The sequence below is a fragment of the Tessaracoccus flavescens genome (assembly GCF_001998865.1).
In the GTDB taxonomy this organism is placed as follows: domain Bacteria; phylum Actinomycetota; class Actinomycetes; order Propionibacteriales; family Propionibacteriaceae; genus Arachnia; species Arachnia flavescens.
Genome location: NZ_CP019607.1, coordinates 57,672 through 114,033 on the forward strand (window position 1 = coordinate 57,672; position 56,362 = coordinate 114,033).

The window sequence follows — 56,362 nt, forward strand, 5'->3', positions numbered from 1 at the left end:
TCCGGTGGTGGAGGTGTCACATTCGGTGCGCCAGCGGCGCCCGTCGGTCGAGGTCCAGTTGGCGTTGTGGGCCAGGTTGTTGCCCTTCCACAGGTCGCGATCGCTGGGGAGGTAGGTCAGGTTGTTGAAGGCCCAGCCGTTGATCTGGCGGTATCTTGTGCCCTGCCTGATCACCTGGGTGGCCCAGATCTCGGTGCGACATCGCACCACATTGGACGAGTACATGTCGCACTGCGTACGCCAGGTGCGTCCGTTCACGAACTGCACTCCTGGCGTGTTGTAGACGGTGACCGCCGGCTTCGGCGGGTCGTAGACGGGAGCGGCCTCGGCGAGCACGCCTGAGGTCGCGAGAAGTGCACCCGCCGCGAGGGCGGCGGCGATTCTACGGTGAAACTGCATGGGTTTCTCCTCTGTTTTCTTGGCCGCGAAGGGCGCAGCCACAGGCCCATGCACGCCAGTCTGCGACGCGGATCCGGTTGCCGCAGCCGAATCGATCGGCTATACAGCACAACATGCGAGAAGCTTTTCCCGTCGACTCCGTCCTGCACTATCCCGACGCCGTGTCCCAGGTCCGCGCGAGCGACGGGGCCCTCTACTGGCTCGCCACGATCGCCGCCGAGGACGGCCGCACCACGGTGCGATGCCTCCAGAACGGTGAGGTGGTCGACCTGACGCCGGACGCCTCCGTGCGTTCCCGAGCGATGGAGTACGGCGGCGGGGCCTACGCCGTCGACGGGTCGAGCCTCGCCTACGTCGACGACCGCACGCGCCAGGTCTGGCTGCGCGACGGGAGCGGCGTGCGGGCGCTCACGCAGGCAGGCACCGACCACGTCTTCGGCGGGCTGTGCCTCAGCCTGGAAGACGGGGTGCTGCTCGCCGTCCGCGAAGACCATGCGGTCACGCCGGAGCCGCGCACAGAGATCGTCGCGCTCTCGCTCGACACGGACAACCCCGACGGCGGCACGGTGCTCGCGACCGGGGCCGACTTCTACGCCTCGATCGTCGTCAGCGAGGGCCGCGTCGCGTGGCAGCAGTGGGACCACCCGAACATGAGCTGGGACACCTGCTCGGTATGGACGGCGTCGCTCGCTGATCCGGCCGATGCGGCCCCGGTCGCCTCGACCGACGGGGTCTCGGCCGGCTACCCGCTGTGGCTCCCCTCCGGCCGCCTCGCCTACGTGGCCGATGATTCCGGCTTCTGGAACTGGCACGTCCAGGGCGGTCCGACCTGGACGCTGGACCGGGACTGCGCGCGCCCCCTGTGGGTGCTCAATCCCGCGGCCGCCGCCGTCTACCCGGACGACCGGATCGCCACGCTGTGTTACGAGGACGGGGCGGGAACGCTCGCCGTCTGGTCGCCGGCCAGCGGTCAGGTGTCCTCACCGCTTCCGGGCACCACCGACATCGAGTCGGTCGCGATCGACGGCGATGCCTTGTACGTGGTTGCCGAGTGGCCCGACCGGGGCAACTCGCTCGAGGCCATCCGACCCGACGGATCGGTCGAGACCGTCGCAGGAGCCACCGGGTCGCAGGGGGATGTCTCGACCGCCGAGTCGATCTGGGTCGAGGGCGAAGCGGGCCCCGTCCAGAGCTGGCTCTACCGGCCCGTGGCCGTCGAGCTGCCCCCGCTGCTCGTCATGACCCACGGGGGCCCGACCAGCATGGCCACCTCTGGGCACGATGCGACGATCCAGTTCTGGGTGTCGCGCGGATTCGCGGTGCTCGACGTGAACTACTCGGGCTCGACCGGTTTCGGCCGCGCCTACCGTGACCGGCTGCGGGGCCAGTGGGGCCTGCTCGACGTGAGCGACACCGTCGCGGCCGTAAGCGAGGTGACCTCCCGCGGGCTCGCCGATCCGGACCGGGTCGCGATCACCGGCGGCAGCGCCGGTGGGTACACCACCCTGAGGTCGCTGACCTCGACCGACGTCTACGCTGCGGGCATCAGCCGCTACGGCATCGGTGACCTGACCACGCTCGTCACCGACACCCACAAGGCCGAGTCCCGGTACCCGGAGGGGCTGATCGCCGCGTGGCCCGAGGGGCGCGTCGTCTACGAGGAACGCTCCCCCATCAACCACCTTGACCGGTTGTCGACGCCGATGCTGATCCTGCAGGGCACCGAGGACAAGGTGGTGCCCCCGAACCAGGCGGTCCAGATGGCCGATGCGGTCCGTTCTGCCGGCCAGCCCGTCGCGCTGCTGATGCTGGAGGGTGAGGGCCACGGCTTCCGCGCCATGGCCACGCGCCGCCTCGCGCTCGAGGCGCAGGTGTCGTTCCTGGAGCAGGTCTTCGGCATGCCGCCGAGCCCGGACGTCCCGGCCCTGGAGATCGAGAACCTCTGAGCCTGGGGAACCGGGCTCAGGCTGTCGCCGGACGGGCCCCGAAGATCGCGGTGCCGATCCGCACGCAGGTCGAGCCCTCGCGGATGGCGATCCGGAAGTCTCCGGACATGCCCATGCTGAGCTCGTCCCAGCCGCCGAACTCGTCGCGGACCCGTGCCCGTGCCCGGGCCAGTCGCTGGAAGCAGGCGGCGACCTCGTCGTCGACCGGGGAGTTGACGGCCATCGTCATCAGCCCGCGCGGCTCGAGTGCGTCGAAAGCGCTGAGCGCGTGCGCGAAGCAGACCACCTCCGCAGGCATGATGCCCGACTTGGCAGGCTCCCCCGAGGTGTTGACCTGGACCAGCACCGGAAGGCGCCGACCGAGCGCCTCGCAGCGGCGCTGGAGCGTCTCGGCGAGCTTGAGCGAGTCGAGGGAGTGCAGTTCGACGGCGTGCTCGGCGACCAGCCGCGCCTTGTTCGTCTGGAGGTGGCCGATGGCTGCGAAACCGATGCCCTCGGCCCCGACCTCCAAGGCCTTTGCCGCGAGTTCCTGAGCCTGGTTCTCGCCGAAGAGCACGTACCCGTTGTGCGCCGCCTCACGGATCGCTGAGACGGGGTGGTACTTGCTGACGGGTAGCAGCCGCACCTCGGACGGATCCCTCCCCGCGTCCCGGCAGGCCTCGTCGATGGAGCGCCGCACGGCCTCCAGGTTGTCGGTGACGCTCACGGCCAGCGGGCCCCGAGCGAGATGACGCCGAGGGCGGAGAGGACGGCGAACGCGATCGCGTAGCCGGCGTAGCGGTCGGTGATCTCGGCGGGGACCTTCTCGTAGCCGACCGACTCGCGGATCGCCTCGTAGACCTCGGTGAGCTGGCCGCTGGACTCGGCGGCGTACTTCTTGCCTCCCGAGATCTTGGCGATCTCGCTCAGTTCGTAGTGGTCGACGGCGACGCGCTGACGCTGGCCGTCCTGGATGACGTACCCGTCGTCGGTGCCGTAGGCGATGGTGTACACGGGAACATTCTGGTCCTTCGCCGCCTGCGCCGCACCGGCCGAGGAGCGACCGATGTTGGTCGCACCGTCGGAGAGCAGGACGATGGCGGCCGGGGCCACGGCCTCGGGGTCGTCGGGATCGGGGGCGACAAGCTTGAGCGCGTCGAGGCTCTTGTAGATGCCCTCGCCGACCGCGGTCGACGGTGCGAGTTCCAGCGAGTCGATCGCCCGGTCGACCGCACCGCGGTCGACGGTCGGCGGGACCGCGACGTCGGCGGTTCCGGCGAAGGTGACGAGCGCAACGTTGAACCGCTCGGGCAACGAGTTGACGAAGTTCTTGGCCGACACCTTGGCCGCCTCGAGACGGTTCGGGTCGACGTCCTCGGCCTCCATCGACCACGACACGTCGATGGCCACGACGATGGTCGCCCGGTCGCGCGGCTTGTCGACATAGTCCTTCGGGATGGCCCAGGCGACCACGAGCGCGCCGAGGCTGAGCAGCGCAAGCAGTACCGCCCCGTGCCGCTTCCAGGCGGCGTCCTTGGGCACGACCAGCTGCAGGCGACGGCTCATGGCGCGCTTGTGCGAGCTGGTCCGTCCTGCGAGGAACACGTAGAGCACCGCGATCACGGGGATGACGGCCAGTGCCCACAGCCTCTGCGGGGCCATGAACTCCATGGCGAGCGGGATCATCATCGCGGCCACCTCGCAGCCATGAACACGGCGCCGAGGGCGGCGATGACGGCGAACCCGAGCGCGACTGCGGCGTAGGTCGCGGTGATCGGCTTCTTGACCTCTTCGTAGCCGATCGCCGATCCGATCTCCTTGTAGGCACTCTTCAGCGAGTCGGCGTTGTCGGCGTCGACCGCGGTGCCTCCGGTGGCGTCGGCAATGGACTTCAACGTAGCGGTGTCGGGGGCGACGTTCTCACGTTTGCCGTCGAGGTCGACGAACCCGTTCTGGGTGCCGTAGGCGATCGTGTAGATGGGGATCTCGCGCTGCTTGGCCTGGGTGGCCGCCTCGGCGGGCGGTGGCCCGTCGGTGTTGGTGCCGTCCGAGAGCATGACGATCATCGCGGGCGCCGCCTCCTCCTCGTCGCCGGCTGGGGCCTGGTCGACCGCCTTCAGCGCCGTGGTGATCGAGTCGCCGATGGCGGTGCCGTCTGCCAGCTCGAGCGCATCGATCGCGCGCTCGGTCGCGCCGCGGTCGGTGGTGGGCGGAATCACGATGGACGGCGTGCCTGCCATGGAGACGACAGCGACGTTGTAGGTGTCAGGCAGTTCGTGCAGGAAGTCCTGGGCCGCCTGTTTGGCTGCGTCGAGCCGGTTCGGGGGGACGTCCTCGGCGGACATGGACTGTGAGGTGTCGATCACCAGCACGATCGTGGCGCGTTCGCGTGGCTGCTTGTCTGTGCCGAGCGGGTTCGCGTAGGCGAGGCCGAGCACGACGAGAGAGGCGAGCGACATGGCGACGAACAGGTGCCGCGTCCACCGCTTCTGCGAGCCGACGACGCGGCCGAGCACGCCGGTGTTGGTGAAGCGCAGCGCGACCCGGCCCTTGAGCCTGAGCACGATCAGGTAGGCGATGATCAGCACCGGCAGCAGGGCGAGGGTCCAGAGGCGGCCGGGATTCTGGAACTCGGGAACCCAGTCCATCACTTGCTCACCCCCTGCGGTGGCTGGTGCAGGAAGCTTGCCACGCGGCGGTAGTTCAGCACGAACCGTGCGATGTCTGCGACCCAGTCGCGGTCGGTGCGCAGCTGGATGTGGCCGGCGCCGGAGCGGCGAAGGGCGATCTTGATCCGCTCTCGCTGGGCCGTCGTCGCGGCGTCCATCCGGCGCCGGGCCCCCTCGTCGGAGGTGTTGACGTATCGGGAGAAGTCGGTCTCCGGATCACGGATCAGCATCTCGCCGACATCGGGGAACTCGATCTCGTGCCGGTCGACCACCTCGACGGCGAGCACCTGGTTGCGTACCGCGAGCCGGCGAAGCGAGCGTTCCCACGGCGGAGGCACGTTGGGGTCGAGCTCCGAGTCGCCCGGGGTGAGGAAGTCGGAGACGACCACGCGCATGCCGCGTCGGCGCTCAGTGCGGGTGAGCTGCTCGATGCCGTCTGCGAGCTCGAGCTCGCCCGATGCGTGGTCGGGGACGATCGGCTCGGTGAGCAGCTTGCGCAGGAGCCCGTACAGGGCGGTGCGGCCCGACCGGGCCGGGAACCGCTTCACCTTGTCGGGCAGCAAGATCATGCCGCCGAAGCGGTCGCCCATGCGCTGGCTGAGGAATCCGATGGTGGCGATCGCCGCGATCCCGAGGTCGCGCTTGGTGATCCCGTCGGTCCCCCAGTTCATGGAGGGCGTGGCGTCGAGCAGTGCCCACACCTCGAGTTCGCGGTCGGCCATGGTGTCGCGGACGTGCGGGACCGTGGTGCGGGCGGTGACCGCCCAGTCCATCTTGCGGACGTCGTCCTGGCCCGGCTGATAGATGCGCGCGTCGTTGGTGTCGGACCCGGGGCCGGGCAGCAGGCCGAGGTGGTCGCCGTGCAGGAAGCCCTCAAGCCGGCGCACGATGGTCAGCTCGAGCCTGCGCAGCGCCGCCTCGGGGGCAAGCTTGTTGAGCGGGATGGTGGGACCGGACGGCGGCTTGAGCACCGACATCGCCGCCCCGCGACGGTCGTCGGGGGCGAGCATGGGCGGCCCCTGTGGCGGTGGGCCGTTGAAGGAGAAGTCCGGCTGGGCCACGATGTCCTAGGCGCGACCGGGCTGGTGCGCGTGCTGTTCGTGGCTGGCGCGGCGCTGTTCCTGGTTCCACACTGGGGTGGGTGCGGGAACCATGGCCAGGATCCGCTCGACGACGTCGATCGGGTTGATGTTGTCGGCGATGGCGTCGAAGCCGAGCACGATGCGGTGCGCCATGACGTCCTTGGCGACTGCCTGGACGTCGGTGGGCAGCACGTAGTCGCGCCCGTTGATCAGCGCGAGGCCACGTGCGGCCGCGACGAGGCCGAGGGTCGCACGGGGCGAGCAGCCGATCTGGATCACGTTGTCGAGATCGGGCATGTCAAAGTCCTTGGGCGCACGCGTGGCGAGGACGAGGCGCACGATGTACTCGGCGACGAGGTTGTGCACAAAGACGTTGGAGGCCATGTCCTGCAGGTGCAGCACGAGGTCGGTGTCGAGCACCTGCTCGGCCTCCGGCGGGCGCACGCTCATGCGGCGCAGGATCTCCAGTTCCTCGTTGCCGCGCGGGTAGGGCACGTCGACCTTCATCAGGAAGCGGTCGCGCTGCGCCTCCGGGAGCGGGTAGACGCCCTCGGACTCGACGGGGTTCTGCGTCGCGATGACGATGAACGGCTTGGGCGCGGGGTAGGTCTTTCCGCCGATCGAGACCTGCTTCTCCGCCATCAGCTCGAGCATCGCCGACTGCACCTTCGCTGGTGCGCGGTTGATCTCGTCGGCGAGGACGAAGTTCACGAAGACGGGGCCGAGTTCGATCTCGAAGCTCTCGGAGTTCGCCGAGTAGATGCGCGTGCCGACGATGTCCGAGGGCACCAGGTCGGGGGTGAACTGGATGCGGGCGAAGTCTCCGCCCACGACGGTCGCGAAGGAGCGCACCGCGAGGGTCTTCGCGACGCCGGGCACGCCCTCGAGGAGACAGTGTCCCTTGGCGAGGAGCGCGACCATGAGCTGCTGCACCATGTGCTCCTGGCCGACGATGACGCGCTGGACCTGGCTGATCGCCTGGCCAAGGACCTGTGCCGCATCGGCGACGTTGGCCGGCAACTTCGCGGTTTCGGTGGGCGGTGTGCTCACGCGGTGCTCCTTCTGGAATAGAGATCCGCGTCTACGATAGCGCCCAAGTCGGAGCACCCAACTGTGATGACGTCGCCCGGATGCCCATCGGTTGCTTGGGGTGATGTGGTTCGATAGGTGACGATGAGCACTGAGGATCAGCCCGAACAGGGGTCAGGTGAGGCGCGCGACGCGCAGCGCGCCGCCCCGCCGGAGGCATTCGACGACACTCCGACGGTGACTCGCGCGGCCTCGAACCCCGTGCCGGAGACCGCCCCGGTCCCGCCCGTCGAACTCGCCCCTCAGTTCCCCCTCGCCGATCAGGACCCGGTGAAGGTGGGCGACTTCTGGCTCGACGCCCGCCTTACCGCCACCCCAGCGGGCATGGCCTTCGTCGCCCACGAGGACGGGGGCGACTCCGTCATGCTCCTTCTCCTCTCGGAGGGCGCCGCCCGGGACGCGGCGGCAAGGGCACGCTTCTCCGGCGAGATCAACGCCATGCACATCGATACGGTCGTCGCCCGCGGTGGCGAGGGCCAGAACGAGGGCCGGATGGCGGGCCGGTTCCGCAGCGAGGACGACGACCCCGTCCTGGAACGCAAGGCTCCCCTCGCCCCGTGGGTCGCGCTCGCTTTCGACGGCTCGCAGCGTGCCGTCGACGAGGCTGCCCGCATCCTGCTCGCCATCGACCTGACCCGCACTCCCCCGCTGAGCAAGCCTTCGGGCCCCGACTACCGGCTGCACTGGATCGACAAGACGGGCCATGGCGCCACGCGCGTCTGGCCGCTCCCTTGGCCGGGCCGCAGGGAGCGCGCCGGCTGGATCACCATGCTGGTCGCCTTCCTGCTGATGGCCCTGATCGCAGCCCTCGCCCTGCTGCTCGCGATCCTGGTGTTCCAGAACCAGCCGCTCGTGGACGCGCCTCAGCCGATTCCTTCGCCGGCTTCGGGTTCCGGGTCCGGATCCGGGTCACCGCAGTCGGGCAGCCCGAGCGGCGGCGGAAGCCCCGCCTCGCCGAGCCCCGGAGACGACGGCGGCCCCTACAGCGACAGCCCGTCGATGGTCCAGCCGAGCGGAGACCAGTCCGGCCCGGGCAATCCGTCGCCCAACCCGCGCCTGTAGCCGGCCCGCCGTCACGCGCAGCGGCTCGCGACGCTATGCTTTTCGCCTGGTTGGGGGCGTTAGCTCAGCCGGTTAGAGCAGCGGACTCATAATCCGCCAGTCGCGGGTTCGAGCCCCGCACGCCCCACCCAATGTGTCTTACGGGAACCCGCGACATCGGAGGATGTGGAGTGTTCCTGTTTGGCTTCCTTGCCTTCGGCTGCCTCATGAACGATGGTCGCGAACGGTTCGGCGAGGAGCGGGCGTAGCTGCTCGTCCTCGGTGATCTCCAGCCGCGTGTAGAACGCTTGGTTCGCCAGTCTCCTGCTTCCGTCGTCGGAGTGGGCGTAGGCGCGGTGAGCGTCGGTGAGCAGCCGCAGGCTGTCGTGGAGGAACGCTCGACCGCCGACGTGTTGCTCGTCGTGCTCACGCAAGCGCTGCTCGATGTTGGCAAGCCCGGCTCGGATTCGGTCTTGGTGCCGCTTGAGGGTGGGCAGGTCGATGGCGTCGGCGAAGTGTGCGGCAAGCAGCTTGTCGCTCTCGGCTTCCAGGCGCGCCCGATTCGCGGTGAGGTCGGCGAACTCCTGATCCTTGCCCGCGTTGCGCTTGTCGAACGCGGCGTCGACCTCGGCAGCGAGGTGCCGGTAGTCGCCTTCGCTGATCGTGATGTTGGCGTAGAAGTCCGCAACGAGTCGTTCTGCAACCTGCACCGGCACCGCCCGTCGAGTGCAGTCGGTCTTCTTCGCGGCTCGGCCGGAGCAGACGAAGTAGGCGTAGGTCGTGCCTCTCGGGTTGGTGGCGAAGTCGAGCAGCATTCTCGACCCGCAGGTTCCGCAGTGCAGCAGCCCTTTCAAGTGGTGGGCGTGCTGGACGTGTCGGGTTGCGTGCGCGTTGCGCGCCTTCAACAGCGATTGCACCTGATCGAACAGAGCGGGCTCCACGATGGGCTCGTGCGCGCCAGGGTGAAGTGCTCCCTTGTAGCGGATGACTCCGGCATAGTAAGGGTTCGTCAACACCCGGTAGAGGGCATTCTTCCCCAGCGGCTTCGACGGACGCTTTGGCGACGGCACCGACACCAGGCCTCGCGCCGTGAGGTCGCGGAGCAGCGCAGTCACGGAACCCTCGCCCTTGGCGTACTGCTCGAACGCCCACGCGATCAGTGGGGCACGTTCGGGATCGACCTTGACTGTGCGCACCTCGCGGCCTTGTTCGTCGGTCCGGCGGACGTTAAGGTAGCCGACCGGTGCGCGCATCGGGGTGCCGCCCTGCGCGGCCTTCTGCGACAGGCCCTTGGTGACTTCGGTGGCGAGGTTGCGGCTGTAGAACTCCGCAATCGAGGACATGATGCCGTGGAGGAGCATCCCCGAAGGCGTCTGGTCGATGGACTCCGTCGCCGACACGAGCGTGACACCTGCGCTGATGAGAGCTTCGTGAATCTTCACGTCGTCGGCGCGGTTGCGGGCGAGCCGGTCGAGCTTGTGCACGATGCAGAACTGCACCCGCGACGCGGCGATGAACGCCAGCATGTCCTGTAGCCCGTCGCGATCCGCTGAGCGCGCTGATTCTCCGGCGTCGATGAACTCGCGCACGATCCGCGCGCCCAGCTCGTCGACTTTCCTCGCGTTGGCCTCGCGCTGGGCGGGGATCGAGAAGCCTTCCTCGGTGCCGCCGCGCTCGGCCTGCTCCCGCGTCGAGACGCGGAGGTAGGACACAGCCAGCATGACAGGGGTCTCGGCGGCCCGCTCGGACGTCGTGGTGTCGAGTGTCGCGGTGCTCATGGTGGGCCTCCTTGCCGGGGTGCTTCTTGGTGTCGATCCTCTCGCGCACCCCTGACAGAACGAAGAACTCAGTGGCGCGCAGACGCCAGGTCCTCGGGCGGTGGAAGCCCGTAGGGATCGGGATCGCCACTCACCCACGCGCGGTGACGAGCCTCTGCGATGCCCAGCACCCACTCGATCAGCTTGCCGAGGTCAGGCTCCTCGCGCCGCGTCACCCGCAGCCTCAGATTCCTCTCGTCGCCTCGCATGACAGACAGGTGCACGGGCCTCCACACGATGCACACCTTCGCCCTTCCGCCCGTCACCACTTTGAGGTCACACGCATCTTGCAGATCGAGGACTGGACACTTACGTCGGTGACGAAACCGACGTACCGTAGAACATGGCCACCAAACGCTACGACCCCACAGCGACCGACTTCAACGGCCGCTACGCCCGCTGGGTCGCCGCCCTCGAATCCGGCACCGAAGCCGAGCTACTCGAAGCCACCATGGCACTCCCGACGCTCAACAAGCGCGTACTCAAGAAGCTCGCCGGAGTAGACCGAGACGAACCAGACTCGACGGTGCGGGCGGAGCAGAAGCGCGTGATCGTGCTGCTCAGCGAGATCAACGCCAACCAGGCCGCACGCCTCCGTGAACGGAAGCAGGCGGAGCAGCGCCGCCGCGACCGAACCGTGCGTGTCGAGCGCCGAGTCGAGCTACCCGCTACCTGCGCCAGATGCGGAACCAAGCTCAAGAAGTGAAGACCACGGGCAGGCCTCGCCTGTACTGCTCGCCCGCCTGCCGCAAGGCCGCCTACGAAGACCGCCGCGCCCACCGCGACGGTGCGGTCCAGGTGCAGATCGTTGAGAGACTCGTCACAGAGGTGCGAGAGCGCCTCATCGAGGTACCTCATCCGAGGAGCGACTGCATCGATGCCGTGCTCTACGACAACGATGCTCTCGTCCAGGCCATGTGGGTGCTCATCGACAACGTCGCCGACCAGAACTACGAAGCGTTCAGCCCGGCTCAGTCACGATTCTGGGATCTCTACAACAACGTCGAAGTCCTCTACGAAGCGCTCGTGAAGCGTGCAGCAGCCGATGACCGTCGCCCTGCCGCGCCCGACGAGTCGACGCCGAGGAACAAGCACAGGCGCAACATGCAGCTCATGACCCGGCGGCATCCGCCGATGGGAGCGATTGACCAGTAGCACTCGGCGTGCTCCCCGGTCGCTGTCGGTGGTCCCAGATACGATGAGAGCGTGTTGGCGACAGACCTCCTAGGCATCGCCGAGGTCGAGCGAGTCGCCGCCCTCGGCGGCCTCGACGCGCGCACGCAGAGCGACCTGGGGCAGTTCTTCACCCCCGCCGCCGCCGCTCAGCTGATCGCCTCCCTGCCGAGACTGCCATCGACCGGCACACTGCGCGTGCTCGATCCTGGAGCCGGCTCCGGCATGCTCACCGCAGCTTTAGTGAGCCGCGTGTTGACAGAACAGCCGGAGTTGTCGGTAGAGATCGTCGCAGTCGAACGAGACCCTACCATGCTGCCACACCTTCAGGCAACCCTCGCCGAGTGCGAGCGCGCTGGGGAAGGTCGAGTGGTGGCGGAGGCCGTCGTGGCCGATTTCATTCTCGACTCCACGGGCTTAGATGCCTCACTCAATCCGGATGCACAGTTCGATCTAGTAATCGAGAATCCGCCTTACGGAAAGCTCGCGGCGTCAAGCACACACCGAACCGCCATGCGTGCCGCCGGAGTCGATACTCCGAACCTCTACGCTGCGTTCCTTGCCCTGTCTGTAGCAGCGCTGCGGCCCGGTGGGCAGGTTGTTGCGATCACACCCCGATCATTCTTCAACGGCCCGTACTTCGGCGGTTTTCGCTCCCACTTGCTCGACTCCATCGCGCTTGACCGGGTACACGTCTTCGACTCCCGCTCGACTGTGTTCGCCGACACGGGCGTGCTTCAGGAGAACGTCATCTTCTCTGGAACTCGGGGAGCTAGTCCCGATGTCGTTGAGCTTTCGGTCAGCCGCGACCACACCGACGACATCGCGTCGCGCCTCGTACCCTACGACGATGTCGTCTTCCCAGATGACCCCAACCGATTCATCCGACTGGCAACCGATGTCGAGGACACCAGGGTTGCCGAGCTGGTGCTGTCCCAGCCTTGCGCACTGACCGATCTTGGCGTACAGGTGTCGACCGGGCGGGTGGTGGACTTCCGTTCACGCCATGCGCTTAGCGGCGTCGAACTGCCGGAGGCGGTACCGCTGATCTATCCGGGCAATCTCCGGGACGGTGGAGTGCTCTGGCCTCGGGCAATCCGCAAGCCTCAATGGTTCCAACCGATCGACGACAAACACCGGGCGATGATCCTCCCGGAGGGCTGGTACACCGTCGTCAAACGGTTCAGTGCGAAGGAAGAGCGCCGACGGATCGTGGCATCAGTCTGGTCGCCTAACGACAACCCTGGTGAAGTGGCCTTCGAGAACCACCTCAACGTGTTCCACATCGGAGGTCGCGGGCTGGACGAAGACCTCGCTAGAGGCATCTCGGTCTGGCTCAACTCGTCGGTAATCGACAAGTTCTTCCGCACCTTCTCGGGCCACACTCAAGTCAACGCCACCGATCTCCGCACCCTGCGGTTCCCAAGCATGGAGACCCTGCGTCGCCTCGGCCGGACCGCCGTCGTGTCGCAGGTCGAGGTCGACTCGCTTGTCAAGGAGTTGATTGCCGCATGAGCGAGCTGAGCAACGACGCCTACGAACGAGTCGAAGATGCCCGCATCGCCCTGGAGACGCTCGGCATGGATGCAGAGCGCAGCAACGAACGTTCCGCGCTCGTGCTCCTGGCGCTCTTGCGGCTCACACCCGCTGAGTCATGGGCAGAAGCAGCCAACCCGATGCTCGGAACACGGGCGATCATGGATTTCATCCGCGAAGAGTACGGCAAGGACTACGCTCCGAACACTCGCGAGACCGTCCGACGGTTCACACTCCACCAGTTTGTGGAAGCACAACTCATCGTCCAGAACCCTGACGAGCCGCAACGCCCCGTGAACTCGCCCAAGTGGAACTACCAGGTCACAGGAGAGGCGCTGGACGTGTTGCGCGCCTACGGCACCGACGCCTGGCAATCTGCAACCGACCGATACCTTGCTGACCTGCCCGGCCTCAAAGCACGCTACGCGGCCGCGCGCGAGATGGATCGCATCCCGCTGACACTCCCGGACGGCTCGATCTTCACCCTGACGCCCGGCGGGCAGAACGTGCTCCTCAAAGCCATGGTCGAAGACTTCTGCCCGCGCTTCACGCCCGGTGGGCAAGTGCTCTACATCGGCGATGCTGGCGACAAGTGGGCACTCTTCGAACGAGAGACGCTGTCCTCGCTCAACATCGAGGTCGACGAGCACGGCAAGATGCCCGACCTCGTCATCTACCTCCCCGACCGCAACTGGCTCGTGCTCCTGGAAGCAGCAAGCTCACACGGCCCCGTCGACTCGAAACGCCAAGCCGAACTCACCAACCTGTTCGCACAGTCAACGGCAGGCCTTGTCTACGTCTCCTGCTTCCCTGACCGGGCAGAGTTCCGCAAGTACGTCGACAAGATCGCCTGGGAATCCGAAGTCTGGTGCGCCGACCACCCGACCCACATGATCCACTACAACGGCGAACGCTTCCTCGGACCGTACGCTTGACATGTCGGTTGCAGATTCACCAATGCCAATCAACTACCCCGGCTGGGGATGAGATGTTCCTGCACGCTCCTTTCCCACAACGACTAGAGAACCTGTCACAAGGGCATCCCCTCTACGGACTCGATCTGCGAACGCTGAGTGACGAGCGGCTTGCGGACGCGGGCGCGCGTGCGATCATCCCAGATTGGGCGAGCGTGTGGCACCACCTTGACCACCAGAACACTGCACATAGTGAGATTGCGAATCTGGCGAGTTCGATCTTGCGACGAGTCACCCGAGTCATCGTGTGGAGCACCCGGCTTGCGCGGCTAACTGAGGACAGCGACTTCTCGCTTGACCGATTGGACGAACTTCTCGAAGCAACGACGCTAACCTACATCCAGATGGTCGGAGCGTTCGACGCCATTGCGATCATCAACGGGCTTCTCAGCGGCCAGACCAACTATCCGGCAATGGCGTGGCAGCGCAGGCGCTTCCGTGATTCAGTCCGTCTAGTCGCACCCCGCGCAGCGGAGCTCATGGACGACGGGACACCTGGCGATCTTTACTTCCAGGCAATTCGGGCTTTCCGGGCTCTTCATACCTGCGGTGGGTCGAGGTTGAGTCCGCCGCCGATGAGGAGCATGCGTAGTCGGTAGTTCTCGCGGTTGCGGAAGCCTCTGGCGATGCGTCGGTGGAGCTCGATGAGCCCGTTGATGCTCTCGGTGCCGCCATTGGATGCGCGGCCGGTGTCGAAGTAGGCCAGGAAGGCGTCTTTCCACTGTCTGAGGGTGCGGCCGAGTCGGGCGATCTCGGGGATCGGGCAGGAGGGGAACCCGTCGACGACTTGCTCGGCAATCTGGCGGCCCTTGGCTGGGTCGGGGTGGGCGTAGGCGGCTCGAACCTTCTGGGCGCACTGACAGGCGACGTGGACGGCGTCGTGGCGGTCATCGGCGGCGATCGCCGCGGCGAGGCGGGCGTGTTGCTTGTCTGTGAGCCGTTCGGCCGCGCAACGCAGGATGTTACGGATCCCGTAGAGCGGGTCGCCGGAACGACCCCGGTGGCCGTGGATCTCCTGCTGCACGCGGCGGCGGACCTCATCGACGGCCCGGCTGGCCAGAGCGACCACATGAAACGCATCAAGGACGGCGGTGGCGTCGGCGAGCTTGTCGTCGATGGCGTTCTTGTAGCCGCGGAACGGGTCCAGGGTGGCGACCTCGACCCCGGCCTTGAACCCCTTCCCGCGCTGGTCGAGCCACGTCTTGTACACGGTGCCCGAACGTCCCGGCACCAGATCGAGCAGCCGGGCATGGACGCGTCCGTCCTTGTCACGAGTGAGGTCGACCATGCCGGTGAGCTCCTTGGGGCCACGCTTGCGGGGGCTCACGTGGTGCCACAGGTGCTCATCCACCCCAAGCGTGGTCACGCCGGCGAACCGGGACTCATCAGCGGCGGCACGCTGCAGGATCGGCTCGATGCTGGTCCACACAGTCCGCCACGTGGTGGCCAACTGCCGAGCCAGCCCGGCGATGCTGGCGTGCTCGCGTCGGACCTGCTCGGTCGCCCAGCGACACGCCCGGGTGGTGAGCATCGCGCGTGGCTTGGCGATCTGTTCGTCCTGCTCGGTGAACACCCCTACGGGACAGGACGGCTCGGGACACGTCCACGTGCGTTTGCGCCAACGCACGCGTGTCGGGGCTCCGAAGCAGGGGATGTCGACCAAGGTGAGCGTCCGTCGGCCATGGCTGCGGGCTACCACCCCGCAGGTCGGGCAGCCCATCATCGCTGGTGGGGACTCGACCTCGACCACCAGCCCGGCAGGTCGCCGGTCCACTCCGATGACGTGCACGCCGGGCAAGCCGACCAGACGGTCACAGTTGTCGCAGTAGGCGTCGTCATGGGGGCAGCGCGCAGCACACGTCGTAGGCTCAGACACAGTCGGGGTCCTCGGTGGATAAGAAGCTTGGTAACTCCTGATCCTGAGGGCCCCGACCCCTACCTCAGCCCACCCCGCTCACCCGGCGTGTCGCCCCCGACCCCACCGCAAGTACGAAGAGCCGCTTTCCGCAACACCATCCATAAGCGCATGCCAGACGTCGGTACTTCAGCGCCCCACCAAGGAGACCCAGCTCACACTAAGGCAATCCTGACGCTCGAGTCGAATGGGCACCGAGAGATCATCGACACATTCACCGCTGTGGGCTGGACGAAGTTTGTTGGCATTGACCCTGCAGGACCGGACTGGCTATTCCTTCGACCGGAAACTGCTGTGAATCTCTTGAAAGCCGAGGGCATTCCTCTCCTCAATGAGCTTCTTGCTGCGACGCCAGCGGATCGCCTCGGCCCCGCACGATTCGCGCTGGATGACGATGCGACGCTGTACCCGCGGCAGATGCAAGACTACGCGCTTGAGTATCTTCATCTCGGACATCTCGTCCCGAAACCCCGTTAGTTGGACCGCGTCTTCGCCCAGATCGTGCCGCGGTGAACGCCGAAGCGGCGCGCCAATGTGGTCACGCTGACACCGGCAGCTCGGGCTGTTCGCATAGCGTCCACTTCGCTCTCCGTGAGCCGTGTTCGAGGTCGCTTCTTTGGTTCCGCCGACACCCCGATCAGCGGGTCGTCAGCCTCGCCGTCGGCCTCGGCATCCCCGCGAACGCCTCGACTCCACGCGGAAACGAGCCTCTCAACCCGTGGTCGCCTGTTCCCGCAACGCTCCATTGCTTCCACTCGTAGTGTCGTCCGGTCCGTTCAGCCGAAGCGGACACCGATGACCTCGCCCTCCCAGGCACAGCGGTCGGCGACCTCGTCCAGCACGGGCCTTTTGCCGACCCCGTAATACCCGCCCGCTCCGTCCACCTGATCGCCAAGTCGCCTGACGCCGACTCCAGAGATGGCGATCGTGATCCCTGCCCCGTCCACGAGACTGGTCCCTCGCGGCCACACGGTCGGATAGGTAGCCCCCTGAGTAGTATCAGTGATGCCAATGCATCTCGCGTCCGTGACAGCCACGGTCCCCTGGATGCTCGGATCGTCTCCCGTGAGGAACCCCGCGTCGGTGACGAGTACCACGTCACCGACATCGTTGAGCGTCACACCGCCCGAGCAACCGGCCAGCGCAGCTGCGGCCACCACGCACACGGTGAGCGGGCCGACGATCCGGCTTCTGCGCTGGATCAACACGTACTCCGAATGTCGAGCAAGACGCTCGCGCTCTCGAACAGCCACATGCCTCCCCTTCCTCCCGCGAGAACGCGCTGCCCTCCATGTCAGCGGGGCGGGAAGACGAGGACCCGCAGATCCAACGTCGCGAGGTGGGGTCGATCACCGCGCCAGCGTTGCACGCCCACGCTACGTCGTGGGCAGACAACGACAGTTCGCTCCCGCCGAACGAGCTACGGGTCCAGCTGCTCGAGGACCGACTTCAGGACGCGCGCGCTCGGCTCCCAGAGACCGAACCGGCTGCGGGTCGCGACCGGCTTGTCGAGAGCAACCGGATTCGCCAGGACGAGATGCTGGTGTGAGCGGCGAGCCCACGGCGAACACATCTGGATCGCGCGACCGTACTGGTCCTCGCCGCACCAGGAGGCGTCGTGACAGTCGACCAGGTCGGCGACGCCGATGATCGCGCCCAGCTCGTACTGGCGCGGGGCGTCGACCCAGGCTGGGGCGATGCGCGGGAGCCGACGCAGGGCCCCGACATCCGGGGACTCGGGAGCGAAGATCGCGACGCGGCCGCGATAGCTGGTCGGAAGGAGCCGGTTCTCGACGTCCTTCTCCTCGTGCAGGATCTGCCACGCCCATGGCTGCCTGACGCTCAGGACCCTGAGCTCGGAACCACGCTGTTCGACGGTGTCGGGCGCGATCGCGCGACTGGTCACGGAACTTCCTTTCTGGATGGGGCGCGACGCGGCGTCGTCGCCCTGCTCGGAGCCAACCGGCTCGGGTGTCGATCCGGGTCGATCAGGTCGATCGCCCCGGTCATCGGACTGCTTCGTCCTGCCCATGCATCCAGTGTAGAAAAGGGCCATTCGCGACCCGGCAGTGGGGTGTGGTTCCTGACGCTCCGGCGCCCGCACCACCCGCCGCGGGTGGCCCGTACGCTCAGGCCTCGCGGGCGATCCTCGTGGCGAGGTGCTGGAGCCAGTCGGCCATCCCGTCCGGGCCGTCGGCAAGCAGGTCGGCCTGTTCGGCCACCGCGACCTGCTCGGTCGACCCGCTGACCACCCGACAGGCGACAACTCCCTCGCCGCGGGCCTCCTGCAGCACCTCGAAGGCGGGCAGGTCGCCGAGATCGTCGCCGCACATGGCGACCACCCGCGCACCGGTCTCGGCGATCAGCTCGCGCAGTGCGTCGCCCTTCGTCACCTTCGAGGTCCGCAGTTCCAGCACGCTGCGCCCGGGTTCAAGGGTGAGGCCGAGGTCGCCTGCGATGGCGACCAGCCGCGGAAGCAGCGCCTTGTAGGCACCGGCGGGATCGTTGCTCGGGCGGGTGTGCACGCCGAGCGCCTGGCCCTTGTCCTCCACCTCGACCCCGCTGAAACCCGACCCCGAGATCGCGGCCTCGACACGGGGAAGCGCCGCGGCGATGGCCTCAGGCCTTGGCGCCTGCGACGTGAACGAGGCGCCGACCTCCCACCGCTCGGCCCCGTAACCACCCAGGACGATCAGTCCCTTCAACGCAGGCCTCTCGTCGAGCCTCGCAAGGCGACGAACCGTCTCCACCCCGCGTCCGGTGATGATGGCCAGGTGACCGAGCCGGGAGGCGAGCACGGTCAGCGCCTCGGCGGAGCGTTCGTGGAGCCGCGAGTCCTCCGGGTTGGGGACGATCGCCGCGAGCGTTCCGTCGAAGTCGAGCGCCAGCAGGGTCTCGGATGGTCTCTCCACCGCGGCCCGCATGAAGTCGTCAGCCGCATCGGTCACACCACGCCACGTATGCATGCCCCCACTCTGCCAGCCCACAGCGGTCGGCGCGCGCGCCGGAGTTGGTCCCGCGGCCCCACAACGGCCGTTCTCGGTAGGGTGGTGGAGAGCCTAGGAGGATTTCATGTCCGAGCGAGCACGCTTCGTCGTCGTCGCCAACCGCCTGCCAGTTGACCGGATCGTCGCCGAGGACGGCACGGTCGACTGGCGCACCTCGCCCGGCGGTCTCGTCACCGCCCTCGAGCCCGTCATGCGCAAGCAGGGAGGGGCCTGGATCGGCTGGCACGGGGCACCCGACGAGGAGGTCGAACGGTTCACCCACGACGGCTACTCGGTCGTTCCGATCCCGTTGACCTCCAGCGAGTTCGAGGAGTACTACGAGGGGTTCTCCAACGCGACGCTGTGGCCGCTGTACCACGACACGGTCGCCTTCCCCGAGTTCCACCGCGAGTGGTGGGACGCCTATGTCGTGGTGAACCGGCGCTTCGCGGAGGCCGCGGCCGAGGTCGCCGACGAGGGGGCCACCGTCTGGGTCCAGGACTACCAGCTGCAACTGGTTCCGCAGATGCTGCGCGAGCTGAGGCCCGACCTGCGGATCGGCTTCTTCCTGCACATCCCCTTCCCCCCGGTCGAGCTGTTCCTTCAGCTGCCGTGGCGACGCAAGATCCTCGAGGGCCTGCTCGGCGCCGACCTCGTCGGCTTCCAGGTCGCAGGCGCAGCCGCCAACTTCCTGCGGCTGGTGCGCACCCGCACCGACCACAAGATCGAACGCGACCACGTGCGCGTCGGCGACCGTCTGTGCCACGCGAAGGCCTACCCCATCTCCATCGACACCGAGGGGTTTGCGGCGCTCGCCGAGTCCCCGGAGGTGATTGCCGAGGCTCAGGCTCTCCTGGACGACCTCGGACACCCGAAGACCGTGCTACTTGGCGTCGACCGCCTCGACTACACCAAGGGTTTGCGGCAGCGTGTCCGCGCGATCGGAGAGCTCTTCGAGGAGGGCCGCCTCGACCCAGCGGAGGTCGTCTTCCTGCAGGTGGCGACCCCTTCGCGGGAACGGGTCGAGGAGTACAAGCGCCTTCGCGACGACATCGACCTGCTCGTGGGCAGGATCAACTCGGAGCTGGGCGGGGTCGGTCGGCCACCGATCGTCTACCGACACGCAGGCTTCCCCCGAGCCACGATGGCGGCCATGTACCGGATCGCAGACGTCGCCGTCGTCACTCCGTTGCGCGACGGGATGAACCTCGTGGCGAAGGAGTACGTCGCGTGCCATCCCGGAACTGACGGCGCTCTCGTGCTGAGCGAGTTCGCCGGCGCGGCCAAGGAGCTCAAGCAGGCCTACCTCGTCAATCCCTATGACCTCAACGACATGAAGGACGTGGTGTTGCGGGCCATCGAGGATCCGGTCGAGGAACGGCGCCGTCGCATGCGGGCGCTGAAGCGCCAGGTGAAGACCCACACCATCGACGCGTGGGCGGACAACTTCCTCGGCGACCTCGAGAAGCTCAGCCGTCGCTAGTCGTCAAGCCCGATGAACCGTCGGAACGCCTCGACCCCCTGATAGGTGATCGGCTCGGCGGGGCGGTTGAGCTGCTCGGGTCGGAGCCGGAACCGGACCTCGTCGACAGGCTCACCCAGCCGGTCGACCGGGACCACATCGAAGCGTTCATAGCCGGTCTTCTCGCTCACCCGCGCAGAGCTCGTCCTGAGCCGCTCCGGCGGAAGCAACGCCCAGTCCGTGAGGAACGGGTAGCCGCTCCCCTCCGGCACGATCCCGTCGACGGCGACGTCGAGCAGGCCGGGCACATCGTCTGGCCCCATGGCGCGCAGCTCGAGCTCGCCGCACGCGATGGACACCCCGAACGGCGGGTAGATCTCAGCCCAGTCAGCCATGCTGGGAGCCTATCGCGCCTGCTGGCTGACGAAACCCGGGGAGGACGGACAAAGAGACAAGGACGCCCGAGAAGGTGAATCACCTTGTCAAGCGGCCTTGGACAGCGCTCCCCGGACTGGACTCGAACCAGTAACCCTTCGATTAACAGTCGAATGCTCTGCCAATTGAGCTACCAGGGATCGGCATTGCTGCGCGAGAGGAAACATTAGCAGAGTCCCCAGCGGCTATGCCAATCGACTCCTCAGCGCTCGGGGAAGTACTCGCTGATCAGCCGATCGGTCTCCGCGACCACCGCCTCGCGGGTCTCGGGATCGTTGAGATCGGCCCCGCCAGAGGGGACGGCGTACCACTGGACCGGCTCGTCCGCGCCGAGGCCCCTGCGCGCGACGATCTGGACCTCACCTCGACGGGGCGCGTCGAGGACGACCTGCACGACGGTCGACGCCTCGATCCGCTCGCGGAAGAGGGCGGGCAACTGTCCCGGCTCGGTGAGCCTGACGTCGTGCTTGGCACCGTCGACCGTCTTCCAGCGGAAGGTCTGCGACTCGCCCTTCCACGATCCGCCGCCGACCTGCTCCCACGGCCACACCGTCCAGGTGCCGTCCTGCCCGAGCACGAGGGCCTCCCTGGTGCCCGCGAGCACGACGTCGTCGCCGGTGCCGTGAGCGAGCACCTCCGGCCTGCTCCCGAGGGCCTCTTCCAGGCCGGCGAAGAGTGCGGGATCGGTGCGCTTGAAGATAGCCATGCCCCCATTCTGCCCGTCCAGACCACAGCCACAAGGAGGGGTGCTCGGCCCAGCCCTGTGGAAAAGAAGTGTTGTCCGTTGCGAATCGTCCACAGACCCACGCGTTCCGAGGGACGCACCGCGGTCGCCGGGCGAGGGTGAGGCATGGAAACCATCGACATCCCTCTCATCTGGCTCGACGACGGAGACGACGTGCGCCTGGCCCGCGCCGTCGAGGCGGGCGTCTACGCGGCGCACCTCATCGCGACCCAAGGCCCCGACCACAGGCTTCAGGCGGTCGTCGAGGCCGGCCACAGCGCGGAGGAACGCCTCTGGTGGGTCGGACTTCGCATCGCACGCATGATCTCCTCCCGGGTCGCCGCGACCAACCAGCTGCCCCGCGACGACCTGTTCCAGGAGTCGTGTGTGGCGGTCGCCCAGGCCATCCGCGCCTTCGACCACTCCCGCGGGGTCCGCTTCACCACGTTCGTGCACCATGTGGTGCGTCAGTCGCTGTTGGATGCGGAGAAGTTCCGCGTGGGAACCTCCGCGGCCTCGCGCTGGGACAGGCGGGCCGCGCGCCTCGTCGAGCTGGCCCGGCGCCGCGACCCACGGCAGAGCATCGTCGAGGCAGCCCGGGCCGCCGGAGTCAGCGTCGGGGCCGCAAGGAGAGGCAGGACGCGCCTGGTTCCACTGGACGACGTGGCCACGCATGACCCTGGGGCGGAGTCGACCCTCGAACGGGTGGGCCTGCCGAGCCTCGAGTTCCTCGACCTGCTGACCCCGAGGCATCGGATGGTGCTGCGCGAGCGCTACTTCCGCGAACGGATCACCTTGGCCGAGTTGGCAGCCCGGCTCGGGGTGTCCACGTCAACAGCGTGCAGGTGGGAGCGCAGCGCGATCGCGGAGGCGCGTGCGGTGCTCGACGCGGAGCGCACGACGCTCAGCCGAGGCCGACGCTCTGCAGCCGCTTGCGACGCATCTCCAGTTCCGTCAGTTGAGCGAACTGGGCCCGGTGCCCCGTCGGATCCTTGACCGGGTCCGTGCGCTGCAGCCGCGACTTCAGGTCGGCGATCTCGCGGGTGACCCGCGAGAGTTGGAGCCGCGAGGAGTGCATCAGCGAATAGGTCTCGTCCGGCTCACGCAGCAACGGCTCGACCAGGAGCGCGACCAGGAGCTGCTGCACCAGCTCGTTGGGGGCCTCTGCGCGCAGCCGGTCGGCCCAGCCCTGCTGGAACGGCACCGACGCGATCAGCCGGAACACGGCGGCATAACCGGGGTGCGCGAAGTCCGTGGGCTCCACGGAGTTCCACGCCGCGTCGAAGGTGAGGGGGAACTGCAGCATGAGCTTCAGCGTGTCGCGTTCGAGCCGCAGGGCGGGGTCATCCGGGTTCGGCCAGCCGGGGTCGGCCGCAGGGCGCTCGGGCTCGGCCACCTCAACGTGTTGACGGTGCCTGCCCGCGTTGGCAGCCTCACGGCGGACGTCATCGAGGTCCATGCCGAGCACCCCCGCCAACTCGCGAAGGTACTGGGAGACCAGGGACTGGTCGCGGATCGAGCCGACCAGCTCGGCCCCCTCCCGTGCCGCGGCGAGCCTGCCGTCGGCGCGGTCGAGGTCGTAGCTCTTGGCGATGTTGGCCATCACGAAGCGGTAGAGCGGGATCCTGCGGGCGACCAGCTCACGGACGGCCGCCTCGCCCTGCTGCAGGCGCAGGTCGCACGGGTCGAGCCCCGTCGGCTCGACGGCCACGTAGGTCTGGGCGATGAAGTTCTGGTCCCCCTTGAACACCTTCAGCGCGGCCGCCTGGCCTGCCTTGTCGCCGTCGAAGGTGAAGATGACCTCCCCGTGCAGCCCGTCGCTTGTGCCCATGAGGCGCTGCAGGAGCCTGCTGTGATCGTCACCGAATGCCGTGCCACAGGAGGCGACCGCCGTCTCGACGCCTGCGAGGTGGGCGGCCATCACGTCGGTGTAGCCCTCGACCACCACGGCCTGCGACTTGCGGCCGATCTCGCGACGGGCGAGGTCGAGGCCGTAGAGCACCTGGGATTTCTTGTAGACCGGTGACTCGGGCGTGTTGATGTACTTGGCTGGCAGGCGGTCGTCGTCATAGATGCGACGGGCCCCGAAGCCGAGCACGGCCTGGGCGGAGTCACGGATCGGCCACAGGACGCGGCCGGTGAAGAAGTCGCGGCCCGAATCGCGCACGAGACCGGCCGACTTGAGGACCTCGTCGGTGAATCCCTTCGCCTTCAGCGTCTGGCGCAGGGCGGATCCGTGCCGCGGCGCGTACCCGATGCCGAAGTGCTGGGAGACCTCGCGGTCGAACCCGCGACCATGCAGGAACTGACGACCCGCGACCGCCTCCGGCGAGTCGAGTTGGGCGGCGAAGAAGGCCTGGGCGGCCTCGTTGGCCTCGAGGATGCGCTTGCGCATGCCGGGTGCCTGCCCGGGGCCGGTGCCGTCGTCCTCGACCCGCAACACGATGCCCGCCTTGTCTGCCAGCACCTGGATGGCCTCGACGAAGGACAGATTCTGCTGACGCTGCAGGAACGTGATGACGTCGCCACCCTCACCGCAGCCGAAGCAGTAGTAGAAGCCCCGTGCAGGCGTGACGGTGAAGCTGGGGGTCTTCTCGTCGTGGAAGGGACACAAGCCCTTCAGCGAGCCGCCTCCGGCGTTGCGCAGAGCGACGTAGCCCCCCACGACATCCTCGATCCGGCTGCGCTCGCGGACCGCCGCGATATCCTCATCGTTGATCCGCCCGGCCATGACTCCCGAGTGTAGTGCCACTACTGTGAGGCTCGTGACGGTGGAACTGGGGTGGCAGCTCGGCCTGGCCCTCGTCCTGCTCGTCGGCCTCGGCACCGGTGTCGCGCTGTGGGGGCGACTGCCCACGGCGAAGTCCATCCCGTGGGTCGCGCTGCGCTCCGGTGCGCAGCTGCTCGCGGTCTCGCTCATCGTCGGCGTCGCCCTCTCAGAGGTGTGGCTCGCACTCATCTTCGTCAGCGTGATGTTCACGATCGGCGTGTTCACCACCTCGCGCCGCACCGGGCTGCGCACCTGGCGGTCGCGGGGCGCAGCCGGTCTTGCGATGCTGGCCGGGGCCCTTCCCGTCCTGGCGATCATCTTCCTCACGGGGACCGCGCCGCTCAACGGGCCCGCCCTCGTGCCGATCGCGAGCATCATCATCGGAGCGATGATGACCACGCAGACGCTGGTCGGACGCCGGGGCTTCGCCGAGCTGCGCGGGAACCTCCCCGAATACGCGGCCTACCTCTCGCTCGGACTTGAACGCACGTACGCCGTGCACGCGATCGTGTCCCACTCGCTGCACGAGGCGGTCATCCCGGCCCTCGACCAGACCCGCACCGCCGGCCTGGTCACCCTTCCCGGCGCCTACGTCGGGGTGCTGCTTGGCGGCGGTTCTCCCCTTCAGGCGGCCGCCGCGCAGGTGCTAGTCCTGGTCGGGATCAACTGCGGCCACACCTGCACCGCTGTGACCGCACGGTGGCTGATGGCGAGGGGATGGCTGCTTCCGCCCGATCTGCGCGAGCGGCTCCGCCCCTGATCAGGCTCCGCGACCGATGCCCCGCGGCAGCCGCTTCGGATCCCAGCCGAGCAGGATCTTCGCCTGTTCGAACGCGAACCGGTCGGTCATCCCCCCGACGTAGGCCACGGCTCCGCGCACCAGATCGTCGTGGAGGTACTCCCCCGGCAGCGCGTCGGGATTGTCAAGGTAGTAGCCGACCAGATCGGTCAGCACCCGCACGACGGTGTGTGACTGGGCGAGAGACTCGGGCCGGGTGTAGATCCGCTCATAGTTGAACCTGCGCAACTCGCCGAGCGCCTCGGCGGTGGTGGCGTCCATGCCGACGCAGCCGTGCAGCGAGGTGGCGTCGATCACCGCGTTGATGAAGGTGGCAAGCTGCTGCCTGCGACTCGTCCCCGCCACCTCCCGCACGATCTCGGGCAGCTCGGAGACCTCGACGATCCCGGCGTGCACCGCGTCCTCGAGGTCGTGCGCACAGTAGGCGATGCGGTCGGCCCACGAGACGATCTCCCCCTCGACCGTCGCGGGCGCGGGCCTCGACCAGGAATGGTTGCGGATCCCGTCCAGCGTCTGCACCGTCAGGTTCAGCTCGGCAAGCACCACGTCCGCGCCCCAAGGGCCATGGTCGTAGCCGCCGTCGATGAACTGGTCGAACGCATCCTCCGAGGCATGACCGCCCGGTCCGTGACCGCAGTCGTGGCCCAGCGCGATGGCATCGGCGAGCGTCACGTTGACGCCGATCCCGCGGGCCATCGCGACGGCGGCCTGCGCCACCTCGAGGGCGTGGGTCAGGCGGGTGCGCTGGTGGTCGGTCGGGTAGACGACGACCTGGGTCTTGCCCGCGAGCCGCCGGAACGCCGTGGAGTGCACGATCCGGTCACGGTCCCGCTCGAAGCAGGTGCGCAACGGATCGGGCTCCTCGGCCCGGGGGCGCTCGCCTGCCCCCTCGGCGAAGGTGGCCTCGCTGACGAACTGCAGCCGCTCGAGCGCCTCCCTCGCCTCACGCCGACGGGCACCGCGCGCCGTGACGCGGGCCTGCGACGTCGAATGGGCGGAGATCAGGTCGTTCCCGTGGCCGTGCATGGTGGCGGCCCACAGCTTCGTCCGGGGCAGGAGCGGTTCGTTCATGTCGCCGCCAACCTACCCGATGGCTCAGCGCTCGGCGCGTGGCCTCCACTCCGAGAGGTTCTCACCGGTGTAGATCTGCCTCGGCCGGTAGATGCGCTGGCGCTGGTTGTCGGAGACCTCCTTCCAGTGGGCGATCCAGCCGGGTGTGCGTCCGATGGCGAACATCACCGTGAACATGTCGACGGGGATGCCGATGGCTCGAAGGATGATGCCGGAGTAGAAGTCGACGTTCGGGTACAGCCGCCGTGAGGTGAAGTAGTCGTCCGACAGAGCGGCCTGCTCCACCTCGCGGGCGATGTCGAGCAGCGGATCGGTGATGTGCATCGCATCGAGCATCGAATGCGCCGCCTCCTTGAGGATGCGGGCACGAGGGTCGAAGTTGCGGTAGACGCGGTGTCCGAAGCCCATCAGCTTCACGCCGGACCTGCGGTCCTTCACCCGGTCGATGTACTGCCTGGGCGTCCACGAGCCGTCACGGATCTGTTCCAGCATCTCGATCACGCCCATGTTTGCCCCGCCGTGAAGCGGCCCCCACAAGGCGTTGACGCCCGACGAGATCGAGGCGTACAGGTTGGCGCGGGACGAGGCGACCATGCGCACGGTGGAGGTCGAGCAGTTCTGCTCGTGGTCGGCGTGCAGGACGAGGAACATGTTGAGCGCGTGCGCCACCTCGGGCGTCGTCTCGTAGTCGCGGTAGGGAACCGAGAACATCATGTGCAGAAAGTTCTCGGCGTAGGGCAGGTCGTAGCGCGGGTACATGATCGGCTGGCCGATGTGCGACTTGTACGACGCCGCCGCGATGGTGCGCGTCTTCGCGAGCAGGCTCGCCGCCGCCTCACGGAACCCGTTCTCATCTGTGAAGTGGTGCTCCGGGAGATCGTGGCTCTGCAGTGCGCTGATCATGGCCGAGAGGATGCTCATCGGATGCGCGTTGGTCGGGAACGCGTCGAAGTGGTCGCGCATGTCGCGGTGCAGCCAGGAGTTCTCGGTCAGGAGATGGCGGAAGTCGTCGCGCTGTTCGGTGTCGGGCAGTTCCCCGAAGATCAGCAGTTCGGCGGTCTCGATGAAGCTGGACCGCTCGGCGAGGTCCTCGATGGGCACACCCCGGTAGCGCAGGATCCCCTGTTCACCGTCGATGAACGTGATCGCCGAACGGCACGAGCCGGTGTTGGCGTAACCGTCGTCGAGGGTGATCAGGCCTGTCGTGGAGCGCAGCGCGGAGATGTCGACCGCGCGCTCCCCCTCAGAGCCGGTCACGATCGGCAACTCGTAGCTCGTCCCGTCGATAATGAGGGTTGCTGTTTCGGACATGGACGTGGACCTCCGATCCGGACCGAGCGGCCCGCCTGTGAATCTAGCCAACCGCCCGACGCCTCCTGTCGGCGGGTCCGGCTACGGGAGGCTGCGAGCAGGGACTCAAGTCGCGGACACCACGCACCGCGCCGGATCTCTCGAGGTTCGGCGCCTCGCCGGCAGACGGCCCACGGCACCCGATCCCCGGTGCCGATCCGTCGCCCGCGACGGAGCAGGGCGGAGTGCCGGGCCCCTGGCACGCACGCCTCCCACACTTCAGGCTGGAGTTCACGCCTTCCGCGGGAGCGGAGATCCAGGCCGAGTACCTGCTGCCGCGCACGGACGTTCCGGCCGCCATCGCCACACTGCAGCCGCTCGCCGACGACATCACCCGCCTGCTGCACGTCTCGGAACTGCGCACCATGCGTGCCGACGACCTGTGGCTCTCCCCCGCCTACGGGCGCGACACCGTCGGGATCCACTTCACGTGGAAGGACCGGCCGGACGAGCTGTACGCATTCCTGCCAACGCTCGAGGCGGCGCTGCCGAACTCGGCCCGCCCCCACTGGGGAAAGATGACAACGCTGCCCCCGGAGGAGATCACCGCCCGCCACGAGCGCTGGCCAGACTTCGCCCGGCTCGCCGGGTCGCTCGATCCGGAACGACGCTTCGTCGGTCAGTACCTGGAACGCCTCGGCCTCTGAGGCCTAGCCCCCCGACACGCCGATCTCGGCGTCGGCGAGATCGAGGTCACAGCCGGACGTGTCGTCGTACCAGCCGTACGGAAGCACGACCTTCCCCCGCGGCGAACCCTGACGACCGCGAGGGGTGCCGAGCTCGGCGACCGGGAACTCGGCCGACGCGTCGAGCTCGTCGACGAGGCCGCGCAGTTCGTCCAGCGTGGAGACCATGGCGAAGCGACGGCGCAGCTCGCCGACCGGGTAGCCCTTGAAGTACCACGCCATGTGCTTGCGCAGGTCGGTCAGCCCGTGCCGCTCGTCCGAGAGTGCGACGAGCAGTTCCGCGTGGCGGATGATCATCCTGCCGACCTCGCCGAGGGTGGGCCGCAGCCGGAGCTCCTCACCGCGGAACGCGGCGGCGAGGTCACCGAACAGCCAGGGTCGACCGAGGCAGCCGCGCCCGATCACGACCCCGGCGCAACCGGTCTCGTCCATCATCCTCAGGGCGTCCTCGGCCTCCCAGATGTCGCCATTGCCGAGCACGGGGATGTCGACGGCGTCGACCAGTTCGCGAATGCGCGCCCAGTCGGCCTCGCCCGAGTAGGCCTGCTGGACGGTGCGACCGTGCAGCGCGATCGCCGCGGCACCCTCCTCCTCGGCGATCCGGCCCGCGTCGAGGAACGTCTCGTGTTCGGCGTCGATGCCGATCCTGGTCTTGATGGTGACGGGGACGCCGAACTCGTCGGCCGCCCTGACCGTCTCGCGGACGATCGAGCGCAGCCGGTCACGCTTGTACGGGAGCACGCCACCGCCGCCCTTGCGGGTGACCTTCGGCACGGGACAGCCGAAGTTGAGGTCGATGTGGTCGACGGCGAAGTCGCGGATCAGGATCCGCGCGGCGTCGGCCATGACGTCGGCATCGACGCCATAGAGCTGGACCGAGCGGGTCGTCTCCCCCGGATCGAACTGGAGCATGTCGTGCGTCTTGTGGTCGCCGACCACGAGGCCGCGCGAGGTGATCATCTCGCAGACGTACAGGCCCGCCCCCTGCTCACGACAGAGCTGTCGGTAGGCGGCGTTTGTCACGCCCGCCATCGGCGCCAGCACCACGGGCAGGTCGACGACCACCGCGTCGCGGCGGCTCGGTGCGTGCAGACGCAGCGGGGCAACGGCAGGCATGTCTCTCCTGAGGGTTCGGGCAACCACAGGAGTTTACGTCAGGGCGCCACGACGGCCGAATCCTCTAGAGGCGCTCGAGTTCGAAGAGCACCGCCGTCTCCGGCAGCAGCTGAGGACAACGCAGGCCCGCCTGCATCAGCACCCGACCGGGCAGTTCGACCGGGGCCGCCTCCCATGGCGGACGGTTCGCGGGTGGGATCGGCTGCCGGTCGATGGCCGTCACCCGGTACCGCGCGTCCGGGTCGAGGCCGCGGAAGCGGAGCATGCCGAGGTTGCCGAGCGGGCTGGCGGAGAGCTGCGAGACGGAGAAGATCGCCTTCTCAGGAGTGACCACCCCCTTGAAGTACGTGTCAGGGTCAGGCAGGTCGATGCGGACGACGCGTCCGGCGAGAAGCACGTCCCGGTTGGTCTTGTACCAGTCGATCCACCATGCGAGTTCGCTCAGTTCGTCCTCGCTCGCCTGTGCGAGGTCCCATTCGATGCCGAGATGGCCGAACACCGCGGTGGCGGCCCGGAAGCCGAGGTCGTGCCAGCGTCCCGTCGTGTGCGACCGGCCGGAGGCCACGTGGCTTCCCTGGAACTCGGGTGGGATCAACTGCCCGGTCCACCAGAGCATCCGCTGTCGCTCGGCCGGGTCGATGATGTCGGAGACCCAGACGCGTTCGGCTCGTCTGAGCACCTCGAGGTCGACGCGGCTGCCGCCCGAGCTGCACGACTCGAACTCGACGTGGGGGTGGGCCTGCCTCAACGCGTCGAGGAGGCGGTAGAAGGCGAGCGTCTGCTCGTGGACGGCCGCCCGCCCGTGCGGGGCGGTGCCAGCGTCGACGAGGTCGCGGTTGTGGTCCCACTTCACGTAGTCGATCCGGTTCTCGCGCAGGACGGCGTCGACCTGGGAGAACACATGCGTCCATGCCTCGGGAACCGACAGATTCATGATCTGCTGGAACCTGGCCTGGACGGGGAGCCGGCCGGCGGGCTGCATGATCCATTCGGGGTGGGCTCGCGCCACGTCCGAGTCCTCGTTGACCGCCTCGGGTTCGAACCAGAGGCCGAACTGCATCCCGAGGTCGTGCACCCGCTCGATCAGCGGGGTGAGCCCGTTGGGCCAGGCGTCGCCCGAGACGACCCAGTCGCCGAGCCCCGACCGCTCGTTGCGACGGGAGCCGAACCAGCCGTCGTCGAGCACGAAACGCTCCACCCCGAGCGAGGCGGCGCGCTCGGCGAGGTCGAGGAGCCTGGCCGCGTCGTGGTCGAAATAGACGGCCTCCCAGACGTTCAGGGTGACCGGACGCTGGGCGGAGGGGGCGTGCGGAAGGCCGCGCAGGAACTCGTGGAACCGTCCGGCGACCTGATCGAGCCCCTCACCGTGGGCGAAGTAGAGCCAGGGGGTCGAGTACCGCTCCCCCGAACCGAGGCGCACCTCGCCGGGCAGCAGCAGTTCTCCTCCGGAGAGAGCCTGGTGGCCGTTGAGATCGCGCTCGAACTGATGGACGTGGTTGCCGCTCCATGCGGTGTGGACGGCCCACACCTCGCCGGCGGCGTAGCCGAAGCCATGCGTCCCCGCGTGCAGGACGTAGGCCGCGTCGGGCCCAGTGCGACCATGCCTTCCCTCCCTGCGGTGCTGGCCGACCCCCATCTGGCGACGCTGGGGGAACCGTTCGACGCCCCAGCGTCCGGCGAAGTCGAGCACCTCATCGGCACGGGCAGGCACCGGCAGCGAGAGCGTGAACTCGTCGATCTGGTAGCCGGGCTCGCCGGTGTTGGTGAGCGTTCCGCGCACGGCGACGAGCCCCTCTGCGGTCAGCTCGACGAGGATCGTGAGTTCCAGCCCGGATTCCGGCGCGGCGGCGTCGAAGCTGACGAGCGAGGATCCGAGTTCGTGGTGACCCACCAGTCCCTCGCCCTCGAAGGCGACACGGGTCACCCGCCAGTCGGGCGTCCATGCCTCCCCCGCGCGGGAGCCGATCAGCCCCGGTCGGACGGTGATGCCCTCGCGTGCCTCCGGAAGCATCGCGTAGCGAAGCGGCACGTCCGGCTGACTCGCCATCACAGGCAGCCGTTCGGCGGTGATCAGCTGGGCGAAGGCTTCAGCGTCGACCCGGCCGAGGTCGGCTCCCCAGTGGAGCACGCGCGGAAGTCGGGAGTCCTCTACCGCGAGCACGAGGCTTACCCCGGCCGACGAGAGATGCAGCGTTGCGTCCATGCAGAGACCCCCGTCAGGAGATGCGGGGAAGGTTAGCGCCGAGCTCGTCCGGCGGCAGGTACGCGCTCGGCTCGTCGATGGCCCGGGACAGCAGCGGGGTGAGCAGCAGCTTGGCGTCGTAGCCGTTGAAGGAACGCCGGTAGGCGCCGACGGAGGCCCAGCGTCCGACGATGGCCCAGAGTTCCTGATCGTCTAGATTCTGCACCACCTCGAGCGAGAGGCATCCCTCCCGCTGAGACCACCAGTGGACGACCTCGTCGGCCTGCGCCAGGAAGCCTGGATCGGTGGTGCGGAAACGACTGATGGCGAGCATGCAGCGAGACTATCCAATCCGAGGGTGGGCGGCCGCCTTGACTCCCGACCCGCCACTAATGATAATGGTTTTCATCATGAAGATTCGAGCTGCACTCGCCGCGACCGCCGCGGCCACCCTGATCCTCTCCGCCTGCGGCAGCCCCGCCTCAGAGGGCGACTCGCCACGGGTCACCGCCGCTTTCTACCCCCTCGAATGGGCCTCGTCCGAGGCGCTGGGCGACCACGGGTCGATCTCGACCCTCACGGCCCCAGGCTCCGAGGCGCACGACCTCGAACTCTCTCCCCAGCAGATCGCTTCGCTTACCGAGGCCGACCTGGTCGTCTACCTCAAGGACTTCCAGCCCGCTGTCGACGATGCGATCGAGCAGGCAGGCATCGGGGACAAGGCCTTCGACGTCAGCACCGTCGTCGATCTCGAGCCCGCCGCCGAGGGGCACACCCACGACCATGACGACGAGGGCCATGACGACGAGGGCCACGACCACGAGGAAGAGGGCCACGACGGGCACGACCACGGCGACTTCGATCCGCACTTCTGGCAGGACCCGCAGCGCATGGGCAAGCTCGTCACCGCGCTCGGCGACAAGCTCGCCGCGGCGGACCCCGACAACGAGTCCGACTACCGCGCCGCCGCGGAACAGGGCGTCGCTGAACTCACGAAGCTCGACGAGGAGTTCACCACCGGCCTCGGCCAGTGCGAGCGGACCGAGTTCATCACGACCCACACCGCGTTCAACTACCTGGCAGAGCGCTACGGCCTGACGGAGATCGGCATCTCGGGCATCAATCCCGACGACGAGCCCTCCCCCGCAAGGATCGCGGCCATCCACGATGAGGCCAAGGCACACGACGTGACCACGATCTTCTTCGAGACGCTGACCTCCGACGCCCTCGCCAAGTCCATCGCAGGCGACCTCGACCTGAAGACCGCCGTCCTCGATCCGCTCGAGGGGGTTACGCCCAACTCGCCCGGCCAGGACTACCCTTCGATCATGCGCGCAAATCTGGAAGCACTGCGGGGCGCCAATGGCTGCGCCTGAACTGGTCACCGCGGAACACGTCTACGTCTCGATCGGCGGGATGCCGATCCTGCGTGACGTGTCCATCTCGGTGCGGGCTTCCGAGGCGGTCGCCCTGCTCGGCGGGAACGGCTCGGGTAAGTCGACGCTCGTGCGCACCCTGCTCGGGATTCTTCCCCACCAGCAGGGAGAGGTGAAGCTGTTCGGCCACAGCGTCCCGGGCTTCCGGGACTGGTGGAAGGTGGGCTACGTGCCCCAGCACAGCGCCATCGCGGTGTCGAACGCCACCGTTGGTGAGATCGTCTCCACCGGTCGCCTCGCCCACCACAGACCGTTCCAGTGGCTCAACCGCGGTGACCGCGAGGTCGTGGCGCGCACCCTCGACCTGGTGGGCCTCGCCGACCGCGCCGCCTGGCCGTTCCGTTCGCTGTCCGGCGGCCAGAAGCAGCGCGTCCTGATCGCCCGCGCACTGACCTCCGAACCCGAACTGCTCGTCATGGACGAACCACTGGCCGGGGTCGACCTGCACAGCCAGGACGGTCTCGCAGACCTGCTCGGACGCCTCCGCGACGACGGCCTCGGCATCCTCGTCGTCCTGCACGAGCGCGGCCCCATGGCGAGGATCCTCGACCGTGGCATCACGCTGTGTGACGGCCGCGTCGTCGAGGGAGAGCCGATCCTCGGCTCGACCTGCACTGACGAGAAACCCCACCACGACACCATCGGCCTCACCGACCCCATCGCCGGGGGCCTGACATGATCGAGATACTCGCGCTTCCCTTCATGCAGCGCGCACTTGTCGCCGCGCTGCTGAGCGGGCTGATCGCCCCCGCGATCGGAACCTTCATCGTCCAGAAGCGCATGTCGCTGCTGGGCGATGGCCTCGGGCATGTCGCCATCATGGGCGTCGGACTCGCGATGCTGACCGGCTGGGCGCCGCTGCCCGTCGCGGTGGTTGTCTGCGTCGTCGGCGCGGTGATCGTCGAGCTGCTCCGCCAGCACGGCAAGGCCTCCGGCGACCTGGGGCTCGCCATCCTCTTCTACGGCGGCCTCGCCTCCGGCGTCCTGATGGCAGGCATCGCAGGCCAGGGTGCGGGCGGCCTCTCGTCGTATCTGTTCGGCTCACTGACCTCGGTGAGCGAGGATGACATCGCGGTGATCGTGGTGCTGGCAGTTGTGATCCTCGTGTGCACCATCGGGCTGGCGCCGCGCCTCTTCTCCGTCTCGGTCGACGAGGACTACTCCCAGGTGCTCGGGGTCCGGGTGCGGGTGCTGAACCTGCTCGTCGTCGTGCTCGCGGCGGTGACGGTCACCCTGTCCATGCGCACGGTCGGGCTGCTCCTGGTCAGCGCCCTGATGGTGATTCCGGTGGCGACGGCGCAGCAGGCCTTCGTCGGCTTCTTTTCCTCCTTCTTCGGGGCCATGGGGATCGGGGTTCTCGCCGCGCTCGGAGGCACGATCGGGTCGTTCTATCTCGACACCGCCACGGGTGCGACCATCGTGGTGACCGCGATCGTGCTGCTCGGCGTGTCCTGGCTCATCGGCAAGCGGCTGCGGCGCGAGGACAGGTTCATCCCCTTCATCGAGGACCACGGAGCGCACGAACACGAACGCGCGGAGAACGGCGTGGCGCCTGCTCACGTGGGCGGCCGCGAGATCCAGCACGGGGACCACATCGACTACGTGCACGACGGCCATCGTCACGCCTGGCATGGTGATCACTATGACGAGCACTAGACCGACCCGCCACACCTGGCAGCGCGCGGCGGTGCGCGACCTGCTCGAGGGCGGCGAGGAGTTCCGCACCGCCCAGCAGATCCACGACCAGCTCCGCGAGGGAGAGGCGAAGGTCGGGCTGGCGACGGTGTACCGGGCGCTGCAGACCATGGCGGAGTCCGGCGAGGTCGACGTCCTGCGCACCCCGGAGGGAGAGTCCGCGTACCGCGCCTGCTCGTCCGGTCACCATCACCACCTCGTCTGCAGGCAGTGCGGGTACTCGATCGAGATCTCGGCTCACGAGGTCGAGGAGTGGGCGGCGAGCGTCGCTCGCTCCAACGGCTTCACTGACGCCGGACACGAGCTCGAGATCTTCGGGTTGTGCGCGAGCTGCGCCTCGAAGTGACCCGGACTCAGCGCTCGAAGTAGGGCAGGGAGCGCAACGCGCGGTCCAGGTGCCACGTCGCGTACGCGACGACCATGCCGTCGCAGCGCGTCGCCGTCTGACGGGCGGTGGCCAGCACGGCCGCCCAGTCGCCTGCGAGCAGCGCCCCGAGATGCGCGACGGTGTCGTCGTCCAGGGTGGCCGACCCCGGGGTCCTGCACGCTGTGCACACCGCGCCGCCCCCCTGCGGCGAGAACCAGTGCACATCGGCCGAGCTGCAGCCTGCGCACTCGGTCGTCGCGAGCGCGTAGCCGGCGATGGCAAGTGCCCGGAGCAGGAACGAGTCGACGATCAGCGGGGCGGGGAGGTCGCCGCGCTCGAGCGCGAGCAGGGCCCCGAGCAGCAGGCGGTACTGCTGGAGCGACGCGACACCCTCCTCCGCGACGAGCCGGTCGGTCGTCTCCACGAGGACCTCGGCCGCGGTGAAACTGGCGTAGTCACCAGACAGGCGGCTGGCGTGCAGCGCCTCGACCTGGGTCACCACCTCGAGCGAGCCACGACCCTCCGCGAACTGGATGTCGATGTGCTGGAACGGTTCGAGCCGACCGCCGAACTTGCTCGACGTGCGCCGCACCCCCTTCGCGACGGCGCGGACCTTCCCGTGGGTGCGGGTCAGCAGCGTGATGATGCGGTCGGCCTCACCGAGCTGGTGGGTCCGCAGCACCACGGCTTCGTCACGGTAGGTGGGCACGGAACCCGAGTGTAGGCGGGCCACGGAACCCGCGCCGTGAGGCGAGGCCGCACATGGGCCGAACCGACGCCACTAAACTGCTGATGTGCCAGAGCCTCGCCGTCGCCCAACGCCCCATCCAAGCGGTGCGGTCCCCCCGCGACTGCCTGCCAAGGCGCTCCCCCGCCACGTGGCGATCGTCATGGACGGCAACGGCCGCTGGGCCAAGGAGCGCGGGCTGAAGCGCACTGAGGGCCATTCCATGGGCGAGGCCTCGCTGCTTGACGTGATCCACGGCGCCATCGAGATCGGCATCCCGTACCTCTCTGCCTACGCCTTCTCCACCGAGAACTGGAAGCGCTCCCCTGACGAGGTGCGGTGGCTGATGGGCTTCAACCGCGATGTCATCCACCGACGTCGCGACGAGCTCAACGACCTCGGCGTCCGCATCCGCTGGGCGGGTCGCCGTCCGAGGCTGTGGGGCTCGGTGATCAAGGAGCTCGAGGTCGCCGAGGAGATGAGCAGGCACAACGACACCCTCACCCTGCAGTTCTGCGTCAACTACGGCGGCAGGGCCGAGATCGTCGACGCGGCACGCGAGATCGCCCGTCAGGCGGCCGAGGGCAAGCTCGATCCCGACCGACTCACGGAGGCCCGCTTCGCGAAGTTCCTGGACGAGCCCGAGATCCCGGACGTCGACCTGTTCGTCAGGTCATCCGGCGAGCAGCGCACGTCGAACTTCCTGCTCTGGCAGTCCGCCTACGCCGAGTTGATCTTCCTCGACCGCCTGTGGCCCGACTTCGACCGCAGGGACCTGTGGGGCGCGATCGAACAGTACGCGACACGCGAGCGTCGCTTCGGCTCCGCCTGAACCTCCGGCTACGCCCATTTTTGTTGAGCGTTTCCAGATCCGTTGCCCAGCAACGCTGGGTGTTCAACAACCTGGTCCGGTTCGCCTGACCAGACAGAAAGCGCCCTCCCGAGTCAGCTCGGGAGGGCGCTCTCGCGTGTCCGGATCAGCCGTCGAGCCGCTCGAAGGCGGTCGCCCTGACGATCGCGGCGCCGGCCGCGTCGCTCGCGGGAAGGTCGACGTCGGCGACGATGCGCCAGTCGTGGTCTGCCGCCGGGTCGTCAATGATCTGCGTGACGCGCCAGTGCTCACGCCCCTTGTCGATCTGGAAGAGATGCGGCCCGCGGGCGGCTCCCCCGGTGCCGATCGAGTCGTGCTCGTCCCAGTAGCCGGCCAGAGACTCGTCCCACGCCTCGGCATCCATCACGACCTCAAGCGGGGGCTCCGCGAGCTGGGCTGCCGACTCCTCAAGGCGTCCGAGTTCCTCCCACCGGTCGAGGGCGGCCAGCTCGACGCGCCGGAACATCGCGGTGCGGACCATCGCGGTGAAGGCACGCTCGTTGCCCGTCACCGGGCGCGGCGGCGGGGGCGGGGCGCCCTGGGCCGCGAGTTCGGCCGCAGCAGCGACCTTCTCCGGATCGGTGAGCGCCTCCCATTCGTCGAGGAGGGACGAGTCGGTCTGCCTGACCGTCTCCCCCAGCCACTCGACGAGGTCGTCGAAACTCTCGTCGCGGAACTCGTCCGGGACCGTGTGGCGCAGCGCGCGGTAGGCGTCGGAGAGATAGCGCAGGACCGTGCCCTCGCTGCGCTGGAGCTTGTAGAAGGAGATCAGCTGCGTGAAGTTCATCGCCCGCTCCCACATGTCGCGCACAACCGACTTGGGAGAAAGCGCGGTGGCGTCCACCCAAGGGTGCGACTGGGCGTAGATGCCGATCGCGTGCTCGAGCAGCTCCGCGAGGGGTTTCGGCCAGGTCACCTCCTCGAGCAGTTCCATCCGTTCGTCGTACTCGATCCCATCGGCCTTCATCTGGGCGACGGCCTCGCCGCGGGCCTGGAACTGCTGGGCGAGCAGCACCTGGAAGGGGTCCTCGAGGACGGCCTCCAGGATCGAGACAATGTCGAGATGGTACGTCGGCGAGTCACGGTCGAGCAGGTCTAGCGAGGCAACGGCGAAAGGTGCGAGGGGCTGGTTGAGGGCGAAGTCCTCACCCACCGACTCGGCCATGACGCACCAGCCCCCGTTGGCGTCGGGCTCAGCGAGTTTGACCAGCACGCCCGACTGAAGCAGTCCGCGGGTCAGGGAGAGCGCACGTCGCTTCAGGATGCGCTGCTTGTCGCGGGTCTCGTGGCTCGACTCGATCAGCGATTTCATGGCCGCATAGCTGTTGCCCGGCCTCTGCGCGACGTTGAGCAGCATGCCGTGGGTGACCTGCATCCGGCTGGTCAGGTTCTCTGGCTCGGCGACGATGATCTTGTCGAAGCTCTCCTCGTTCCAGCCGACGAAGCCGTCGGGGGCCTTCTTGCGGACGACCTTCTTGCGCTTCTTGGGGTCGTCGCCTGCCTTGGCGATCGCCTTCTCGTTCTCGATCACGTGCTCGGGTGCCTGGACCACCACGAAGCCGACGGTGTCGAACCCTGCCCGCCCCGCACGTCCGGCGATCTGGTGGAACTCGCGGGAGCGGAGCTTACGCACGCGGTTGCCGTCGTACTTCGAGAGTCCGGTGAACAAGACGGTACGGATCGGCACGTTGATCCCGACGCCCAAGGTGTCTGTGCCGCAGATCACCTTCAGCAGGCCGGTCTGGGCGAGCTGCTCGACCAGGCGCCGGTACTTCGGCAGCATGCCTGCGTGGTGCACGCCGATGCCTCGACGCACCAGCCCCGAGAGGATCTTCCCGAATCCCGGCCCGAAGCGGAAGGCTCCGATCTCCTCGGCGATCCGGTCGGCGTCGTGGCGGGTGATCAGGTTGACGCTGAGCAGGCCCTGGGCCCGTTCGAGGGCGTCGGCCTGCGTGAAGTGGACGATGTAGACCGGCGCCTTCATCTCCTGGACGAGGTCGACGACCTTCTCCTGGATGGGGGTCATCGAGTACTCGAACACGAGCGGGACGGGCCGCTCCGCGTCGTCGATCAGGCTGGTGGATCGACCCGTGCGTTCGCTCAACTGCTCCGCCATCGCCGACACGTCGCCCAGGGTGGCGCTCATCAGCAGGAACTGAGCCTGCGGGAGCTCGAGCAGCGGCACCTGCCAGGCCCACCCGCGGTCCGGCTCGGAGTAGAAATGGAACTCGTCGGCGATCACCATGCCGACGTCGGCTCCTTCGCCCTCGCGCAGGGCGATGTTGGCCAGCACCTCAGCCGTGCAGCAGATGATGGGCGCGTCGGCGTTGACCGACGCGTCGCCGGTGACCATGCCCACGTTCTCCGCGCCGAACACCTGGCACAGGGCGAAGAACTTCTCGGAGACGAGCGCCTTGATGGGTGCGGTGTAGAAGCTGACCCGGTCTGTGGCGAGGGCGGCGAAGTGCGCGGCGAGGGCCACCATCGACTTCCCCGATCCAGTGGGCGTCGCGAGGATCAGGTTGTTGCCAGAGAAGAGCTCGATGGCGGCCTCGTCCTGGTGCGGGTAGAGGGAGATGCCCTGATCTTCTGCCCAGGCCTGGAAGTGTGCGTAGAGGCTGTCTGCGTCACCGGAGACGCGGTCGGTGAGCTCGGGCATGGGAGCCAGCCTACCGACACCTCGCCCTCTGCACCGCCGAGCAGTCCCATGCCGTGCACCCTATGCCAACGCCGGCGGGCTGGCCCGTCGCCACGCTCACCAGCAGACGAAACCGCCCCTGCCCACGCGGGCAGGGGCGGCGCGTGTCGACTCAGCGGGTTGCGCGGTTCAGCGCGCTCAGGATCGCCTTCATCGAGGCGCTCGTGATGCTCGGGTCGATGCCGACGCCCCACAGCACGACGGCGTCGTCACCCTCGCCGACCTCACACTCGACGTAGGCGGCCGCCTTCGCGTCACCACCCGCGTCGAGCGCATGCTCGGCGTAGTCCAGCACGCGGACGTTGGCACCCTCGCGGCTGAGGGCGTCGACGAAGGCCGACACGGGACCGTTGCCCTCGCCCTCGATCTCGACGCCCTTGCGGGTCGGGCCGTCGACGGTCGCAGTGACGTGGAACTGGCCGTTGCTGGAGGTCGAGCCCGCGGCGATCAGCTTCCAGTCGCCCTCAGAGAGGTACTCGCGCTCGAAGATGTCGAAGATCTGCTGCGGCACCACCTCGCCTCCCTCGATGTCGGTGTGCTGCTGCACGACGCGCGAGAACTCGATCTGCAGGCGGCGCGGCAGGTCCAGCTTGAACTCGCTCTTCATCAGGTAGGCCATGCCACCCTTGCCGGACTGCGAGTTGACCCGGATGACGGCCTCGTAGGTGCGTCCGACGTCGTGCGGGTCGATCGGCAGGTAGGGCGCCTCCCACGGCATCTCCGCGACGGTCGTGCCCGCCTCCTCAGCTGCGCGCTCCAGGTGCTCGAGCCCCTTCTTGATGGCGTCCTGATGGGAGCCGGAGAAGGCGGTGTAGACGAGATCCCCTGCGTAGGGATGGCGCGGATGCACCGGCAGCCCGGTGCAGTACTCGACGGTGCGACGCACATGGTCGATGTCGCTCAGGTCGACCCGGGGGTCGATGCCCTGGGTGTACAGGTTCAGCGCCAGCGTGACCAGGTCGACGTTGCCGGTGCGCTCGCCGTGCCCGAACAGGCAGCCCTCGACACGGTCGGCACCTGCCATCTGGCCGAGCTCTGCCGCGGCCACCGCGGTGCCCCTGTCGTTGTGCGGGTGCAGGGACACGGCGACGTGTTCGCGGTTGCGGACGTTGCGGATGAAGTACTCGATCTGGTCCGCATAGGTGTTGGGGGTGGAGCGCTCGACCGTAGCGGGCAGGTTGAAGATGATCTCGCGACCCTCCCCCGGCTGCCAGACGTCGGCCACCCGGTTGCAGACCTCGACGGCGAACTCGGTGGGGGTCTGGGTGAAGATCTCCGGCGAGTACTCGTATCCGAACTCGACGTCGCGCAGGTGCTGGTCGGCGTACTTCATCACGAGCTCGGTGCCGCGGGTGGCCAGGTCGACGCATTCGGCCTCGGAGATCCGGAACACGACGTCGCGGAACAGCTTCGCGGTCGCGTTGTACATGTGGATCGTCGCGCGGTGGGCACCGATCAGGGACTCGGCGGTGCGCGAGATCAGGTCCTCGCGGGCCTGCGTCAGGACCGAGATGGTGACATCGTCTGGGATCTTGTCGCCCTCGATGAGCTGACGCACGAAGTCGAAGTCGGTCTGTGAGGCGGACGGGAACCCGACCTCGATCTCCTTGTACCCCATGCCGACGAGCAGCTCGAACATGCGCATCTTGCGGGTGGGCGTCATGGGATCGATCAGCGCCTGGTTGCCGTCGCGCAGGTCGGTCGACAGCCAGCGCGGCGCCTGCTCGATCCGCTTTGCGGGCCAGGTGCGGTCGGGTACGTCCACGGGGACAAAGGGGGTGTAACGGCCCACCGGCATCGGCGTCGGCTGCTGCACAGGCTTAGGCTGAGGACGGGTGTTGAACTGAGTCATCTGGAATTCTCCTGGGCTGAGGGGTTGGCGCCAGACACGAACATGCACCGCAGCGAGGAGATCCGGCTCAAGTTATCGAGCCTCGCTGCGGCAGCCAAGGAGCAGGGTGTGCTGTGCCACGTCGCACACACTAGCACCGGGCAGACCACCGCCGACAGGGTTCTCACCGCGATGTGGACAGCGTGGATGACAACGGCGGGGAGGGGGGCCGATGCTCCCTCCCCGCCGTCGATTCAGCCGATTCGGCGTGTTGCGATCACTTGCCTGCGCCGGCGGTGAGGCCGCCGATCAGGCGCTTCTCGATGATGCTGAACAAGATGACCACCGGCACGATGGCGATCAGCGCCACCGTGAAGAGATACTGCCAGTCCTGGATGTACAGGCCGAGGAAGCGCGGCATCGAGACGGTCAGCGGTTGAAGGTCCTGCTGCTGCACGAGGATCAGCGCGGCCGCATACTCGTTCCACGAGTTCACGAACACGAACACGATCGCCGTCACGATCCCCGGCCACACCAGCGGAAGCGAGATCCTGAACATCGTCTGGAGGCGTCCGAGCCCGTCGATCAGGGCCGCCTCATCGATCTCCTTCGGGACGGAGGCGAAGAACGCCTGCATGATCCAGATCGCAAAGCTCAGGTTGAACGCCGCGTTGATCAGGATCAGAGCCGCCCAGACGGCGTAGCCCTTCCAGCCGCGGAACTCCTGGTAGAGGCCGACGGCAAGGACGGTGGGCTGCAGCATCTGGGTGATCAGCACGAGCAGCATGAACACGAGACGTCCCGGGAACCGGAACCGCGCCACGTAGTAGGCGGCCGGGGTGGCGACGAGCAGCACGAGGATCGTGGCGCCGAACGCGATCACGACCGTCGAGAGCAGGGACGCCGCCGGGTTGACCTCGGAGAACCACACGTCGATGTAGTTTCTGAACTGCGGCTTCTCCGGGAAGTACACCGGCGGGATGTCGGTGACCTCGAGCCGGGTCTTGAGCGAGGTGATCAGCATCAGCGCGTACGGGAAGCCGAAGAAGATCACCACCGCGAGGGAGCCAAGTGCGATCAGCCACGGATTCGGCCGTTTGTGGATGCCCTGTTGACGCTTGGCCATGTCAGTCCACCTCCTTGGTCGGCTTCACGACGGCCAGGTAGATCGCGATGATCACCAGGCAGAAGAGGAAATTCAGGACGGAAAGCGCCGACGAGACGCCGGGGCCGAGGGAGCGCTGGTACTCGTACATCAGCGTCGTCGTGATGTGTCCTGTGTGGTAGCCCGGCGTCTCCTGCAGCAGCCTCAGGATCGGCAGCGAGTTGAACACGTTGATGATGTTGATCAGCGCGGCGGTCGCGATGGCGGGGCGCAGCAGCGGCAGCACGATCTGGGCGTAGCGCTGAACCGGGTTGGCACCGTCCACGTGTGCGGCCTCGAGCACCTCGTCCGGCACGGACTGCAGGCCCGCGAGGATCGTGTAGGTGGTGAACGGAAGAGACACGTAGACCGCGACGAACACAGCGACCCAGAAGGCGCTGGTCGGATCCTTCGTCCACGCCCGTGTGGTCTCGAGGATGCCGGTGTCGACCATCAGCCGGTTGAACAGGCCGACGTTCTCCTGGAGGCCGTAGCGGAAGACGGTCGCGGTCATGACGACCGAGCAGGCCCAGGGAAGGATCACGAACAGGCGCAGCAGCTTGCGGCCGCGGAACGGCTTGTTCAGGAACTGCGCGAGCAGCAGGGACAGCAGCACCGTGACGATCACGACGACCACGACCCACACGACGGTGTTCATCAGGATCCGGCCGATCGGCACACCCGGGAAGGTGAGCGCGCCCGCCTTGCCGATGTAGTTGTCGAGGCCGATCGGGTCGTCGCCCTTGCGGATGCCCTGCTTGTTGTATTTGAAGAACGAGGTGTAGACCATGAGCCCTGCCGGGTACAGGACGACACCGCAGATCAGGATCAGGGTCGGGAGGAGCCAGGGCAGGGCCGTGACGGTGTCACGTAGCCCACGGGACTTCTTCGCTGTGCCGACCGCGACCTCGGTGTTGGCGTTGTGTGACAAGGAGGTACCTTTCTGAAACGCACCGCTTGGTGACGGGAGGCGCACGCTGTGGCGCGCCTCCCGTCAGTCAGGTGGAGCGTCAGCCCTGAGCGGCGACCTGCGCCTCGATCTGTTCGAGCAGTGCGGCGGGATCTTCAGTGCCGACCTTGTAGGCCGAGCCCTGGAGCGCGGTCTGGAGCGCGTCCCACGAGGAGTTGCCGACGGGGAGGAACTTCACGATGCTGAGCGCCTCCAGGAAGCCCTTCTCGTTGTCGGTGGTGGCGTCAGCCTTCGCCTTCTCGATCTGCGAGGTGGTCACCGGCAGCAGCTTGGTGCCCTTGTACCAGCCCTCGTACATCTCGTCGGAGTACATCAGGTCGAGGAACGCACCGGTGGCGGCCTTGCGGTCGGCGTCGTCGTTGTTGAACGCGATGATGAAGTCGGTCACGCCGGTGGCGACGCCGTCGCCGCCGTCCTTGTCCGGCACCGGTGCGAGCGCGACCTTGACGCCCTTCGCCTCGGAGTCGGCGACAATCTGCGAGTGGCCGACGATCATGCCGAGCTTGCCGGCCTGCATCACGTTGGCGACGTCCTGGCGGTTGTCCTCCAGCCTCGGCTGGGTCAGGCCGTCGGCGTGGAACTTCTTCATCTGGGTGAAGGCCTCGACGGCCTCCGGGGTGTTGGCGACCAGCTTCTCACCGTCGACCCAGGTGCCTCCAGCGCCCCAGAGCCACAGCGACGACTCGACCTGCGCCTCTTCGTTGCCCAGCGGCATGCCGTAGCCGACGACGCCGTCACCGAGGGCGACGAGCTTCTTCGCTGCGTCCTCCATCTCGGCCCAGCTCTTCGGCGGCGCGGCGATGCCCGCCTTCTCGAAGAGGTCGGTGTTGTAGATCAGCATGCGGGCCGAGGCGATGTCGGGGGCCGCCCACTGGGTGCCGTCGGCGCCGACGCCGTTGGCAAGCAGCGAGGGTTCGATGGTGGCGATGGTCTCGGCGCTCATCACCTCGTCGATCGGGTACAGCAGGTCGGCATCGGCCGAGCCGGCGAAGGCGTTGTCGTTGAGGATGTCCGGGTAGTCGCCGGCCTGGATGCGGGCGGAGATCTTCTCTGTGAAGCCCTCCCAACCCTCGATCTGGAGATCGACCTCAACCTTGGGGTAGGTCTCGTTGAACTTGTCGATGATCTTCTGCCAGTCGGCCTGCGACGAATCGGAGTACGACGGGGCGAGGATGCTGATCTTGGTCTCGAGGTTCGTCGGATCGACCGCCGCCGGGGTGTCGCCGCCTGCGCTGGTGGCGCCGTTCGTGGGGTCGCCCGAGCCGTTGTTGCCACAGGCGGAGAGCGCGAAGACGCCGACGATGGCGGCCGCGCTGAGCTTCAGGACACGCTTGTTCACGTGTGCTTCCTTCCTTCAGGTCAAGGACAGCCAGAAATGGCTGATGCGGAGATATTAGAAAGCGGTGGGGCTTTTTGGGAACCTTCCCCAAAACGTCGTAACCGAATAGTTACTGAAGCTGCTCGTTCGCGCAGAAAGTCTGCGCGTTTACGCTCGACGGGGACCATCAGGCCAAGTGGCCGCGCAGAGGAAACGCTCACCGTACGGTGAGCGTTTCGGGTCAGAATCCGAGCCGGTTGAGGTACTTCGCGTCGCGCTGCCACTCCTTGAGCACCTTCACGTGAAGGTTCAGGTGGACGCGCGTCCCGAGCAGTCGGTTGATCTGTTCGCGGGCGTTGGTTCCGATCTCGCGGAGCCGCGCGCCCTTGTGGCCGATGATGATCCCCTTCTGCGACTCGCGCTCGACCACGATGGAGGCGAAGACGTCGGTCAGCGGCTTGTCCTCAGGTCGGTCGGGCCTCGGCAGGATCTCGTCGATGGTGACCGCGATGGAGTGCGGAAGCTCGTCGCGGACCCCCTCGAGCGCCGCCTCGCGGATGAGCTCCGCGATCAGGGTCTCGGTCGGCTCGTCGGTGATCTCGCCGTCCGGGTAGTACATGGGGCCCTCGGGCAGGAGGTTGATCAGCTTCTCCCGCACGAGGGCGACGTTGTCTCCGGAGGTGGCGGAGCAGGGAATCACCTCGGCCCACTCGATGCCGAGTTCCTCCGCGACAGCGGCCACGTCCACGAGGTGCGAGAGCTGTCGCTCCTTGCTGACGAGGTCGGTCTTGGTGGCGAGCGCCACCAAGATCGGTCGACGCTCGAGCTTTGCCAACTCCTGAATGATGAACTTGTCGCCGGGACCGATCCGCTGGTCGCACGGCAGGCAGACGCCGACCACGTCGACCTCTGCCCAGGTCTCGAAGACCAGGTCGTTGAGCCGCTGTCCGAGCAGCGTGCGCGGCCGGTGCAGCCCGGGGGTGTCGATCAGGACCAGTTGGCCCTCAGGCTCCGTGATGATGCCGCGCACGACGTGGCGGGTCGTCTGGGGCTTGCTCGAGGCGATGGCGATCTTCTGGCCGACGAGCGCGTTGGTCAGGGTCGACTTGCCCGCATTGGGGCGGCCGACGAAACAGGCGAACCCGGAATGGAACTGCTCAGTCATCGTGGGATTCCCCTTCGTGGTGATGGTGCTCGGCGAGCTCCTCGTCGCTGAGTTGGCGGACGAGGACGGTGCCGATCTGGTGGCGCCGTCCGATCGCACGGTCGGCGATCAGTTCGATGTTGCCGTAGACGGTGCGCGATCCGGGGATCGGCACGAGGTTCAGCTGCTTTGCCATGAGGCCTCCGACCGTCTCGACGTCGTCGTCGTCGATGTCGAGGTCGAACAGCGCCCCGAGCTCGTCAAGCGGCAACCGCGAGGAGACGCGGTAGCGCCCCTCCCCCAGCTCAGCGACGGCCGGGGCGTCTTGGTCGTACTCGTCGACGATCTCGCCCACGATCTCCTCGAGGATGTCCTCGATCGTGGCGAGCCCTGCCGTGCCGCCGAACTCGTCGACCACGATCACGAGGTGGGAGTGGCTGAGCTGCATGTCATGCAGGAGTTCGCTGACCGGCTTCGAGTCCGGGCAGAAGGCTGCCGGTCGCATCAGGTCGGCGACCCGCTCCTGCCGTTCGGCGTCCGGGAAGTCGTAGATCCGCTTGGTGACGTCCTTCAGATAGACCACCCCGAGCACGTCGTCGAGGTTCTGGCCGATCACCGGGATCCGGGAGAACCCGGAGCGCAGCGCGAGCGACAGGAGCTGGCGCAGCGTCCTGTCCTGGGGGATGTAGACCATGTCCGTGCGCGGAACCATGACCTCCTTGACGATCGTGTCGCCGAGCTCGAACACCGAGTGGATCATCTTCGACTCGCCAGCCTCGATCAGCTCATTCGCCTCGGCCATGTCGACGAGGTCGCGCAGCTCGGCCTCCGTCGCAAAGGGTCCGTCGGTGTAGCCACGCCCTGGCGTCAACGCGTTGCCGATCAGGATCATCAGCTGCGCGACGGGGCCGAGCACCGTGGTCAGAGCGCTGATCAGCGGGCCGAACATGCGCAGCGTGCGTTCGGGGTTCTGCCTGCCGAGGGTGCGCGGTGCGACACCCCACAGGATGAAGGAGATGGTCAGCATGATGGCGATCGTGACGAGCGCCCGTGTCCAGTCGGCATCGAACTGGGTGAACATGACGATGGAGGCGACCACGATGGACGCGGTCTCCAGCGCCATCCTGGTGAACATGACGGCGTTGATCGACGGGGCTGGATCCTGGGCGATCAGACGGATCCGCTCGGCCCCACGCTCCCCCTGCTCAACCATGCGCTCGGCTCTGGACCTGGTGATGACGCTGAGTGCCGTCTCCGCGGCGGCCAGGAGCGAGGCTCCGATGGCGCACAGGAGCGCGACACCTAGCTCAATCCACTCGGACTGGGACACGGGAACCGATCAACTCGCTTGACTCGACGAACAGTAATCTCGCGGAATTCTACCGCAGTGCGCGCCTGCTGAGCAGGCGCCACAGGACGCCGACCGCGAGCACGATCAGCCCACCGACGACCGATCCGATGGGGAGGGTCGCCGCGAGCACGAGGCACAGGAGGGCGCCGAGCACCTGCCACGCCTTCGGGTAGCGCCGCTCGCCGTCGTCCTGGGTGAAGGCCGACACGTTGGCTACGAGGTAGTACAACAGCACCGCGAACGACGAGAACCCGATCGCGCCCCGGAGGTCGGCGACCAGCACGATCACCGTCAACACGACGCCGAGGGTGAGCTCCACGCGATGCGGGACCTTCGTGCGGGGATGGGTGACGGCGAACCAGCGCGGGAGGTCGCCCTCGCGCGCCATGGCGAGCCAGGTTCGGCCGATGCCGGAGAGCAGCCCGAGCAGTGCCCCGGCGATGGCAGCCGATGCACCGACCGTCAGCACGATCCGCGCCACGGGGTGCGACTCGACGAGCGCCGTCAGCGGAGCACTCATCGAGGCGAGCGCGCCAGGACCGATCAGCAGCAGGAGGCTTGCGGCCACGACCGCATAGATGACGAGCGCGATCGCCAGCGCTGCGAGGATGGCGCGGGGGATGGTGCGGCGGGGCTCGCGCACCTCTTCACCCATGGTGGCGACCCGGGCGTACCCGGCGAACGCGAAGAAGAGAAGACCGGCACCCTGCAGCACCCCGTAGGCGCCGCCCATCGGCCCATCGCCCCACCCGAAGGACGCCGACTTCGGGCCGTCCGCGAACCCGACGGCGAGAGCGGCCGTGATGCCCGCGAGGGCGAGCACCGCGAAGATCTTGGCGAGCAGCGCGGTGCGGGTGACGCCTAGGCAGTTGATCAGCACCAGCCCCCACATGATCGCGATGCCGACGGGGCGCAGCAACGGTTCGGGCACGAGGTAGGCGGCGAAGGCGAGCGACATGGCCGCGCACGAGGCCGTCTTGCCGATCACGAAGCTCCAGCCCGCCAGGTAGCCGGGCCAGTGTCCGAGCCGTTGACGGCCGTACACGTAGGTGCCGCCGGCCTGCGGATACTGGGCGGCCAACTGGGCGGAACTCGAGGCGTTGCACCATGCCACGACGGCGGCGAGCACGAGGGCGAGCGGTAGCAGCGAGCCTGCGGCGGCGGTGGCGGGTCCCCACACGACGAACACTCCGGCCCCGACCATGGACGCGACGCCGATCGCGATGGCGTCCCAGGTGCCGAGGCTGCGGCTCAGCTGCGAGGTGGTCACGGTGCCGATCGGGTGGTGCGCGCCATCTCCCAGCCTGCGATGATCCGGTCGTTGAGGGCGAACATGACCGCCTTCTCCTCCGGTTCGGCATGATCGTGGCCGAGCAGGTGCAGCAGGCCGTGGATCAAGAGGTACTCGATCTCGGCGTCCGGCTCCCGCCCGTTCTCGACCGACTGGCGCGAGGTGACCTGCGGGCAGATCACGATGTCACCCAGCAGCCCCATCGGGGGCTCCTCGTCGTCGGCGGGCGAGCGGAGCTCGTCCATCGGGAAGCTCATCACGTCGGTCGGCCCGGGAAGGTCCATGAACCGCTCGTGGTACTGCGTCATCGTCTCCTCGTCGACCAGCACGATGGAGAGGTCTGCCTGAGGATGGATGCGCAGCTGGTCGAGCGCGTAGCGCGACAGTGCAACGAGTCCGAGTTCGTCGGCCTCGATGCCGGACTCGTTGTTGATGTCGATCACCGCTGCGTCCTCCGGTCCTGGTTGAGGCTCTCGAACTGGTCGTACGCGGCAACGATACGGCCAACCAGTTTGTGGCGCACCACGTCACGGGCGGTCAGATTGCAGAACGCGATGTCGTCGAGCCCCTCGAGCACCTGCTGCACCCCTCGCAGGCCCGACTTGATGCCACCGGGCAGGTCGATCTGGGTGACGTCTCCGGTCACGACCACCTTCGAGCCGAAGCCGAGTCGGGTGAGGAACATCTTCATCTGTTCCATCGAGGTGTTCTGCGCCTCGTCGAGGATGATGAAGGCGTCGTTGAGGGTGCGGCCACGCATGTAGGCGAGCGGGGCAACCTCGACGGTGCCCGAGGTCAGCAGCTTCGGCACCGAGTCGGCGTCGACCATGTCGTGCAGCGCGTCGTAGAGAGGACGCAGATACGGGTCGATCTTGTCGTTGAGGGTTCCTGGGAGGAAGCCGAGCCGCTCCCCCGCCTCGATGGCGGGTCGGGTGAGGATGATCCGGCTGACCTGCTTTGCCTGCAGCGCCTGCACGGCCTTCGCCATGGCGAGGTAGGTCTTACCCGTGCCTGCAGGACCGATTCCGAAGACGACCGTGTGGCGGTCGATGGCGTCGACGTAGCGCTTCTGGTTGAGCGTCTTCGGCCGGACGGTCTTGCCGCGCGAGGAGACGATGTTCTGGGTGAGGATCTCCGACGCGGCAGCGGTCGGGTCCTCGCTCATCTGGATCACGCGCTCGACAGTCTCGCCGGTCAGGCCCTGTCCGGTGCGCAGGATGGTGATGAGTTCGCCGAGTACCTCGGCGGCCTTCGCGACATCGGCAGCCTCACCCGAGAGGGTGATCCGTGCGCCCCGCACGTGCAGGTCGGCCTGGAGCTGCTCTTCGAGGATCCGCAGGAAGTCGTCGCGGGGTCCGAGCAGGTTGATCATGTCGATCGATGCGGGAACCGCGACGGTGCGGCTTGCGGGCTGCTGGTCCAACGGGTTGCTAGTCAGGGTGTGTCCTTGTGGGTCGAGGGCCGCGTCTCACGGCCGCGAACCAGGCAAGTCTACCGCCCTTGTGGAGGGGTCAGTCGAGGACGCCGTCCTCGTCCTCGTCGTCGGAGATGATGTGCATCGCCGCCTCCTCGGCGCTCGCCGCGCCACCGCTGATGCCGACGTCGACGCCGAGCGTGTCCTCCCGGCCGCTGCCCTGCACGGACATCAACCGCCCGGCCCGCTCGCCGCCCACCTGCCGGTTCTCACCGTTGGGGTTCCAGTTCGCCTGGGACGCAGGCCGCTCGGGTTCCTCCTGCTTCATCCGCATCTCGATGGTCTCGCCCTGGCGCATCTCGGCAGGGGTGTTGCCGAACCCCTGGCCGGGCGACCAGTTGTCCGGGGCGATGTAGCCCTCGTCCAGGACATCCTTGACTCCCCTGTTGATGAGCGAGTCATCGGGCTGCAACTGGTCGAGCTGCTCGGAGTCCTCCGGGACTGCTTCGTTCTGCAACTCGTCCATGCACAGATCTTGCCACCACAGGGCCGCGCGCGAGCCACAACGCGCGGGACTGCCTCTCTCCGGCCGCGTAGACTGCCCCGGTGCCAAGCAGTCAGTCCCCCCACCCCCGGTTCGCCGAGCGACCCCGCGGCGTCTACGACGTCGTGGTCGCGCTGTTCTGCTGCCTGCTGCTGATCTCGAACGTCGCCGCGGTCAAGCTGATCCAGTTCGGGCCCGAGGTCGACCTGTTCGGCTTTCCTGTGCTGCCGATCATCACCGACGGGGGCGCGCTGCTGTTCCCCCTCACCTACGTGCTGGGAGACGTGCTCGCGGAGGTCTACGGCTGGCGCGGAGCGCGGCGCGCTATCGCGATCGGTTTCGCGACCTCGGTCGTCGCGTCGCTGACCTTCCTTGTCGTCGGCGCGGCTCCCCCTGCCGCGGACTGGCCGAACCAGGAGGCCTTCGTCGCGGTGCTCGGGTTCGTCCCGCGGATCGTAGTCGCGTCGCTGCTCGGATACGCGGTCGGCCAACTGCTCAACGCCTGGGTGCTCGTCCGGTTGAAGCGGCGCACGAAGGAGGGCTCGCTGTGGGCGCGGCTGCTCGGTTCGACGCTGGTCGGTGAGGCTGCCGACACGACAATCTTCTGCGTCGTGGCCTTCGCAGGCATCATCACCGGAGGGACGCTGCTCAACTACGTCATCGTCGGCTATGTCTACAAGGTGGCGATCGAGGCGCTGTTCCTGCCCGTCACGTACCAGGTGATCCGGATGGTCAAGCGCCGCGAACCCAGTTACGCCGAGTAGAACCTGCCGAGGAACTCGTCCTTGTAGGCGTGGAACTGCCCGGCCTTCAGCGCCGCCCGGATGTTGTCGACCAGGCGGACGGTGAACCGCTCGTTGTGGATGGTCGCCAACGTCGAGGCGAGCATCTCCTTCGCCTTGAACAGGTGGTGCAGGTAGGCCCGGGTGTAGTGGGTGCAGGTGTAGCAGTCACACCCCTCCTCCAGCGGAATGAAGGAGCGACGGTGGCGGGCCGTGTTGACGTTGTAGCGCCCGTCCGCGGTGTAGATGGCGGCGTTGCGGGCCACGCGTGAGGGGTTGACGCAGTCGAAGGTGTCTGCGCCCATCTCGATCGCGGCGAAGAAGTCGTCCGGCTCGGAGATGCCGAGCAGGTGTCGCGGCTTGTCCTCTGGCAGTTCGTCGACCATCCAGCCGATGATGGTGCCGAGGTTCTCCTTCTCGAGCGCGCCGCCCAGACCGAAGCCGTCGAAGGCCTGCCCGTCGACCTCGAGCGAGGCGAGGCCCCGGGCGGCGGCGCGGCGCAGGTCTTCGTACTGCGCGCCCTGGATGACTCCGAAGAGGGCCTGGTAGGGCTTGTCAGCGCGTTCGGTGGTCAGCTGGGCGTGGGCGGCGAGGCAGCGCTCGGCCCAGCGGTGGGTCCGCTCGACCGAGGACTCCTGGTAGGCCCGGGTGTTCATCAGGGTGGTGAGCTCGTCGAAGGCGAACATGATGTCGGCACCCAACTCGTGCTGGATCCGCATCGAGATCTCCGGGGTGAACCGGTGGCGGTTGCCGTCGAGGTGCGACTTGAAGGTGACGCCGTCCTCGTCGACGTGGGCCATCCGGGTCTTGCCCTCGGCGATCACGTCGTCGTTCTGCAGGCCGGCGGTGTCCATGGCGAGGACCTTCTTGAACCCGGCGCCGAGGCTCATCACCTGGAAGCCGCCCGAGTCGGTGAAGGTCGGCCCAGGCCAGTTCATGAAGGTGCTAAGACCGCCCGCCTCGTCGATCAGGTCGGAGCCTGGCTGCAGGTAGAGGTGGTACGCGTTGGCGAGCACCGCCTGAGCACCGAGATCGGAGACGGACTCGGGCAGGACGGCCTTGACTGTGGCCTTGGTTCCGACCACGACGAACGCGGGGGTCTCGATGTCGCCGTGCGGGGTGTGGATCGCACCGGCGCGGCCGGGGGCGCCTTCGAGACGGTGGGTGACGTCGAAGGAGAAGCTCACGAGCACCTCCCCAGCGTGTCGAGCTGGCCGAGCGCGACGGCACCGGCCGTCGAGGTGCGCAGCACGCCGTCGGAGATGCTCACGGCCCGCGCGCCCGCCTCGATGAAGCGGTCGAGCTCTTCCGGGCTGATGCCGCCTTCAGGTCCGACGATGACGAGCCCCGTGCCCTCCTGCGGGAGTCCCACCGAGGCGATGTGCGCGGTGGCTTCCTCGTGCAGCACCAGCGCGAGGTCGGCGTGGGAGACCGCGGCGATGAGGTCGGCCGTGGTGGCGAAGGTGACTTCTGGCACCCAGAGGCGGCGGGACTGCTTGGCCGCCTCGCGCGCCGTCGCCCGCCACTTGTCGAGCGCCTTCTCTCCACGCTCGCCCTGCCAGCGCACGATGGAACGCGACGCCTGCCAGGCGATGATCCTGCGGGCCCCGACCTCGGTGGCCATCTGCACGGCGAGGTCGCTGCGCTCTCCCTTGGCGAGGGCCTGGACCAGAGTCCAGGTGAGCCTCGTCGGCTCGGGGGCGAGCACCTCGGACACCTGGACGCTCAGCTCGCGACGGCCCGTGTCGGCCACGGGGCCGCGCACGGCGAGGCCGCGCCCGTTGCACAGCATGACCGTCTCGCCAACGGTGATCCGCTTGACGGCGACCGCATGGTGCGCCTCGTCGCCGGTCAGTAGGATGCGCTGACCAGGGGTGGCCTCGTCGAAGTCGACGAGGAACAGCGGGTCGGTCACGAGAACCACTCGGAGAGCTTGCCGAAGACGCCCTTGCCCGCCTTGGCCGCGACGGCCTCGGGGCGCGACTCGTCGCGCTCCTCGGCCAGTTGGCGCAGGAGTTCGCGCTGGCGATCGTTGAGCTTGGTGGGGGTCTCGACGAGCAGGGTGACGCCAAGGTCGCCCCTACCGCCTCCGCGCAGCCTCGGCACGCCACTCCCCTTCAGCGCGATGCGCGTGCCGGACTGGGTTCCCGCGGGAACTTCGACGGCGACCTTGCGGTCCTCGACGTCCGAGTTCTCCCATTCGGCCTCGAGGGTCGCGATGTCGACGGTCGTACCGAGCGCTGCCGCCGTCATGGGCAGCTTGACGACCATCTCGAGGTTGTCGCCGTCGCGACGGAAGGTGTCGTGCTCGGTGACGGCCAGCTCGACGTACAGGTCGCCTGCGGGGCCTCCGCCCGGGCCGACCTCGCCCTGGCCCTCGAGGTGGATCCGGATGCCGGTGCTGACGCCTGCCGGGACCTTGACCTGCAGGGTGCGGGTGGTGCGGACGCGGCCCTCGCCCGAGCACTCGGTGCAGGGGTTGGGGATGATCGTGCCGTAGCCCCGGCAGGTCGGGCAGGCGCGGGTGCTGCGCACATCGCCGAAGAAGCCGCGCTCGATCTGGGTCACCTCGCCGGAGCCGTCACAGGTGCCGCAGGTCACGGGCTCGGAGGCAGGCTCGCCGCCCTTCCCGGAGCACTTGGGGCACACGACTGCCGTCTGCACCTTGATCGCCTTGGTGGTGCCGAAGGCCGCCTCCGCGAGGGTGAGGTTGAGCCGGACGAGGGCGTCCTGACCGGGCCGCACCCGCGAACGGGGGCCGCGCCTGCTTGCGGTGCCGAACATGGCGTCGACGAGGTTGGTGAAGTCGAAGCCGCCCGGGAAGCCTCCGCCGAAGCCGGAGAACCCTGCGCCGCCGGCCCCGCCCGCCATGGGGTCACCGCCGCGGTCAAAGACGGCGCGCTTGTTCGTGTCGCTCAGCACCTCGTAGGCCTCGCTGAGTTCCTTGAACTTCTCTGCGGCCTCCGCGTCGTCGGGCACGACATCGGGGTGCACCTTCATGGCGCGGCGACGGTAGGCCTTCTTGATGGCCTCGGGGGTCGCGTCGCGTTCCACGCCGAGGATCTCGTAGTAGTCCTTGCTCATATCGGTATGTGTTTCAGCCTTCGTTGAGGAATCTGCTCACGTAACGCGCAACGGCTCGCACCGCTGCGATGGTCGACGGATAGTCCATGCGTGTGGGGCCGACCACCCCGAGGCTCGCATGGAGGTCCGAGCCGTAGCCGCTTGCGACGAGGCTCGTGGAATGGAAACCCTGGGTGGTGTTCTCCTGCCCGATCCGCACGGTGACGTCGTCGCCGGCGGCCTCGCCGAGCAGCCGCATGAGCACGACCTGCTCCTCGAGGGCCTCGAGCAGCGGGCGGAGGTTCTGTTCGAACTCGGCTCCCGCCAGGTTCGGCACCCCGGCGACGAGGACCTGCGAGGCGGGCTCTGTCGCCATCGCCTCGAGGACCGCGGCGACGACGGGCGCCGCGAGTCCCCTGTCCTCCGGAGGCAGGGTGTCGACGAAGCCCGCCATGGATGAGGCGACGTCAGCGGTGGAGCGGCCGATCGTCACGGAACTCAGGCGCTGGCGCAGCTGGGAGAGGCGCACCTCATCGAGCACGGGGCCGTCGAGAACGGTCTGATCCACCCGGCCCGACGACGACACCACGATGACGAGGAGGCGTTCGCTCGTCAGCGGCACGAGGTCGAGGTGGCGGACGTCGTCGCGCTGCACCGGGGGGGTACTGCACGATCGCGACCTGTCGGGTGAGTTGGGCCAGCAGGCGGACGGTGCGTCCGACGAGGTCGTCGATGTCGGCGGTGCCGTTCATGAAGCTGGTGATCGCCACCCGCTCGGCCTGGGAGAGCGGCTTGATGTTGGCGAGACGGTCGACGAAGAGGCGGTAGCCCTTGTCCGTAGGGATGCGGCCCGCGCTGGTGTGGGGCTGCGTGATGTAGCCCTCCTCCTCGAGCGCCGCCATGTCGTTGCGGACGGTCGCGGCCGACACCTTCAACTGGTGGCGCTCGACAAGGGCCTTCGACCCGACCGGCTCCCGGCTGGAGACGTAGTCGGTGACGACGGCCTTGAGCACATCGAGCTTCCGATCGTCGAGCACGACTCTTCCCTCCTCCGGCTGGCACTCGCGCATGTCGAGTGCCAGTGTAGCTGCCTCTACGATGGAGGCATGTCGCCTGTTTGGACCCCCGTCACCGACCGGACCTTCGTCACCACCGTCGAGCCACACGGCGTAAACGTCGGCCTCGTGGTAGGCGACGAGGCGGCGCTGCTCATTGATTCCGGCAACACCGCAGAACAGGGCGCCGAGCTGCTCGCCTCCGCGCGGGAGCAGGCCGGGGTGCCGGTGACCCACGTGGTGCTCACGCACGACCACGCCGACCACACCGGTGGCCTGGCGGGCATGCAGGAGCTGACCAGCGTCGCGCACGAAGACCTCACCTCGCTGACTCCCACCCGGCAGTTCTCCATGGCGCTCGCCATCCAGCTGGGCGCCCAGCGGGTCGAGCTGGTGCACTTCGGCGAGGGCCACACCCGCAGCGACGTGATCGTGTTCGTGCCCGGCGAGAACGTGATCTTCGTCGGCGACCTCCTGGAACAGGGCGGCGACCCGCAGGTCGACGAGACGACCTCGCTGAGCAACTGGCCGACCGTCCTGGACGGGGTGCTCGGCGCGTGTACCGACTCGACGCGCTTCGTTCCGGGCCACGGAACCGTGGTCGACCGCGACTTCGCCTTCATCCAGCGGGCCGAGATCGCGATGCTCTACAGCCAAACCGAGATGATGATCCAGCAGGGCACCAGGCTCGAGGACGCGGCCACCGCGACCGAATGGCCGTTCACGGCCGAGACGCTCGCGGTGGCCCTTCCGAAGGCCTACGCCGAGCTCGCCGCAAAGGGCATCGAGCCGAAGCGTCAGCTCCCGATCTTCGGAGTCTGACCCAGGGCGAGAAAGCGGCCGGGCCTGAACGATCGCTCAGGCTCGGCCGTCAGCAGCTACCAGTCAGCGAAGACCGTCGGTGAACTTGTGCACCACTGCCTGGTATCGCAGTTCGTTGACGAAGCCACGCGTGGTGGTGTCGCTGTCGATCAGCGCCAGTTCGATGTCGGCCATGTCCGCGAAGTCCTGGAACTCCTCGAGACCCGCAGCGGTCGACATGACGGTGTGATGGGCGGCTCCCGCGGCGATCCAGCATTCTGCAGAGGTCGGCAGGTTCGGCTGGGGCACCCAGACCGCTCGGGCGACCGGAAGCTTCGGCAGCGGGGCGTCCGGCTCGGCGATGTCGACCAGGTTGGCCGTCATGCGGAACCGGTCGCGCAGGTCCGAGAGGGCGACGACGACGCCGTCGCCTGGGTCGGTGTTGAACACCAGACGCACGGGATCCTCGCGGTCGCCGATGCCGAGCGGGTGGATCTCGAGGGTCGGCCTCGAGGTGGTCAGCGAGGGGCAGACCTCGAGCATGTGGGCGCCGAGGATCTTCTCCTTACCGGGGGTCAGCTCATAGGTGTAGTCCTCCATCAGTGAAGCACCACCGGGGAGGCCGTAGCCCATCACCTTCGCGAGGCGCACGAGCACG

General features: G+C 67.8%; 54 protein-coding genes, 2 tRNA genes and 1 pseudogene (2 of these 57 only partly in view). 18 read left to right on the top strand and 39 right to left on the bottom strand.

Translation table 11 applies throughout. The annotated features are described in order from the left end of the window. A protein-coding gene (locus tag BW733_RS00265) for a hypothetical protein (RefSeq protein WP_077346864.1) crosses the window boundary here: on the bottom strand, window positions 1-399 show its 5' end (the start). 618 nt of this gene lie to the left of the window's left edge; 399 of the gene's 1,017 nt are visible here — the first part of the coding sequence; it begins with the start codon at window positions 397-399; the stop codon falls past the left edge of the window. Between the two features lie 113 nt (window positions 400-512). Here BW733_RS00265 and BW733_RS00270 point away from each other — a divergent pair, with 113 nt between their 5' ends. Further along, window positions 513-2,345: an alpha/beta hydrolase family protein gene (locus BW733_RS00270; protein ID WP_077346866.1), complete on the top strand. Its 1,833-nt coding sequence runs from the start codon at window positions 513-515 to the stop codon at window positions 2,343-2,345. 16 nt (window positions 2,346-2,361) lie between these two features. On the opposite strand, the gene BW733_RS00275 is transcribed toward BW733_RS00270, so the two are convergent. Genes BW733_RS00275 through BW733_RS00295 form a run of 5 tightly spaced genes read right to left on the bottom strand, consistent with a single transcriptional unit; the run spans window position 2,362 to window position 7,125 of the window. Continuing rightward, window positions 2,362-3,051 (bottom strand): YggS family pyridoxal phosphate-dependent enzyme, encoded by a 690-nt coding sequence (locus BW733_RS00275; RefSeq protein WP_077346868.1) that lies wholly within the window; start codon window positions 3,049-3,051, stop codon window positions 2,362-2,364. Beyond that, on the bottom strand, window positions 3,048-4,010 hold the full coding sequence (locus BW733_RS00280) for a VWA domain-containing protein (RefSeq protein ID WP_418361335.1): 963 nt from the start codon (window positions 4,008-4,010) through the stop codon (window positions 3,048-3,050). Before BW733_RS00280 ends, BW733_RS00275 begins: the two co-directional genes overlap by 4 nt. Beyond that, complete coding sequence (locus tag BW733_RS00285; RefSeq protein ID WP_169836062.1) at window positions 4,010-4,972, bottom strand: VWA domain-containing protein; 963 nt, start codon at window positions 4,970-4,972, stop codon at window positions 4,010-4,012. Before BW733_RS00285 ends, BW733_RS00280 begins: the two co-directional genes overlap by 1 nt. Continuing rightward, window positions 4,972-6,003 (bottom strand): DUF58 domain-containing protein, encoded by a 1,032-nt coding sequence (locus BW733_RS00290; RefSeq protein ID WP_077352579.1) that lies wholly within the window; start codon window positions 6,001-6,003, stop codon window positions 4,972-4,974. Before BW733_RS00290 ends, BW733_RS00285 begins: the two co-directional genes overlap by 1 nt. A gap of 57 nt (window positions 6,004-6,060) precedes the next feature. Beyond that, window positions 6,061-7,125 (bottom strand): AAA family ATPase, encoded by a 1,065-nt coding sequence (locus BW733_RS00295; RefSeq protein ID WP_077346871.1) that lies wholly within the window; start codon window positions 7,123-7,125, stop codon window positions 6,061-6,063. A gap of 123 nt (window positions 7,126-7,248) precedes the next feature. Here BW733_RS00295 and BW733_RS00300 point away from each other — a divergent pair, with 123 nt between their 5' ends. Continuing rightward, window positions 7,249-8,226: a hypothetical protein gene (locus BW733_RS00300; protein WP_179947127.1), complete on the top strand. Its 978-nt coding sequence runs from the start codon at window positions 7,249-7,251 to the stop codon at window positions 8,224-8,226. A 53-nt stretch (window positions 8,227-8,279) separates the two neighbouring features. After that, window positions 8,280-8,353, top strand: a tRNA-Ile gene (locus BW733_RS00305). Here BW733_RS00305 and BW733_RS19930 read toward each other — a convergent pair. Both BW733_RS19930 and BW733_RS00315 read right to left on the bottom strand, forming a co-directional pair. Beyond that, window positions 8,313-9,983: a recombinase family protein gene (locus tag BW733_RS19930; protein WP_077352583.1), complete on the bottom strand. Its 1,671-nt coding sequence runs from the start codon at window positions 9,981-9,983 to the stop codon at window positions 8,313-8,315. The two genes, BW733_RS00305 and BW733_RS19930, sit on opposite strands and share 41 nt — an antisense overlap. A gap of 68 nt (window positions 9,984-10,051) precedes the next feature. Further along, entirely contained in the window at window positions 10,052-10,258 is a 207-nt protein-coding gene (locus BW733_RS00315; protein ID WP_161490090.1) for a hypothetical protein, read from the bottom strand. A 107-nt stretch (window positions 10,259-10,365) separates the two neighbouring features. On the opposite strand from BW733_RS00315, the gene BW733_RS00320 reads away from it, so the two are divergent. Genes BW733_RS00320 through BW733_RS00335 form a run of 4 tightly spaced genes read left to right on the top strand, consistent with a single transcriptional unit; the run spans window position 10,366 to window position 13,666 of the window. After that, a complete protein-coding gene (locus BW733_RS00320; protein ID WP_077346875.1) occupies window positions 10,366-10,728 on the top strand; it encodes a hypothetical protein in 363 nt (120 codons plus the stop codon). Further along, complete coding sequence (locus tag BW733_RS00325) at window positions 10,725-11,177, top strand: hypothetical protein (protein WP_077346877.1); 453 nt, start codon at window positions 10,725-10,727, stop codon at window positions 11,175-11,177. Before BW733_RS00320 ends, BW733_RS00325 begins: the two co-directional genes overlap by 4 nt. A 51-nt stretch (window positions 11,178-11,228) precedes the next feature. Then, window positions 11,229-12,710, top strand: coding sequence for an Eco57I restriction-modification methylase domain-containing protein (locus BW733_RS00330; RefSeq protein ID WP_152024501.1), 1,482 nt, complete (start codon window positions 11,229-11,231; stop codon window positions 12,708-12,710). Further along, window positions 12,707-13,666, top strand: a complete 960-nt coding sequence (locus tag BW733_RS00335; RefSeq protein ID WP_077346879.1) for a BsuBI/PstI family type II restriction endonuclease — start codon at window positions 12,707-12,709, stop codon at window positions 13,664-13,666. The genes BW733_RS00330 and BW733_RS00335 overlap by 4 nt, the downstream gene beginning before the upstream one ends. Window positions 13,667-14,243: 577 nt before the next feature. On the opposite strand, the gene BW733_RS00340 is transcribed toward BW733_RS00335, so the two are convergent. From BW733_RS00340 to otsB, 5 genes are all read right to left on the bottom strand, one after another. Then, window positions 14,244-15,581 (bottom strand): ISL3 family transposase, encoded by a 1,338-nt coding sequence (locus tag BW733_RS00340; RefSeq protein WP_202970239.1) that lies wholly within the window; start codon window positions 15,579-15,581, stop codon window positions 14,244-14,246. A 309-nt stretch (window positions 15,582-15,890) separates the two neighbouring features. After that, the gene (locus BW733_RS18105; protein WP_161490091.1) at window positions 15,891-16,067 is read right to left on the bottom strand and encodes a hypothetical protein; all 177 of its coding nucleotides are present in this window, start codon (window positions 16,065-16,067) and stop codon (window positions 15,891-15,893) included. Window positions 16,068-16,396: 329 nt separating this feature from the next. Next, window positions 16,397-16,825: a hypothetical protein gene (locus BW733_RS00350; RefSeq protein ID WP_161490092.1), complete on the bottom strand. Its 429-nt coding sequence runs from the start codon at window positions 16,823-16,825 to the stop codon at window positions 16,397-16,399. Between the two features lie 215 nt (window positions 16,826-17,040). Continuing rightward, the gene (locus tag BW733_RS00355; protein ID WP_152024503.1) at window positions 17,041-17,526 is read right to left on the bottom strand and encodes an ASCH domain-containing protein; all 486 of its coding nucleotides are present in this window, start codon (window positions 17,524-17,526) and stop codon (window positions 17,041-17,043) included. 223 nt (window positions 17,527-17,749) lie between these two features. Beyond that, window positions 17,750-18,586 carry a trehalose-phosphatase gene (gene otsB, locus BW733_RS00360; protein ID WP_077346887.1) on the bottom strand — a complete coding sequence of 279 codons (837 nt, stop codon included), beginning with the start codon at window positions 18,584-18,586 and terminating at the stop codon, window positions 17,750-17,752. A 106-nt stretch (window positions 18,587-18,692) separates the two neighbouring features. Here otsB and BW733_RS00365 point away from each other — a divergent pair, with 106 nt between their 5' ends. Beyond that, window positions 18,693-20,090, top strand: coding sequence for an alpha,alpha-trehalose-phosphate synthase (UDP-forming) (locus tag BW733_RS00365; RefSeq protein ID WP_077346889.1), 1,398 nt, complete (start codon window positions 18,693-18,695; stop codon window positions 20,088-20,090). Here BW733_RS00365 and BW733_RS00370 read toward each other — a convergent pair. From BW733_RS00370 to BW733_RS00380, 3 genes are all read right to left on the bottom strand, one after another. After that, entirely contained in the window at window positions 20,087-20,464 is a 378-nt protein-coding gene (locus tag BW733_RS00370; protein WP_077346891.1) for a hypothetical protein, read from the bottom strand. The genes BW733_RS00365 and BW733_RS00370 overlap by 4 nt on opposite strands. Before the next feature lie 107 nt (window positions 20,465-20,571). Beyond that, window positions 20,572-20,644, bottom strand: a tRNA-Asn gene (locus BW733_RS00375). A 62-nt stretch (window positions 20,645-20,706) separates the two neighbouring features. Next, a complete protein-coding gene (locus BW733_RS00380) occupies window positions 20,707-21,210 on the bottom strand; it encodes a hypothetical protein (RefSeq protein ID WP_077346893.1) in 504 nt (167 codons plus the stop codon). A gap of 144 nt (window positions 21,211-21,354) precedes the next feature. Here BW733_RS00380 and BW733_RS00385 point away from each other — a divergent pair, with 144 nt between their 5' ends. Then, window positions 21,355-22,224, top strand: coding sequence for a sigma-70 family RNA polymerase sigma factor (locus BW733_RS00385; protein WP_077346895.1), 870 nt, complete (start codon window positions 21,355-21,357; stop codon window positions 22,222-22,224). On the opposite strand, the gene dnaG is transcribed toward BW733_RS00385, so the two are convergent. Next, entirely contained in the window at window positions 22,133-23,959 is a 1,827-nt protein-coding gene (dnaG, locus tag BW733_RS00390; protein ID WP_077346897.1) for a DNA primase, read from the bottom strand. The genes BW733_RS00385 and dnaG overlap by 92 nt on opposite strands. Before the next feature lie 34 nt (window positions 23,960-23,993). Here dnaG and BW733_RS00395 point away from each other — a divergent pair, with 34 nt between their 5' ends. Next, window positions 23,994-24,758, top strand: coding sequence for an ABC transporter permease (locus BW733_RS00395; RefSeq protein WP_237268251.1), 765 nt, complete (start codon window positions 23,994-23,996; stop codon window positions 24,756-24,758). Here BW733_RS00395 and BW733_RS00400 read toward each other — a convergent pair whose 3' ends face one another. Continuing rightward, entirely contained in the window at window positions 24,759-25,823 is a 1,065-nt protein-coding gene (locus BW733_RS00400) for an HD domain-containing protein (RefSeq protein ID WP_418361336.1), read from the bottom strand. It abuts the gene before it with no gap. Window positions 25,824-25,892: 69 nt separating this feature from the next. Next, on the bottom strand, window positions 25,893-27,179 hold the full coding sequence (locus BW733_RS00405; protein ID WP_077346903.1) for a citrate synthase: 1,287 nt from the start codon (window positions 27,177-27,179) through the stop codon (window positions 25,893-25,895). Window positions 27,180-27,403: 224 nt separating this feature from the next. Between BW733_RS00405 and BW733_RS00410 the strand changes: the two genes are divergently transcribed. Then, complete coding sequence (locus BW733_RS00410) at window positions 27,404-27,865, top strand: D-arabinono-1,4-lactone oxidase (protein WP_202970240.1); 462 nt, start codon at window positions 27,404-27,406, stop codon at window positions 27,863-27,865. Between the two features lie 3 nt (window positions 27,866-27,868). On the opposite strand, the gene dusB is transcribed toward BW733_RS00410, so the two are convergent. The 3 genes from dusB to BW733_RS00425 all read right to left on the bottom strand — a co-directional run bounded on the left by dusB (window position 27,869) and on the right by BW733_RS00425 (window position 31,536). Next, window positions 27,869-29,020 (bottom strand): tRNA dihydrouridine synthase DusB, encoded by a 1,152-nt coding sequence (gene dusB / locus BW733_RS00415; protein WP_077346907.1) that lies wholly within the window; start codon window positions 29,018-29,020, stop codon window positions 27,869-27,871. A 64-nt stretch (window positions 29,021-29,084) separates the two neighbouring features. After that, entirely contained in the window at window positions 29,085-31,223 is a 2,139-nt protein-coding gene (locus BW733_RS00420; RefSeq protein WP_077346909.1) for an alpha-galactosidase, read from the bottom strand. 13 nt (window positions 31,224-31,236) lie between these two features. Beyond that, on the bottom strand, window positions 31,237-31,536 hold the full coding sequence (locus tag BW733_RS00425) for an antibiotic biosynthesis monooxygenase (RefSeq protein WP_077346911.1): 300 nt from the start codon (window positions 31,534-31,536) through the stop codon (window positions 31,237-31,239). 76 nt (window positions 31,537-31,612) lie between these two features. On the opposite strand from BW733_RS00425, the gene BW733_RS00430 reads away from it, so the two are divergent. Genes BW733_RS00430 through BW733_RS00445 form a run of 4 tightly spaced genes read left to right on the top strand, consistent with a single transcriptional unit; the run spans window position 31,613 to window position 34,679 of the window. Beyond that, window positions 31,613-32,578 carry a metal ABC transporter substrate-binding protein gene (locus tag BW733_RS00430; protein ID WP_237268252.1) on the top strand — a complete coding sequence of 322 codons (966 nt, stop codon included), beginning with the start codon at window positions 31,613-31,615 and terminating at the stop codon, window positions 32,576-32,578. Then, window positions 32,565-33,317 (top strand): metal ABC transporter ATP-binding protein, encoded by a 753-nt coding sequence (locus BW733_RS00435; protein WP_077346915.1) that lies wholly within the window; start codon window positions 32,565-32,567, stop codon window positions 33,315-33,317. The genes BW733_RS00430 and BW733_RS00435 overlap by 14 nt, the downstream gene beginning before the upstream one ends. Further along, window positions 33,314-34,294 (top strand): metal ABC transporter permease, encoded by a 981-nt coding sequence (locus tag BW733_RS00440; protein WP_335755083.1) that lies wholly within the window; start codon window positions 33,314-33,316, stop codon window positions 34,292-34,294. Before BW733_RS00435 ends, BW733_RS00440 begins: the two co-directional genes overlap by 4 nt. Beyond that, window positions 34,281-34,679, top strand: a complete 399-nt coding sequence (locus BW733_RS00445) for a Fur family transcriptional regulator (protein ID WP_077346917.1) — start codon at window positions 34,281-34,283, stop codon at window positions 34,677-34,679. Before BW733_RS00440 ends, BW733_RS00445 begins: the two co-directional genes overlap by 14 nt. Before the next feature lie 7 nt (window positions 34,680-34,686). Here BW733_RS00445 and recO read toward each other — a convergent pair whose 3' ends face one another. After that, window positions 34,687-35,409 (bottom strand): DNA repair protein RecO, encoded by a 723-nt coding sequence (gene recO, locus BW733_RS00450; RefSeq protein WP_077346919.1) that lies wholly within the window; start codon window positions 35,407-35,409, stop codon window positions 34,687-34,689. Between the two features lie 85 nt (window positions 35,410-35,494). Here recO and BW733_RS00455 point away from each other — a divergent pair, with 85 nt between their 5' ends. Then, on the top strand, window positions 35,495-36,259 hold the full coding sequence (locus BW733_RS00455; RefSeq protein ID WP_077346921.1) for an isoprenyl transferase: 765 nt from the start codon (window positions 35,495-35,497) through the stop codon (window positions 36,257-36,259). Window positions 36,260-36,404: 145 nt separating this feature from the next. On the opposite strand, the gene BW733_RS00460 is transcribed toward BW733_RS00455, so the two are convergent. From BW733_RS00460 to BW733_RS00515, 11 genes are all read right to left on the bottom strand, one after another. Continuing rightward, window positions 36,405-38,957 carry a DEAD/DEAH box helicase gene (locus tag BW733_RS00460; RefSeq protein WP_077346923.1) on the bottom strand — a complete coding sequence of 851 codons (2,553 nt, stop codon included), beginning with the start codon at window positions 38,955-38,957 and terminating at the stop codon, window positions 36,405-36,407. 151 nt (window positions 38,958-39,108) lie between these two features. Then, complete coding sequence (gene leuA / locus BW733_RS00465; RefSeq protein ID WP_077346925.1) at window positions 39,109-40,848, bottom strand: 2-isopropylmalate synthase; 1,740 nt, start codon at window positions 40,846-40,848, stop codon at window positions 39,109-39,111. 256 nt (window positions 40,849-41,104) lie between these two features. Beyond that, complete coding sequence (locus tag BW733_RS00475; RefSeq protein WP_077346929.1) at window positions 41,105-41,953, bottom strand: carbohydrate ABC transporter permease; 849 nt, start codon at window positions 41,951-41,953, stop codon at window positions 41,105-41,107. Window position 41,954: 1 nt separating this feature from the next. Continuing rightward, window positions 41,955-42,902, bottom strand: coding sequence for a carbohydrate ABC transporter permease (locus BW733_RS00480; protein ID WP_077346931.1), 948 nt, complete (start codon window positions 42,900-42,902; stop codon window positions 41,955-41,957). Window positions 42,903-42,981: 79 nt separating this feature from the next. Continuing rightward, on the bottom strand, window positions 42,982-44,280 hold the full coding sequence (locus BW733_RS00485; protein WP_077346932.1) for an ABC transporter substrate-binding protein: 1,299 nt from the start codon (window positions 44,278-44,280) through the stop codon (window positions 42,982-42,984). Window positions 44,281-44,500: 220 nt separating this feature from the next. After that, entirely contained in the window at window positions 44,501-45,424 is a 924-nt protein-coding gene (era, locus tag BW733_RS00490) for a GTPase Era (protein WP_077346934.1), read from the bottom strand. Next, the gene (locus tag BW733_RS00495; RefSeq protein WP_077346936.1) at window positions 45,417-46,733 is read right to left on the bottom strand and encodes a hemolysin family protein; all 1,317 of its coding nucleotides are present in this window, start codon (window positions 46,731-46,733) and stop codon (window positions 45,417-45,419) included. Before BW733_RS00495 ends, era begins: the two co-directional genes overlap by 8 nt. A gap of 49 nt (window positions 46,734-46,782) precedes the next feature. Next, on the bottom strand, window positions 46,783-48,024 hold the full coding sequence (locus BW733_RS00500) for an APC family permease (protein WP_237268254.1): 1,242 nt from the start codon (window positions 48,022-48,024) through the stop codon (window positions 46,783-46,785). Beyond that, window positions 48,021-48,488 carry an rRNA maturation RNase YbeY gene (gene ybeY / locus BW733_RS00505; RefSeq protein ID WP_077346940.1) on the bottom strand — a complete coding sequence of 156 codons (468 nt, stop codon included), beginning with the start codon at window positions 48,486-48,488 and terminating at the stop codon, window positions 48,021-48,023. The genes BW733_RS00500 and ybeY overlap by 4 nt, the downstream gene beginning before the upstream one ends. Beyond that, complete coding sequence (locus tag BW733_RS00510; RefSeq protein ID WP_077352591.1) at window positions 48,485-49,417, bottom strand: PhoH family protein; 933 nt, start codon at window positions 49,415-49,417, stop codon at window positions 48,485-48,487. Before BW733_RS00510 ends, ybeY begins: the two co-directional genes overlap by 4 nt. Before the next feature lie 139 nt (window positions 49,418-49,556). Further along, window positions 49,557-49,985 carry a DUF5709 domain-containing protein gene (locus tag BW733_RS00515; protein ID WP_077346942.1) on the bottom strand — a complete coding sequence of 143 codons (429 nt, stop codon included), beginning with the start codon at window positions 49,983-49,985 and terminating at the stop codon, window positions 49,557-49,559. Window positions 49,986-50,065: 80 nt separating this feature from the next. On the opposite strand from BW733_RS00515, the gene BW733_RS00520 reads away from it, so the two are divergent. Next, window positions 50,066-50,767 carry a queuosine precursor transporter gene (locus BW733_RS00520; RefSeq protein WP_077346944.1) on the top strand — a complete coding sequence of 234 codons (702 nt, stop codon included), beginning with the start codon at window positions 50,066-50,068 and terminating at the stop codon, window positions 50,765-50,767. Here the strand turns inward: BW733_RS00520 and tgt are convergent. The 4 genes and pseudogenes from tgt to hrcA form a co-directional block, all read right to left on the bottom strand. Next, complete coding sequence (tgt, locus tag BW733_RS00525) at window positions 50,755-51,972, bottom strand: tRNA guanosine(34) transglycosylase Tgt (RefSeq protein WP_077352593.1); 1,218 nt, start codon at window positions 51,970-51,972, stop codon at window positions 50,755-50,757. The two genes, BW733_RS00520 and tgt, sit on opposite strands and share 13 nt — an antisense overlap. Further along, a complete protein-coding gene (locus BW733_RS00530) occupies window positions 51,969-52,709 on the bottom strand; it encodes a 16S rRNA (uracil(1498)-N(3))-methyltransferase (RefSeq protein ID WP_335755084.1) in 741 nt (246 codons plus the stop codon). The genes tgt and BW733_RS00530 overlap by 4 nt, the downstream gene beginning before the upstream one ends. Beyond that, on the bottom strand, window positions 52,697-53,869 hold the full coding sequence (gene dnaJ, locus BW733_RS00535) for a molecular chaperone DnaJ (RefSeq protein WP_077346946.1): 1,173 nt from the start codon (window positions 53,867-53,869) through the stop codon (window positions 52,697-52,699). The genes BW733_RS00530 and dnaJ overlap by 13 nt, the downstream gene beginning before the upstream one ends. A 13-nt stretch (window positions 53,870-53,882) precedes the next feature. Continuing rightward, window positions 53,883-54,885 (bottom strand): annotated as a pseudogene (gene hrcA / locus BW733_RS00540) (heat-inducible transcriptional repressor HrcA). Between the two features lie 69 nt (window positions 54,886-54,954). On the opposite strand from hrcA, the gene BW733_RS00545 reads away from it, so the two are divergent. Beyond that, the gene (locus BW733_RS00545; RefSeq protein ID WP_077346948.1) at window positions 54,955-55,725 is read left to right on the top strand and encodes an MBL fold metallo-hydrolase; all 771 of its coding nucleotides are present in this window, start codon (window positions 54,955-54,957) and stop codon (window positions 55,723-55,725) included. 63 nt (window positions 55,726-55,788) lie between these two features. Here the strand turns inward: BW733_RS00545 and araA are convergent, their stop codons facing one another. Then, window positions 55,789-56,362 carry the final stretch of an L-arabinose isomerase gene (gene araA, locus BW733_RS00550; RefSeq protein ID WP_077346950.1) on the bottom strand. 938 nt of this gene lie beyond the right edge of the window, so 574 of the gene's 1,512 nt are visible here — the last part of the coding sequence; the start codon falls outside the window, past its right edge; the stop codon is at window positions 55,789-55,791.

What these genes read in the sequence shown, in the direction of transcription:
- dnaG (WP_077346897.1), bottom strand. Translation starts at nt 23,959, where the DNA reads ATGGCCGGGCGGATCAACGATGAGGATATCGCGGCGGTCCGCGAGCGC.
- BW733_RS00405 (WP_077346903.1), bottom strand. Translation starts at nt 27,179, where the DNA reads ATGTCCGAAACAGCAACCCTCATTATCGACGGGACGAGCTACGAGTTG.
- BW733_RS00300 (WP_179947127.1), top strand. Translation starts at nt 7,249, where the DNA reads ATGAGCACTGAGGATCAGCCCGAACAGGGGTCAGGTGAGGCGCGCGAC.
- BW733_RS00285 (WP_169836062.1), bottom strand. Translation starts at nt 4,972, where the DNA reads ATGGACTGGGTTCCCGAGTTCCAGAATCCCGGCCGCCTCTGGACCCTC.
- era (WP_077346934.1), bottom strand. Translation starts at nt 45,424, where the DNA reads ATGACTGAGCAGTTCCATTCCGGGTTCGCCTGTTTCGTCGGCCGCCCC.
- otsB (WP_077346887.1), bottom strand. Translation starts at nt 18,586, where the DNA reads ATGCATACGTGGCGTGGTGTGACCGATGCGGCTGACGACTTCATGCGG.
- BW733_RS00420 (WP_077346909.1), bottom strand. Translation starts at nt 31,223, where the DNA reads ATGGACGCAACGCTGCATCTCTCGTCGGCCGGGGTAAGCCTCGTGCTC.
- BW733_RS00460 (WP_077346923.1), bottom strand. Translation starts at nt 38,957, where the DNA reads ATGCCCGAGCTCACCGACCGCGTCTCCGGTGACGCAGACAGCCTCTAC.
- BW733_RS00440 (WP_335755083.1), top strand. Translation starts at nt 33,314, where the DNA reads ATGATCGAGATACTCGCGCTTCCCTTCATGCAGCGCGCACTTGTCGCC.
- BW733_RS00400 (WP_418361336.1), bottom strand. Translation starts at nt 25,823, where the DNA reads ATGCACGGCCACGGGAACGACCTGATCTCCGCCCATTCGACGTCGCAG.
- BW733_RS00290 (WP_077352579.1), bottom strand. Translation starts at nt 6,003, where the DNA reads ATGCTCGCCCCCGACGACCGTCGCGGGGCGGCGATGTCGGTGCTCAAG.
- dnaJ (WP_077346946.1), bottom strand. Translation starts at nt 53,869, where the DNA reads ATGAGCAAGGACTACTACGAGATCCTCGGCGTGGAACGCGACGCGACC.
- BW733_RS00545 (WP_077346948.1), top strand. Translation starts at nt 54,955, where the DNA reads ATGTCGCCTGTTTGGACCCCCGTCACCGACCGGACCTTCGTCACCACC.
- BW733_RS00430 (WP_237268252.1), top strand. Translation starts at nt 31,613, where the DNA reads ATGAAGATTCGAGCTGCACTCGCCGCGACCGCCGCGGCCACCCTGATC.
- BW733_RS00445 (WP_077346917.1), top strand. Translation starts at nt 34,281, where the DNA reads ATGACGAGCACTAGACCGACCCGCCACACCTGGCAGCGCGCGGCGGTG.
- BW733_RS00510 (WP_077352591.1), bottom strand. Translation starts at nt 49,417, where the DNA reads ATGATCAACCTGCTCGGACCCCGCGACGACTTCCTGCGGATCCTCGAA.
- dusB (WP_077346907.1), bottom strand. Translation starts at nt 29,020, where the DNA reads ATGCCTGCCGTTGCCCCGCTGCGTCTGCACGCACCGAGCCGCCGCGAC.
- leuA (WP_077346925.1), bottom strand. Translation starts at nt 40,848, where the DNA reads ATGACTCAGTTCAACACCCGTCCTCAGCCTAAGCCTGTGCAGCAGCCG.
- BW733_RS00380 (WP_077346893.1), bottom strand. Translation starts at nt 21,210, where the DNA reads ATGGCTATCTTCAAGCGCACCGATCCCGCACTCTTCGCCGGCCTGGAA.
- BW733_RS00435 (WP_077346915.1), top strand. Translation starts at nt 32,565, where the DNA reads ATGGCTGCGCCTGAACTGGTCACCGCGGAACACGTCTACGTCTCGATC.
- BW733_RS18105 (WP_161490091.1), bottom strand. Translation starts at nt 16,067, where the DNA reads ATGAAGATACTCAAGCGCGTAGTCTTGCATCTGCCGCGGGTACAGCGT.
- BW733_RS00365 (WP_077346889.1), top strand. Translation starts at nt 18,693, where the DNA reads ATGTCCGAGCGAGCACGCTTCGTCGTCGTCGCCAACCGCCTGCCAGTT.
- BW733_RS00270 (WP_077346866.1), top strand. Translation starts at nt 513, where the DNA reads ATGCGAGAAGCTTTTCCCGTCGACTCCGTCCTGCACTATCCCGACGCC.
- BW733_RS00320 (WP_077346875.1), top strand. Translation starts at nt 10,366, where the DNA reads ATGGCCACCAAACGCTACGACCCCACAGCGACCGACTTCAACGGCCGC.
- BW733_RS00385 (WP_077346895.1), top strand. Translation starts at nt 21,355, where the DNA reads ATGGAAACCATCGACATCCCTCTCATCTGGCTCGACGACGGAGACGAC.
- BW733_RS00280 (WP_418361335.1), bottom strand. Translation starts at nt 4,010, where the DNA reads ATGATCCCGCTCGCCATGGAGTTCATGGCCCCGCAGAGGCTGTGGGCA.
- BW733_RS00425 (WP_077346911.1), bottom strand. Translation starts at nt 31,536, where the DNA reads ATGCTCGCCATCAGTCGTTTCCGCACCACCGATCCAGGCTTCCTGGCG.
- BW733_RS00515 (WP_077346942.1), bottom strand. Translation starts at nt 49,985, where the DNA reads ATGGACGAGTTGCAGAACGAAGCAGTCCCGGAGGACTCCGAGCAGCTC.
- BW733_RS19930 (WP_077352583.1), bottom strand. Translation starts at nt 9,983, where the DNA reads ATGAGCACCGCGACACTCGACACCACGACGTCCGAGCGGGCCGCCGAG.
- BW733_RS00370 (WP_077346891.1), bottom strand. Translation starts at nt 20,464, where the DNA reads ATGGCTGACTGGGCTGAGATCTACCCGCCGTTCGGGGTGTCCATCGCG.
- BW733_RS00335 (WP_077346879.1), top strand. Translation starts at nt 12,707, where the DNA reads ATGAGCGAGCTGAGCAACGACGCCTACGAACGAGTCGAAGATGCCCGC.
- BW733_RS00475 (WP_077346929.1), bottom strand. Translation starts at nt 41,953, where the DNA reads ATGGCCAAGCGTCAACAGGGCATCCACAAACGGCCGAATCCGTGGCTG.